38 protein-coding genes and 2 pseudogenes are annotated in these 44072 nt (G+C 36.2%); 30 read left to right on the top strand and 10 right to left on the bottom strand.

The features are described 5' to 3' along the window. The 7 genes from ACIGHG_RS11610 to ACIGHG_RS11580 form a co-directional block, all read left to right on the top strand. Nucleotides 1-2278 (top strand): SH3 domain-containing protein (locus tag ACIGHG_RS11610; RefSeq protein WP_396548525.1); only part of this gene is annotated, 2278 nt, incomplete at its 5' end. A 539-nt stretch (nucleotides 2279-2817) separates the two neighbouring features. Then, complete coding sequence (locus tag ACIGHG_RS11605) at nucleotides 2818-3414, top strand: TerD family protein (protein WP_090916849.1); 597 nt, start codon at nucleotides 2818-2820, stop codon at nucleotides 3412-3414. 20 nt (nucleotides 3415-3434) lie between these two features. Then, the gene (locus tag ACIGHG_RS11600) at nucleotides 3435-4019 is read left to right on the top strand and encodes a TerD family protein (protein ID WP_090916850.1); all 585 of its coding nucleotides are present in this window, start codon (nucleotides 3435-3437) and stop codon (nucleotides 4017-4019) included. 29 nt (nucleotides 4020-4048) lie between these two features. Next, complete coding sequence (locus ACIGHG_RS11595) at nucleotides 4049-4627, top strand: TerD family protein (RefSeq protein ID WP_090916852.1); 579 nt, start codon at nucleotides 4049-4051, stop codon at nucleotides 4625-4627. A 73-nt stretch (nucleotides 4628-4700) separates the two neighbouring features. Continuing rightward, complete coding sequence (locus ACIGHG_RS11590) at nucleotides 4701-5489, top strand: TerC family protein (RefSeq protein WP_336472879.1); 789 nt, start codon at nucleotides 4701-4703, stop codon at nucleotides 5487-5489. 79 nt (nucleotides 5490-5568) lie between these two features. Next, a complete protein-coding gene (locus tag ACIGHG_RS11585) occupies nucleotides 5569-7200 on the top strand; it encodes a YceG family protein (RefSeq protein WP_336472878.1) in 1632 nt (543 codons plus the stop codon). A gap of 18 nt (nucleotides 7201-7218) precedes the next feature. Continuing rightward, nucleotides 7219-8298, top strand: coding sequence for a toxic anion resistance protein (locus tag ACIGHG_RS11580; protein ID WP_336472877.1), 1080 nt, complete (start codon nucleotides 7219-7221; stop codon nucleotides 8296-8298). A gap of 27 nt (nucleotides 8299-8325) precedes the next feature. Here the strand turns inward: ACIGHG_RS11580 and ACIGHG_RS11575 are convergent, their stop codons facing one another. Both ACIGHG_RS11575 and ACIGHG_RS11570 read right to left on the bottom strand, forming a co-directional pair. Beyond that, nucleotides 8326-10992: a cation-translocating P-type ATPase gene (locus ACIGHG_RS11575; protein WP_396548521.1), complete on the bottom strand. Its 2667-nt coding sequence runs from the start codon at nucleotides 10990-10992 to the stop codon at nucleotides 8326-8328. Nucleotides 10993-11559: 567 nt separating this feature from the next. Continuing rightward, nucleotides 11560-11784, bottom strand: a complete 225-nt coding sequence (locus tag ACIGHG_RS11570) for a DUF1128 domain-containing protein (RefSeq protein ID WP_020061147.1) — start codon at nucleotides 11782-11784, stop codon at nucleotides 11560-11562. 231 nt (nucleotides 11785-12015) lie between these two features. Here ACIGHG_RS11570 and ACIGHG_RS11565 point away from each other — a divergent pair, with 231 nt between their 5' ends. From ACIGHG_RS11565 to ACIGHG_RS11555, 3 genes are all read left to right on the top strand, one after another. Then, the gene (locus ACIGHG_RS11565) at nucleotides 12016-12480 is read left to right on the top strand and encodes a low molecular weight protein-tyrosine-phosphatase (protein ID WP_336472875.1); all 465 of its coding nucleotides are present in this window, start codon (nucleotides 12016-12018) and stop codon (nucleotides 12478-12480) included. A gap of 172 nt (nucleotides 12481-12652) precedes the next feature. Further along, nucleotides 12653-13141: a DUF4075 domain-containing protein gene (locus ACIGHG_RS11560; RefSeq protein ID WP_336472874.1), complete on the top strand. Its 489-nt coding sequence runs from the start codon at nucleotides 12653-12655 to the stop codon at nucleotides 13139-13141. Nucleotides 13142-13146: 5 nt separating this feature from the next. Then, nucleotides 13147-14016: a YihY/virulence factor BrkB family protein gene (locus ACIGHG_RS11555; protein WP_336472873.1), complete on the top strand. Its 870-nt coding sequence runs from the start codon at nucleotides 13147-13149 to the stop codon at nucleotides 14014-14016. 186 nt (nucleotides 14017-14202) lie between these two features. Here the strand turns inward: ACIGHG_RS11555 and ACIGHG_RS11550 are convergent, their stop codons facing one another. Then, nucleotides 14203-16131, bottom strand: a complete 1929-nt coding sequence (locus ACIGHG_RS11550; protein ID WP_336472872.1) for a heavy metal translocating P-type ATPase — start codon at nucleotides 16129-16131, stop codon at nucleotides 14203-14205. A 453-nt stretch (nucleotides 16132-16584) separates the two neighbouring features. Here ACIGHG_RS11550 and ACIGHG_RS11545 point away from each other — a divergent pair, with 453 nt between their 5' ends. From ACIGHG_RS11545 to ACIGHG_RS11530, 4 genes and pseudogenes are all read left to right on the top strand, one after another. Next, the gene (locus ACIGHG_RS11545) at nucleotides 16585-17535 is read left to right on the top strand and encodes a DMT family transporter (RefSeq protein ID WP_336472871.1); all 951 of its coding nucleotides are present in this window, start codon (nucleotides 16585-16587) and stop codon (nucleotides 17533-17535) included. Nucleotides 17536-17706: 171 nt separating this feature from the next. Continuing rightward, nucleotides 17707-18387: a lysoplasmalogenase gene (locus ACIGHG_RS11540; protein WP_336472870.1), complete on the top strand. Its 681-nt coding sequence runs from the start codon at nucleotides 17707-17709 to the stop codon at nucleotides 18385-18387. A 39-nt stretch (nucleotides 18388-18426) separates the two neighbouring features. Beyond that, nucleotides 18427-18645, top strand: a pseudogene (locus tag ACIGHG_RS11535) (S26 family signal peptidase); the annotation flags it as partial. A gap of 13 nt (nucleotides 18646-18658) precedes the next feature. Next, nucleotides 18659-19090: a hypothetical protein gene (locus ACIGHG_RS11530; RefSeq protein ID WP_336472869.1), complete on the top strand. Its 432-nt coding sequence runs from the start codon at nucleotides 18659-18661 to the stop codon at nucleotides 19088-19090. 70 nt (nucleotides 19091-19160) lie between these two features. On the opposite strand, the gene ACIGHG_RS11525 is transcribed toward ACIGHG_RS11530, so the two are convergent. Next, a complete protein-coding gene (locus ACIGHG_RS11525) occupies nucleotides 19161-21953 on the bottom strand; it encodes a dynamin family protein (protein WP_396548516.1) in 2793 nt (930 codons plus the stop codon). 363 nt (nucleotides 21954-22316) lie between these two features. Between ACIGHG_RS11525 and ACIGHG_RS11520 the strand changes: the two genes are divergently transcribed. Continuing rightward, nucleotides 22317-22919, top strand: coding sequence for a DedA family protein (locus ACIGHG_RS11520; protein ID WP_336472867.1), 603 nt, complete (start codon nucleotides 22317-22319; stop codon nucleotides 22917-22919). A gap of 23 nt (nucleotides 22920-22942) precedes the next feature. Here ACIGHG_RS11520 and ACIGHG_RS11515 read toward each other — a convergent pair whose 3' ends face one another. From ACIGHG_RS11515 to ACIGHG_RS11505, 3 genes are all read right to left on the bottom strand, one after another. Beyond that, entirely contained in the window at nucleotides 22943-23089 is a 147-nt protein-coding gene (locus tag ACIGHG_RS11515; protein WP_139207695.1) for a BH0509 family protein, read from the bottom strand. Nucleotides 23090-23245: 156 nt separating this feature from the next. Then, nucleotides 23246-23443 (bottom strand): hypothetical protein, encoded by a 198-nt coding sequence (locus ACIGHG_RS11510; protein WP_336472866.1) that lies wholly within the window; start codon nucleotides 23441-23443, stop codon nucleotides 23246-23248. Nucleotides 23444-23571: 128 nt separating this feature from the next. Continuing rightward, nucleotides 23572-24621: an NAD(P)/FAD-dependent oxidoreductase gene (locus tag ACIGHG_RS11505; protein WP_336472865.1), complete on the bottom strand. Its 1050-nt coding sequence runs from the start codon at nucleotides 24619-24621 to the stop codon at nucleotides 23572-23574. 336 nt (nucleotides 24622-24957) lie between these two features. Between ACIGHG_RS11505 and ACIGHG_RS11500 the strand changes: the two genes are divergently transcribed. From ACIGHG_RS11500 to ACIGHG_RS11490, 3 genes are read left to right on the top strand one after another with little or no spacing between them, the layout of a single operon-like run. Next, nucleotides 24958-25881 carry an iron-hydroxamate ABC transporter substrate-binding protein gene (locus tag ACIGHG_RS11500; protein WP_396548514.1) on the top strand — a complete coding sequence of 308 codons (924 nt, stop codon included), beginning with the start codon at nucleotides 24958-24960 and terminating at the stop codon, nucleotides 25879-25881. Between the two features lie 48 nt (nucleotides 25882-25929). Beyond that, nucleotides 25930-26964, top strand: a complete 1035-nt coding sequence (locus tag ACIGHG_RS11495; protein WP_336472863.1) for a FecCD family ABC transporter permease — start codon at nucleotides 25930-25932, stop codon at nucleotides 26962-26964. Next, nucleotides 26964-27968, top strand: coding sequence for a FecCD family ABC transporter permease (locus ACIGHG_RS11490; protein WP_336472972.1), 1005 nt, complete (start codon nucleotides 26964-26966; stop codon nucleotides 27966-27968). Before ACIGHG_RS11495 ends, ACIGHG_RS11490 begins: the two co-directional genes overlap by 1 nt. A gap of 229 nt (nucleotides 27969-28197) precedes the next feature. On the opposite strand, the gene ACIGHG_RS11485 is transcribed toward ACIGHG_RS11490, so the two are convergent. Continuing rightward, nucleotides 28198-28614, bottom strand: coding sequence for a pyridoxamine 5'-phosphate oxidase family protein (locus ACIGHG_RS11485; RefSeq protein WP_336472862.1), 417 nt, complete (start codon nucleotides 28612-28614; stop codon nucleotides 28198-28200). A gap of 230 nt (nucleotides 28615-28844) precedes the next feature. On the opposite strand from ACIGHG_RS11485, the gene cax reads away from it, so the two are divergent. Together cax and ACIGHG_RS11475 are read left to right on the top strand one after the other, a co-directional pair. Further along, nucleotides 28845-29900, top strand: a complete 1056-nt coding sequence (cax, locus tag ACIGHG_RS11480; protein WP_336472861.1) for a calcium/proton exchanger — start codon at nucleotides 28845-28847, stop codon at nucleotides 29898-29900. Nucleotides 29901-29972: 72 nt separating this feature from the next. Further along, the gene (locus ACIGHG_RS11475) at nucleotides 29973-30770 is read left to right on the top strand and encodes a YfkD famly protein (RefSeq protein ID WP_336472860.1); all 798 of its coding nucleotides are present in this window, start codon (nucleotides 29973-29975) and stop codon (nucleotides 30768-30770) included. Between the two features lie 47 nt (nucleotides 30771-30817). Here ACIGHG_RS11475 and yfkAB read toward each other — a convergent pair whose 3' ends face one another. Continuing rightward, nucleotides 30818-31945: a radical SAM/CxCxxxxC motif protein YfkAB gene (gene yfkAB, locus ACIGHG_RS11470; RefSeq protein WP_336472859.1), complete on the bottom strand. Its 1128-nt coding sequence runs from the start codon at nucleotides 31943-31945 to the stop codon at nucleotides 30818-30820. Between the two features lie 464 nt (nucleotides 31946-32409). Between yfkAB and ACIGHG_RS11465 the strand changes: the two genes are divergently transcribed. The 9 genes from ACIGHG_RS11465 to ACIGHG_RS11425 all read left to right on the top strand — a co-directional run bounded on the left by ACIGHG_RS11465 (nucleotide 32410) and on the right by ACIGHG_RS11425 (nucleotide 41560). Next, nucleotides 32410-32592, top strand: coding sequence for an SE1561 family protein (locus ACIGHG_RS11465; protein ID WP_020061169.1), 183 nt, complete (start codon nucleotides 32410-32412; stop codon nucleotides 32590-32592). A 97-nt stretch (nucleotides 32593-32689) separates the two neighbouring features. After that, nucleotides 32690-33142, top strand: coding sequence for a hypothetical protein (locus tag ACIGHG_RS11460; protein WP_396548510.1), 453 nt, complete (start codon nucleotides 32690-32692; stop codon nucleotides 33140-33142). Next, nucleotides 33123-34004, top strand: a complete 882-nt coding sequence (locus ACIGHG_RS11455; protein WP_336472857.1) for a tetratricopeptide repeat protein — start codon at nucleotides 33123-33125, stop codon at nucleotides 34002-34004. Before ACIGHG_RS11460 ends, ACIGHG_RS11455 begins: the two co-directional genes overlap by 20 nt. A 14-nt stretch (nucleotides 34005-34018) precedes the next feature. Beyond that, entirely contained in the window at nucleotides 34019-35275 is a 1257-nt protein-coding gene (locus tag ACIGHG_RS11450) for an AAA family ATPase (RefSeq protein WP_336472856.1), read from the top strand. A 111-nt stretch (nucleotides 35276-35386) separates the two neighbouring features. Then, the gene (locus ACIGHG_RS11445; protein WP_336472855.1) at nucleotides 35387-36913 is read left to right on the top strand and encodes a fumarate hydratase; all 1527 of its coding nucleotides are present in this window, start codon (nucleotides 35387-35389) and stop codon (nucleotides 36911-36913) included. Between the two features lie 210 nt (nucleotides 36914-37123). Beyond that, a complete protein-coding gene (pdaA, locus tag ACIGHG_RS11440) occupies nucleotides 37124-37906 on the top strand; it encodes a delta-lactam-biosynthetic de-N-acetylase (protein ID WP_336472854.1) in 783 nt (260 codons plus the stop codon). 58 nt (nucleotides 37907-37964) lie between these two features. Beyond that, a complete protein-coding gene (locus ACIGHG_RS11435; RefSeq protein WP_396548506.1) occupies nucleotides 37965-38828 on the top strand; it encodes a DNA-3-methyladenine glycosylase family protein in 864 nt (287 codons plus the stop codon). Nucleotides 38829-38838: 10 nt separating this feature from the next. Further along, complete coding sequence (gene rlmD / locus ACIGHG_RS11430) at nucleotides 38839-40224, top strand: 23S rRNA (uracil(1939)-C(5))-methyltransferase RlmD (protein ID WP_396548504.1); 1386 nt, start codon at nucleotides 38839-38841, stop codon at nucleotides 40222-40224. A 271-nt stretch (nucleotides 40225-40495) separates the two neighbouring features. Next, nucleotides 40496-41560 (top strand): ADP-ribosylglycohydrolase family protein, encoded by a 1065-nt coding sequence (locus tag ACIGHG_RS11425; protein ID WP_396548502.1) that lies wholly within the window; start codon nucleotides 40496-40498, stop codon nucleotides 41558-41560. 136 nt (nucleotides 41561-41696) lie between these two features. Here ACIGHG_RS11425 and ACIGHG_RS11420 read toward each other — a convergent pair whose 3' ends face one another. Then, the gene (locus ACIGHG_RS11420; RefSeq protein WP_336472850.1) at nucleotides 41697-43142 is read right to left on the bottom strand and encodes a L,D-transpeptidase family protein; all 1446 of its coding nucleotides are present in this window, start codon (nucleotides 43140-43142) and stop codon (nucleotides 41697-41699) included. Nucleotides 43143-43512: 370 nt separating this feature from the next. On the opposite strand from ACIGHG_RS11420, the pseudogene ACIGHG_RS11415 reads away from it, so the two are divergent. After that, nucleotides 43513-43731: pseudogene (locus ACIGHG_RS11415) on the top strand (DnaD domain-containing protein); the annotation flags it as partial. Between the last annotated feature and the right edge of the window lie 341 nt (nucleotides 43732-44072).

Genomic DNA, 44072 nt, shown 5'->3' with positions numbered 1-44072 from the left:
AGTAAGTCTGTGGGTAAGAAGCGAAGCAAACAAAAGCAGTGAAATTCTCGGGGATTTAAAACAAGGCGAGAAAATAACGGTACTAGGAAAAGCAAACGGCTGGGCGAAGATTACATACAAAGGAAAAGAAGGATATGTTTCGCTAAAGTTTGTGAAGTTAGAAGGTAAGGAAGCAGAGAAGCCAGCGGAAAATATTGTGACAGGTACACAAGAGACAGGAATAGTAACAGCAACAAGTCTGTGGGTAAGAAGCGAAGCAAACAAAAGCAGTGAAATTCTCGGGGATTTAAAACAAGGCGAGAAAATAACGGTACTAGGAAAAGCAAACGGCTGGGCGAAGATTACATACAAAGGAAAAGAAGGATATGTTTCGCTAAAGTTTGTGAAGTTAGAAGGAAAAGCAGCAGAGAAGCCGGCAGAAAATATTGTGACAGGTACACAAGAGACAGGAACAGTAACAGCAGCAAGTCTGTGGGTAAGAAGCGAAGCAAACAAAAGCAGTGAAATTTTGGGGAATTTAAACCACGGCGAGAAAATAACGGTACTAGGAACGGCAAACGGCTGGGCGAAGATTACATACAAAGGAAAAGAAGGATATGTTTCGCTAAAGTTTGTGAAGTTAGAAGGTAAGGAAGCAGAGAAGCCAGCAGAAAGTATTGTGACAGGTCCGCAAGAGGAAGGAACAATAACGGCACCAAGTTTACGAGTAAGAAGCGAAGCAAACAAAAGCAGTGAAATTTTGGGGAATTTAAACCACGGCGAGAAAATAACGGTACTAGGAAAAGCAAATGGCTGGGCGAAGATTATGTACAAAGGAAAAGAAGGATATGTTTCGCTAGAATTTGTACAAATTCGTACAAGTTCGAATGCTAGTAATGGAAATAATGGACAAATAACAGAAGAAAGAGGGATTGTAAATACATCTTTATTAAATGTACGTCAAGGTCCTTCAACAAATACTTCAATTGTAGCGCGCTTGAAAAATGGTGAGTCAGTTTCAGTACTAGGCAAGGAAAATGGTTGGGCGAAAGTTCGAATAAACAGCGTAGAAGGTTATGTTTCTTTACAGTTCTTAAAGTTAAAACAAGCATCTTCTTATGAAGTGGTCACAGAAACAGGAAAAGTTCAAAAATCGAATGGTGTGGAAGCAGAAAAAGAGCTGCAAACAAGGCAAGAAGACGGTTATATTGTTAGCGATGGAAAAGTTGTGGATATGAAACAAGGTTTTGTACGAGCAAATGGTGTGATTAATATTTATGATATTATAACTGGTAAAAAGTTAACATATGTACGAGAGGGAGCTGACTTAAAGTTCGTAAAAGTGGATGGAGATCGTGTACATGTGAAAATTTATGGTACGACAGGATATGTCAATATAGAGGATGTTACTTTATTTCCAAATATGCTTCATGAATCAACGTCATATTATACAGTAAAAAGTGGAAGTCTTTATCATTATGTATATGATCATTCTAAGGGTGAGTATACGACATATAAAATCGGCAATGCGCCGAAGCATTTACAAGAAGGGAATCGCTATGAGGCATTTGATAAAACGCAAATCGGTGGACAAGATAGTTATCAATATTTTGAATATGTGCCGATTCGTGTTACATCTACTTATACAGCGAAAGACATTGATAATTTTTTAATGAAATATAGTGCAGACAGCCCGTTGATTGGAACTGGAGAATATTTTGTTAATGCAGCACAAAAATATAATTTAAATGCAGGGTACTTATTATCTCATGCCATTTTGGAATCCGGTTGGGGAAAAAGTCGTATTGCACAGGATAAGAAAAATTTATTTGGTTTTAGCGCGGTAGATTCTGATCCTTATAACGGTGCAACGGCATTTCAAACATGGGAAGAAGGTATTAACTTCTGTGCTTCGTATATTGATCAAAACTATTTAAATCCAAATGGCTGGACATATAATGGCGGGAATTTGGGGGATAAATCGCAAGGTATGAACGTCATGTATGCAAGTGATGAGAATTGGGGACAACAAATTGCTTCTCTTATGAATAGACTTGATGCCATGAACGGCGGAAAAGATTTGAATAAATATCAGCTAGGTATGCTGCAAGCAGGATCTGTGTTATTTAAAAATGTAGGCGGTGCACAAGCAAGTGTAGCACCTCGTAATATTACAGTTGCAATTAAGAATACGATTCAAACTTCAAGTGGAACATACTATGAGCTAGTTTCTGATAACACAGCGTATAATAGTGTGTATGCGAAAGTAAACTCTGTAAAACTTATATCCTCATATTAAAAAATAGCTAGATTCGTAATGTTGATATTACAGGGAAATCGGTCAATTGAAATGAATTCTTAATCATTTGGCATAAGTGAAGGACCTAGTTCCAGCGCATGAACGATTTATATGTCAAATATCGTCCAAGGGTCTTTATCCCGCATTAACGGGCAGTACAGGTTGTGGAAGCATGGAGAAGAAGACTGTCCGTAAAAGCCCGATTGGGCGGGCTTTCCATCAGTGAGAAAGTCGTCACTGATGGAAGTTTCACTTTATATTGTGTCGAATCGCCGATATATTAGTGGACACGTAAAAGGCCCTGACCGTTTCTATACGCGGCCAGATGTTCTCATTCCCTCCTAAAAAAGAATGGGGTTTTTAGGAGGGGATAATTTTGGAATTGTTTACTTCTTACATTGGTGCAGAGAAATAAAATAGATGTTTTCATATAATCGAAAAATTATTCTTTTTCTCAATCTATGAAAAATGCTACAATATAAAGGAAGAATACAATATTTTCCTAGTTGAAAAATGGTTTGTAGAAAGGAAGAGACTTCATGCCTATTATTTTAGAAAAAGGACAGAAGATCGACTTAACAAAAGGACAACCAGGGTTAACAAAATTACAAGTTGGCTTAGGATGGGATCCAATTGGAAAATCGGGTGGATTATTATCTTCACTGTTTGGAAGTAAGCCAAATATTGACTGTGATGCATCTGTGATCATGCTTGAGAATGATCGATTTTTACATAAACATGATTTAATTTATTTTGGAAATAAATTATCTTCTTGTGGAAGTGTTACTCATTCGGGTGATAATTTAACAGGTGAAGGTGGAGGCGATGATGAAACTATTTTTGTTGAATTACAAAAAGTTCCATCTAGAGTGAACCGCCTAATTTTTGTTGTAAATATTTATGATTGCGTGAACCGTCGCCAAGACTTTGGAATGATTCACAATGCGTATATTCGTATTCAAAATCCGCAAACACGCGAAGAGTTAGTACGTTATAACTTAACGGATAACTACGGTGGAAAGACAACTTTAATTGCTGGTGAAATGTACCGTCATAACAATGAATGGAAGTTCTCAGCAGTCGGAGAAGGAACGCAAGATAAAAATTTAAGTGAAATCGTTACGCGTTATCAATAATTTTTAAGGAGGCGCTATATATGGCAGTTATTTCATTACAAAAAGGACAAAAAGTAGATTTAACGAAAACAAATCCAGGTCTTTCAAAAGTAATTGTTGGTCTTGGCTGGGATACAAATAAATATGATGGACAGGCTGATTTTGATTTAGATGTAAGTATTTTCTTAGTTGGGGCTAATGGTAAAGTTGGCGGAGGGGAAGATTTCATTTTCTATAACAATCCAACTGGAGCAAATGGTTCTGTACAGCATTTAGGTGATAATCGTACAGGAGAAGGCGCAGGGGACGATGAAACAATCAAGGTTGATTTGAAAAATGTTCCTGCGCATATCGAACGCATTTGTTTCACGATTACAATTTATGATGGAGAAGGTCGTCGTCAAAACTTTGGACAAGTATCTAATTCCTTTGTTCGCATTTTAGATGAAGAGAAGAACACAGAGCTAATTCGCTATGACTTAGGTGAAGACTTCTCGATTGAAACAGCAGTTGTAGTCGGTGAATTATACCGTCATAACAATGATTGGAAGTTTAATGCAATTGGAAGCGGATTCCAAGGTGGATTGGCAGCTTTATGTAAAAACTTTGGTTTAGATGTAGAGTAAATAATCTATGTAAATAGAGGTGAATCCCTATGGTCATTCAGTTACAAAAAGGACAAAAAATTGATTTAGGTAAGACAAGCCCAGGCCTTACGAAAGCGATTATTGGTCTTGGATGGGATATTAAACAATATGACGGCGGATCTGATTATGATTTAGACGCATCTGCTTTTTTATTAAATCAAGAAGGTAAATGTACGAAAGAAACAGATTTTATCTTTTATAACAATTTACAATCTCCTTGTGGTTCTGTTACACATACAGGTGATAACCGAACTGGAGAAGGTGCAGGTGACGATGAACAATTAGTTGTTGATCTAAGCAAAGTCCCAGCTGATGTACACCGTATTGCGATTACAGTTACCATTTATGATGCTGAGGGCCGCCGCCAAAACTTTGGCCAAGTTGCTAACGCATTTGTTCGTTTAGCGAATGAAGAAACAAATGAAGAAGTGCTTCGCTATGATTTAGGGGAAGATTTCTCCATTGAAACAGCGGTTGTCTTTTGTGAATTATACCGTCATAATGGACAGTGGAAGTTTAATGCTGTCGGAAGTGGCTTCCAAGGTGGACTAGGTGCGCTTGTAAGAGCGTATGGCTTGGATGCATAAGAAGGAAGCGACTTTCGTTTCCTTCTTTTCCGCTTTTTAGAAATTTAAAAACAGAATAGGAGTCAAGAACTGTATGGAGATTTTACACGGAATTCTTGATACGTATGCCCAATTCTTTGATTTAGATATGTGGGTAAAAGTATTACAAGATCCAGTATCTTGGGGATTAATTGGTACGCTTGTTATTTTGGAAGGCTTGCTATCTGCTGATAACGCGCTTGTACTAGCTGTTATGGTAAAACATCTTCCAGAAGAAAAGCGTAAAAAAGCTTTATTTTATGGACTTATTGGTGCGTATGCATTTCGTTTTATTGCCATCGGAATTGGTATGTACTTAATTAAATTAGCGTGGGTAAAAGTACTTGGTGCTCTTTATCTTGCATGGCTTTCTTTGAAACACTTCATTGATAAATCTAAAGACAATGAAGAAGATGAAGAAGGTCAAGGTATGAAGCAAGACAGCATTCTATTTAGAATGTTTGGCATGTTCTGGGGAACAGTAGTAATGGTTGAGTTAATGGACATTGCGTTCTCTGTGGATAGCGTTCTTGCGGCATTTGGTGTTTCAAATGAAGTATGGATTTTACTTCTTGGCGGAATGCTTGGTATTTTAATGATGCGTGGGATTGCCGGTGTATTTTTAAGATTATTAGAACGTATTCCAGAACTAGAAACGACAGCATATATATTAATTGCAATTATTGCTGGGAAAATGTTACTTTCTGTATTTCATATTGAAATGCCGCATTGGTTATTCTTTATAGTTTTAGTTATTGCATTTGGTGCGACATTTATTTTACATTATATGAAAACATCTCGCCAAACTCGTGAAGAGGTGGCAGCTTCTAAGAAAGAGGATTAATAGGTTAATAGACTAAATGGGTTTGCTCGTCATATGAGCGCCCATTTTTTATAAACGTTTCGTTTGGAGGTGAACAAGTATGTTTTCACGTTTTACATTTCACCCACAGCTACTCGGCGGGGAAGAAGCATTAAAACAGTTTGAAGTCGGTTTAGCAAAGCGGCCGCATTATGAAGTCACAGAGAATGATCTGCATTTTAGCTACATAGGATGTCGCATTCTTGGAGTACCAAATGATACGGATGAGTACTATAATCAATTATTTGAGTATAGTCAAAATGAGAATATCACTGTACTTCATGAACAAAATTTAAATAAAGTCATTCCTTCAGAGAAGCTTCGTGATATTCAAGAAGTTTTTTCACTGCACCAACAGGCAGCAAGCGGTTTAACTGTAAATCGTCTCGTTGCTCATTTATCGGGAAAGCGTTTATTGCCCGAAGTAGATCATCCCGATATACAACACTACATACATACAACTTTCATTTCAATTTTAAAGCTGTACGAAAAACAACATAATCAATCATTAAAAACAGAAGGTTTTCGCCGTTTTTTAATTGATATGATAAAGTTAAGTGAAAATTACGTTTCAAAATGGTTTTCACAAAAGGATTATAAAGTACAAATGCCGCAAATTATCTGGTACGGTGATGCGTCGGAAAGTCGAATTTACTTTTTATACTTCCTTATTATGCTCGGATGTGATGTATTGTATTATCATCCAGAAGGAAAAGATGGTTTTGAAACAATCGATGAAGAAAATCGAACATTTGTGATTTCGCATCCAGGTCGAATTGCATTAGAATCATTTCCGGATAAAAAGAGAGAGCGCGTTGCAACGGTTGCTTATCAAGCCTCAAAAGAGATTGAGCAGGTGCTTCATCATGATAATTCGCTCTTGTATAAACCGTGGCAATTTAGGGCGTATACGCCAGTTGCTCGGACGTTAAAGACAACATATGATGAACTGTTTATCATTACGAAAGAAAAAGCATTTATAAGACCAACATTCTTTGTAGAAAATCAACATATTTATATCCCATCGTTATTTGCAAAAGTGTCTGGTGTCTCTAAAAATGAGAAAGAGTATTTTCAAAGATTAAAAACGTTAACATCATATGAAAATAGTCTGTTAATCAATCAGTTTCCATTTACAAAGGAACAGAAAGCGAATTTTCAATTTCATTATCGTGATGCGTTAAACCGTTCTGGAAAACTTGATGCACAGAACATCATTCAAAGCCATTGGTGGCCACATAAACGCTTACCGGAAGGGTTGCAATATGGCATTGCAGAGGCAATGATTCATACATGTGAAAGCGGGCTTTGCAAAAAAATAGGGAATGAAACAGAGCAAGACATTGCTTTATATGTGTTTGCGCAGCTTTCACAAATTCCACCGAACATACTTGAGCAGCTTGAGAAATTTGATTATTCGCAAGAAGTGCCGAAAATAGTCATATTTAACAATGAGAAAAATGGAGAACTTACGCGTTCTGATGCGGTATTAATGCTCTTTTTAAATCAAATTGGTATTGATGTTTTCCATTTTAATCCGACAGGACGTAATGATATCGAGCAGTACATTGAAGCAGGAGCATTTGATTCCCATTGGTTAGAAGAAGTAAGCTTTGATGTGGAGTTTCACGGCGTTTCGTCTTATAAAAATTTATCAAATACTTTAAAAGGGTTATTCCGGCCATTTTTATAAAGAAAGGAAGATACATATATGAATCCGATTGTATTAGATCCAACAACAGAATTGAATGAACAAACATCACAAAATCTTCGCCTGCAGTTAAGACAAGATCCTGAAGTGCAGCGCATTTATAATGGTGTAGATATAAAAGATCAATTGGAACTCATTGAGTTAGGGAAAGAGCCATCTGTAGAAATTTCAAGGTTTGCAGATCAAATCTTGCATACGATGACATTATCTAAGGTAGAAGATTCGGGTGAGCTATTAAAACAGCTTGGGAAAATTATGGACAAGTTTGATAGTAAAGATTTCGTTGAAGAAAAAAGCGGTTTTTTCTCTCGTTTATTTAAAAAAGGAAATCAAATGATTGAACAAATCTTCAATAAGTATCAAACGATGGGACGCGAAATGGATAAAGTATACGTGGAAATCACGAAATATCAAGATGAAATGAAGCGCTCAATTGGTACGTTAGATGGCTTGTATGAGCAAAACTTAAAATACTATTTAGATTTAGAGAAATATGTTGTTGCGGGTGAAATGTTACTTGAGCGTCTGCAAACAGAATTAGTTCCAATGTATGAAGAGCGCGTTCGTAATAATGATCAACTTGCAGGAATCGAGCTGGAATCATTAAAGAACTCTGTAGAGATTTTAGAGCAACGCATTGATGATTTAGAAAAAGCGCGTATGGTTGCGCTATTAACAGCACCGCAAATTCGCATGATTCAACGTGGTAACAACAAGTTAATCGGGAAAATTAATACAGCGTTTATTACAACAATCCCTATTTTTAAAAATGGTATTATTCAAGCTGTAAATGCAAAACGTCAAAAGCTTGTTGCGGACTCCATGGCAGAACTTGACCGCCGTACAAACGAGCTGTTGAAGAGAAATGCACAAAATATCGCGACGCAAAGTGTAGAAGTAGCGAAATTAGCGGGTTCTTCAAGTATTAAGATGGAAACACTTGAAGAGACTTGGAATATTATTTCGAAAGGTGTTCAAGAAACACAACAAATTGAAGAACAAAACAAACGTGAGCGTGAAGAAAGCCGTAAGCGTATGGCAGAATTAACGGATAGAATTAAGAAAGAAATGCAAGGGTAAGGATAGAAAAGGCAATGAAGAATCTCCTCATTGCCTTTTCAATATTTTTATTATTTCATTTATTAGCAGCGGGACGATACTTAATAATAAAACAAAGCCCCAATCTTTTACTGTTAAAGTATGTACACCAAATATGCTTGCAAGAGGCGGGATCGAAATAATACATACTTGTATACATACGCCGATAAGAAGAGAAAAAACTAAATATTTATTTGTAAATATCCCGATAGAGAAGATTGATTTTGTACGTGATCGTAGATTAAAAGAGTGAACGAGCTGTGAAAAGCTTAGTGTGACAAAAGCCATTGTTTGGGCATGTAATAAAGCATCTTCTGCAATTTTTGATGGAAAGAGAGGAAAAAGATTCGTATCCCCTGTATATAATTTTGCGCCAACAATAAAGGCGATTAACGTGATGAGCCCAATGATAATCCCGTTTAGAATGAGAAATGGTATACTGCCGCTAAATAAGCTTTCTTTTACACGGCGCGGCTTTTCCTTCATAACATCCGGATCTTCTGGATCAACCCCGAGTGATAATGCTGGAAGTGTATCTGTAATTAAATTCACCCACAAAATGTGAATGGGACGAAGGGGTGTAGCCCAGCCGAGTAAAATAGCTAAAAAGAGTGCAATGATTTCTCCGAAGTTACAAGAAAGCAAAAATAGAATAGACTTTTTAATGTTATGATAAATGTTTCTTCCTTCTTCGACTGCTTTGACAATTGAAGAGAAATTATCATCCGTTAACACCATATCTGCTGCACCTTTCGCCACATCTGTTCCGGTAATCCCCATTGCTACGCCAACATCTGCTTGTTTTAAAGACGGGGCATCATTTACCCCATCCCCAGTCATAGAGACGATATTTCCTTTTGCACGTAACGCTTTTACAATTTTTACTTTATGTTCAGGAGAAACGCGAGCAAAGACGTTTAAATGATTAATTTCGTTTGCGAGCTGTTCATCTGAAAGATTGTCTAATTGTGTTCCAACTATTACTTCAGATTCTTTTTTAGCAATTCCAAGTTCTTTTGCAATGGCAAAGGCTGTATCTTTATGATCTCCTGTAATCATAACGGTGCGAATGCCAGCCTTCTTGCACTCTTTAATAGCTGCCTTCACTTCTAGGCGAGGCGGGTCAATCATCCCTACAAGACCAATGAAGATAAGATTTTCTTCTGCCTCATAGATGTTAATATGCTCATTATCGTATTGCTTGAAAGCGAATGAAAGTACTCGTAACGCTTCTGTTGACATCGTTTGTGCTGCTGCTACTATTTCATTTTTATCACTTTCGGTTAGCGGCTGAACAATGCCATCTTTAAAAATATGTTTGCATCTTGGTAAGAGTCTATCGATTGCCCCTTTTGTCATGCTAAAGTAGCTGTCTTCGTATTCATGCAGCGTTGACATCATTTTGCGATTGGAGTCAAAAGGAAATTCACTTAGGCGTTTATGCTTCTTCTCTAAAACATCTTTTTGAAGATCAAAGGCAGCTCCCGCAACAAGAAGTGCAATTTCTGTTGGATCTCCAGTTTGTGATTCAGAATTATAAGATGCATCGTTACATAAAACCATGTTTTCTAATAATAGGCGCTGAACATCATTATTTACGTTTAAATTTTCTAATGCATCATATGTACAGTCACTATAAAAGTTGGTAACTGTCATTTTATTTTGCGTTAATGTACCTGTCTTATCTGAGCAAATAATCGTAACAGAGCCAAGTGCCTCGACAGCTGGAAGTTTACGGATAATGACATTTTGTTTAATCATACGCTGTACACCGATTGCGAGAACAATAGAGACGATAGCTGGTAAGCCTTCCGGGATCGCGGCGACTGCTAAACTAATAGCGGTCATAAACATTTCTAACGTGTCACGGCCTTGGAAAAAGCCAATAAAGAACATGATGATACATATCGCTACAGAGACAAAGCCTAAATATTTTCCAACTTGCGCTAAGCTTTTTTGAAGAGGGGTTGTCTCATCATCAGCTTGATGCAAGAGAGTAGCAATTTTTCCTATTTGTGAATGCATGCCTGTTTGGGTAGCTACTCCAACACCGCGACCATAGGTAACAAGCGTTGACATAAAAGCCATATTCTTTTGATCACCTATTGGTACTTTTTCGCAATTTTTCTTGGAAGGATTATACGCTGCATCTTTATCCACAGGAACGGATTCGCCTGTTAAAGCAGACTCTTCAATTTTTAAATTTGCTGCTTCGAGGAGCCGTAAGTCGCATGGAATATAGCGACCTGCATCAAGTAGAACAATGTCTCCCGGAACGACATTTTCTGATGGAATTTCTTTTAATTCACTATCTCGTTTTACAATTGCTTTTGGAGTCGCCATCTTTTTTAAAGCTTCTAGAGCCTGCTCTGCTTTTGATTCTTGAATGATACCAATTACAGCATTTAAAACGACAACAACAGCAATAATGCTAGCATCAGCCCATTCGCCTACAAAGGCAGAAATAAGAGCGGCAATTAAAAGGACATAGACGAGAATATCATTTATTTGGGCAAAAATACGTTGACCCAAAGTTCTTTTTTTCTTCATCACGAGTTCATTTTTTCCGTATTTTTTTAATCGGGCTTTCGCTATTTCTTCACTTAAACCTTGTTGTTCATTTGTTTCTAGTTCACGTAATGTCTGATTTTTTGTCTTACTGTACCAATTGCTCATATAAAAGCACCTCCAGTAGAAAAACAGTTAGCAATTGTAGCGTAGAAATTTTGTATTGTAGTATGTACTTTGATGTGAAGTCTTTGATGAGGGGGTTACTATTATTGTACAGTATTTAGAATGTGTGCGAATGAAAGTGGGAAGTTGTCATAAAATTGTTGGAAATGAAAGGAAATGCCTGTGAGAGAGGGATATGTTTTATCGAATGATAAAAATTATTGTAACTACTCAGCTATACCTTTTAGAAATTTAGAAAAGGGTATGATTCTAGTGAAGATGTGCCTCTCTATTACTTGTAAATTCATTTTTTGGCATATAGACTTCTGTCTTGCAAACAGGGCAGGAGCCTGCATTTATTGTCTACTTTTGTTTTCAAACCTTGCACGTGGCAGGAAAAGGACCTGACCGCTCCTATGCATCGCCAGTCCCTCTCGCCCATTTAAAAAATGCTTTTCTGCCTTTTTTTCATAAAGTAACTGAGTAGTTACAAATTATTTTAATTTGGACATAAAAAGAGGCGGCTACCAAAAGCTTGGTGATTACCGAGTTTTTGGTAGCCGCTTTTTGTTATTTCTTGATTAGTGTGCCTAATTCTTCTGTAATAGCTTGCATTTCGCTAATGCTGAATGTGTCGCGTTTCATAACGTGTTCATAAATATCACGTAAGTCTTCATACATGTCTTCATTGAAGTTTGAAGCTCTCATTGCACCAGCGTTTACCATACGTAATTTTTCTTTAATTGCTTCTACCATATATTCAACGTTCTCTTGTGTTTTTACGGATAAATCCACGGAAGTGTCCCCCTTTAAAATAGCATAGACTTATCTTAACATTTTTTTATCATTTTCGTTAATGGAAGTTTGCAATCATAGTGAATGCCCTCTCCTTAACACTTCTACGAGTTGTTTGAAGAAGGGGACTTCTGTTGGACTTTTGTTAAATTGGTACTTATTTTCTTTATAAGTAATTGTTGATTGTTTATACTAAATATAACAAATGCATCGTGAAGGGAAGAAACAAATATGGTTCGAGTTTTATTTGTTTGTCTAGGAAACATTTGTCGTTCTCCGATGGCAGAAGCAATTTTTCGTGAGCTTGTCAAAAAAGAAAAATTAGAAACAGTAATTATTGTTGATTCGGCTGGAACTGGGGATTGGCATATCGGCCATCCGCCTCATCATGGCACACAAAAAATTTTAATGGAAAATGCAGTGTCCTTTGAAGGAATTAAAGCTCGTCAAGTAGAAAAAGAAGACTTAACAAAGTTTGATTATATTATTGCAATGGACAATAAAAATTTAGACGATTTAAAGGCTTTAGGTAAAGCAGGCGGTTATATTGGCAGACTATCCGATTTTGTTCCAGACGGTGGCTGGACAGATGTTCCGGATCCATACTTTACAGGGAACTTTCAAGAAGTATATGACCTTGTAACAGAAGGATGTGCAAAATTGTTAGCGTTCATTCGACATGAGCAGGGAATATAAGGATGTTAGTTCAGAAAGTATAATGTGAAACTTTCATCGGTGGTCTTTAGTGATGATTAGTTACACCAATTAAGCTCTTATGGAGAGTGATCTCAAGTGTTTTCCTTTGAGATTTTATTGTTCGTTAGAGTGAGATAACTTTCTAACAAAATAGATGAAAGGGTGAAGGAATATGGCGAAGAAGGGAAATCTTGTACGAAATATTGCAATCGGTGTAGCAGCAGGTGTGGCGGTTTCTATGTTAAAGAAGGAAAATCGTGAAAAGGTGAAGTATACAGCAGGAAAAGCGAAAACAAAAATGATTGAAATTGGTGAAAATGCAAAGCTAAAAGAAAAAGTGCAAACAGTTACAGATAAAGGTCGTGAACTTGCTGACTTTAATGTTGTAAAAGCAAAAGTAGCGGAAATTAAAAAGTTAACACCAGCTGTTGTTGAAACTTTAAAAGAAACGAAAGATATTTTTAGTAAGAGGAAGAACAATGTAAAAGAACAACCAGAAACAATTGAAATTCAAGGAATCGTGCCAACTGAAGAGTTAAAATCAGAAGAAGAGCTGGTTGCCGCAGAAGATGGCGGTATGAAGGAATTTATTGCAGAAGAGAAAAAATCAGAAGCGTTTATCGAGTTAAAACAAAATAAAGAAGAAAAGAAAAGCGTTTAAAAAAGATGAAAACATTTTTACAAAAAGCAAGAACTCATCATGTTTTCACATTTGGAAAAGATTTATATGATCGAACATTGCGAGATGATGTAGCGGGCTTAGCAGCACAGCTCGCTTATTTTTTCTTGCTTTCTCTTTTTCCAGCGCTCGTTTTTTTAATAACACTTCTGGGATATATTCCGATTCAGACGGAAGATGTATTAGCCTTTTTAAAAGATTATGTTCCTGAAGATGCAATGAGTTTGATTGAAGTAAATGTACATACAATAGTAAATAAGCAAAATGGTGGATTATTATCATTTGGTTTACTTGCCATGTTATGGTTTGCATCCAATGGTGTCAATGCGGTGATGAAGGCATTCAACCGTGCCTATGATATTAATGAAACACGTTCATTTATTACAACAAGGGCATTATCAATTGTATTAACATTGGCAATGATTTTTATGATTGTCTTTGCTTTAATTCTACCTGTATTTGGTCAATTAATTGGAGCAGCGATTTTTAAAGTTTTAGGTTTATCTGAGGAATTTTCATTCATTTGGAGTATTGTTCGATTACTACTAAGTTTTCTCGTATTATTTGGTTTGTTTTGTTTTTTGTATAAATTCGCTCCAAATCGTCATGTAAAGAGAAGAGAAGTGGTGACCGGGGCATTATTTGCTACAATTGGCTGGATTGTGGTATCGTATTCATTTGCATACTATGTCGATAACTTTGGAAATTATTCTAATACATACGGTAGTCTCGGCGGTATTATTATTTTAATATTATGGTTTTATTTAACCGCATGGGTGATTTTACTTGGTGGAGAAGTTAATGCGATTTTAAATTGTTATCGAACGGGTGACAATAATTCCCGTAATCAAAAATAATCTTCTGTTCCATACTAAGAGGGAATAGGGGGGATTATTCATGGGTCAAAATAAAACTGGCAATAGCAAAAATGATAAAAATCAACGTAAACAACGCAGCAGCTCGCAGCCAAAACATAAAACGAGCAGCAGTGCAAACGGACATAATAGTTATCATTAAAAAAGGGGTTCCATATCGGAACCCTTTTAATTATTTGCTTTTAATAATCGTAATCCATTTAAAATAACGAGAATAGTACTTCCTTCATGACCGATGACACCTAATGGAAGTGCTAAAAATTGTAGGAAGTTTGAACAAATAAGCAGCATGATGACAGTCAATGAAAAGATAACATTTTGCTTTACAATGCGATTCATTCGTTTTGATAAGCGAATTGCTTGTGCTAAGCGGGAAAGTTCATTTTTCATTAAGACAACGTCAGCCGTTTCTAAAGCAACATCAGTTCCTTCTCCCATAGCAACTCCAATACTTGCTGTTGCTAATGCAGGAGCATCGTTAATTCCGTCACCAACCATTGCTACTGTACCGTATTTCTCTTTCAATTGTTTTATTGTTTCTACCTTTGTTTCTGGTAAGCAAGATGCGTAATACTCTTTAATATTACTTTCAGCAGCGATTGCTTTTGCTGTTTGTTCATTATCACCTGTAATCATAATTGCTTTGACGCCAAGAGTTTGAAGCTCATGAATTGCAGCAATTGTTTCTTGGCGCAATGTATCTTTTAAAGCAATAAGACCAAGAATACCTTTTTCATCGCTTACATATACAACCGTTTTTCCTTCTTGTTCTAATTGCGCCCAAATACCGTTATAGAATGATCCGGTTTCTTCTCCAATAAAATCAGCTTTTCCAATTTGGTACGCTTTATTTTGCAATGTTCCTTTTAATCCGAATCCAGTTACATCTTCTACGTTTTCTGGTTTTGTTAATGTAATGTCATGTGCCCATTTTGCATATTTCACAATTGATTCAGCTAGAGGGTGTGTAGAATGACTTTCAATGGATGCTGTAATGTGTAATAACTCTTTTTCGGATATTCCATCACGAGTATATACATCTGTTACTGTTGGTTTTCCTTGTGTTAATGTACCCGTTTTATCAAAGGCAATGGCTTTTAATGAAGCCAATCTTTCTAAATGAACACCGCCTTTAAATAAGATGCCATGCCGTGCACCGTTTGAAATTGCTGATAACGTAGCAGGTGTAATAGCTGCAACAAGTGCACAAGGCGAAGCGACAACGAGTAGAATCATCGCACGGTAAAATGTTTCATTCCAGCTCCAACCAAGAGCATAATGAGGAACGAACATCATGAGTGATACAACAAGAAGTACACCTTTGACATAGGTTCCTTCAAACTTTTCAATGAAAAGCTGTGAAGGAGATTTTTCGCTTTGTGCGTTTTGTACGAGACGAATAATTTTTTGGAACAATGTTTGATCACTATGTTTTGTAATTTTTACTTCGATGGCACCGCGTAAGTTAACAGTTCCTGCGAATACCTCGTCACCAGATTTTTTTTCACTTGGAATTGGTTCACCTGAAATGGCCGCTTCGTCAATATTTGTTTCACCAGTGTGAATAATACCGTCAGCAGGAATGCGTTCACCTGGTTTAATTAAAATGATGTCATCGATTTGCAGCTGTTCGATTGAAACACGCTCTTCTCCGCCTCGAGAAATGCGCAATGCTTCTTCAGGTTGTAAGTCGAGCAGTGCTGAAATTTCCTTTTGACTTTTGCTCATCGTGTAAGCTTCCATAGCTCCGCTTAAAGCAAAGATAAAAATTAATATTGCCCCTTCTGTCCAGTAGCCGATAATTGCTGAACCGATAGCTGCAAAAAGCATGAGCATTTCAACGTTCAGCTCTTTTTCGGCAATTGTGTCTTCAATACCTTCTTTTGCTTTTGCATAACCCCCAATTATATAAGCTAATACGTAAAATATGGTTGCAGTTGTTGTAATGCCATTCTTTGTTAGTAACCAACCTATCAAAATCAAAACTCCGGATGTAATTGCAAAAATGAGTTCATAATGTTTTTGAAATGTTGCAAGCCAAGGTGAAGAAGTCTTAGTTCCTTGTTGCCTTGATAATGTTTTTACTTCAGAATTCATAGATTTTTTGCTCCTTTCTATTGAGAAAAAGAATCATCATCGAAAGCCTTATAAATCGGCGAAAGCTGCCATCCATCTAGATAGCAGCATTCTGTTAAGTTGAAACGTTCTTTTGTTTTAAAAATATTTTTACTTGTGAATTCATCTCGTTTCACTCCTTTCATTGAGAAAAAGAATCATCATCGAAAGCCTTATAAAACGACGAAAGCTGCCATCCATTCGGATAGCAGCATTTCCTAGAAAACACACTCTGTGTAGTTATTTACTTTATTATTACTATTCTAAATTGTAACATATGTTTCCTTATACGGAAAGTTTTTTACTTATTCCGCTATTTGTGGGGAGTAAGTACCCACCTCAAGATTGAGGGAGAAGTGAAAATACTTGTTTTTTTGACTCCGCTTTGTTATATATGAATATTGTTCATAAAAAGCACGGAAAGGAAGACATCCAGTGAAGGCAGAAAGATTTTTTACACATCCGCTCGGTGTATTTGTTGCAGCATTAAGTGCAACTTTTCTATGGGGCAGTGCGTTTCCATTTATTAAATTAAGTTATGTCCAGTTAGACATTCAGCCTCATGAAGTAGGCGAGCAAATTTTATTTGCAGGTTACCGTTTTTTCTTAGCAGGAATGATGCTGTTATTCTTCTTTAAAGCGTTAGGGAGAAATGTATCTTTTCAAAAAGGAACAACGAAGCAACTTGTTCAAATTGGTCTGTTTCAAACGTTTTTACAATATGTTTGTTTTTATATCGGCTTGAGCTATAGTACTGGGATTGAAGGAGCAGTTATTTCTGGAACATCGTCATTTTTTCAAATTGTATTAGCGCATTTTCTATATAAAGATGATTCTTTAAATATGAGAAAAATCGTTGGTGTATCAATTGGTTTTTGTGGCGTCATTCTTGTAAACATTCCAAAAGGAAATATGGATTTTCACTTTGGTATTGGTGAACTGTTATTATTAAGTGCGGCAATGTTGTACTCATACGGTAACATTTTGGCGAAAGAAGGAAGTAAAACGATGGATGTAGGCTATATGACCGCATATCAGATGATTATCGGTTCTTTAGGCTTATTGTTTATCGGGGTTTTACAAGTTGGATTGATGCCATTTACATTCCATATGCAAACGTTACTTATGCTGCTATACTTATCATTCTTATCAGCAGCGGGATTTTGTATTTGGAATACAGTGATGAAATATAACAAAGTCGGAAAAGTATCGATGTACATGTTTTTCATTCCTGTATTTGGTGTCATCTTATCAAGCTTGATTTTAGGCGAAGCAATTCATTCTTTCGTATTGTTTGGATTGGCATGTGTAGCGACCGGAATTATTATTGTGAATCGTACACGTAGTGAAAGAAACGCATCGCATGCAAAAAGTAGCGCAATGTGAAGAGGTTCATGGAGAGCCTCTTTTTCATATGGAAAGCGAAATTTCTATCAGTGTCCGTGAATAGCGTGATAAAGTTTGGAACAATTTTTTTATGAAAATTATAGATAAAAGAAAGGGAAATGATGATTTTATATCGAATAACAGAGATATTAATTCATCAAGGAGAAAGATATGAATGAAATGTACGTACTGTTAATAGGACAAGTAGTTTTATTTTTGTTCGGGACCATTTATGCAATAAGACAATCAGAACAAACAAAGGAAAATGAACCGTTACCCTTATTCATTCGTTTACTCCTCACTTTCTCATTAACTGGAGCTGCGATATGGATGTGGATACAGGACCCGGCAACACCTTATCGCCAGTGGGTTGCAATTGGTATGATTTTATCAACAATTGGTGACTTGTTTATGGCCGGCTTAATTCCATTTGGGCATCGTCTCATTGGTGGAATGGTGACATTTGCTATTGCGCATTGCTTATATGTTACGGCCTTTTTAGAAACGGGTATTTCGTGGAATGGCTTGTATATTGGTTTAGCGGGATACGGCTTGTTTTTAATTATTGGTTGGTTCTTTTTTATTCGAAATCATAAGCAGGATCGATTATTTACAATAGGTGCGCTTGTATACGGACTTTGGGTTGGTGGAATGGCGTGTTTTGCATTTGCGCTTGCTTATTTGAATCAAGATATGTGGTGGATTCCAGCGCTTGGTGGTTCTCTATTTGTCATTTCTGATTTTATTATTGGAATTACTGATATTGGTGGACGGAATGTAAAATATGATCCTCTTTTAGTTTGGGCAACATATGTGGGAGCACAAATGTGTATCATTTATGTTGGTATATAGAATGTGAAAGAAGAACTGCTTGAGAGCGGTTCTTTTTTGTTGTTAAAAAATAAGAAGCATGCAAAGCAACTTATGATGAATTTAACGGAGGATTTTGGTCCGATGAAAATTTCAAAAAATAAAATCTTTGTAATGGGAGATAATCGATTAGTTAGCCGTGATAGTCGTAATGGATTAGGATTAATTGATAAAGATGATGTATTAGGAAGTTTAATTTCCATATATTATCCTTTTAGCCGGTTGCAGATTATAGATTAGAAGGAGGGAAGTTATGGAAGAGATTGTTGGTCATGTTTTAGCTGGAATCGCACGGGGAGCAGTTGCAATCGGGGAAATAGCGGTAGATGCTACTAAAGTTATCGTTCGAGGAACAATCGGAGTTGTAAGAGTTATAGGAGAAGCTCTAGCAGAAGAACTTGTAGAGTTAGCGTTAGAAACTATAGAAGGAAGAGAAAAGCGAAAACAAAGAAGATTTGCTCGTCATGTGGAAAAGTTAAAGGGACATGATTGGTTTAAGGTTATATATGAAAATATAAAATGCCGAGGTATCATTCATACAGACAAACGTTATCTACACTTGTTGAGTAAGCGGCGGTATGTACAGAAACTGGCTCGTAATGAAAACGAACGTAAGCAATTTATTCAGCGAATCCGTATTGAAGCAAAGGTTGATGATGTGATTTGGGATATACAACAGGATTAATTTTTTACATACATATAAGAAGTAACAAAGCAGCCGATATTGGCCGCTTTGGTGGTTTTATCTATTACAATTAAAAAATCGACTCCATGTTTGTTTCTAACATTAACTCTGTATCAGGATTCTCCTTATCTATACTTAAGACTACTTCATACTGACGCAATCTTAGTTCAAAGAGTGTTACAGGATCACGATAAACTTCAGGATTTGATTTCATTTTATGCAGTGTATTTTGCTGTTCTTGTATTTCTAAATGCGTGTGTTCCACAGCTTGTTTCAATGAACTAAATGGATCTCTAAAGAACATAGTAATATCTCGCTCTAATGCATTTTCAAATAACTCAAACTGTAAGAAAAACTTGTTTATAATAGAAGTAGTTACATCAGTAAAATCTTCATTTTCTAAATACTGTTTGTATTTGTTATACAGCATTGTTTTATTTTTAGGAAGAGATCCGAATAATTTTCCTGCACTTTTTAGTAAAAATTGCGCGGGCGTAAACCGGCGGAAGATATTTACTTCTTCCATTTGTATTCTATTCGTCATTCTATCTGTATCTCGGCGCCAATCATCAAGTATTTTAAAGTCGCATTCTAACTGGATTCGATTTTCTCCACATAACGAGTTAAGTCCTTCACTTATTTCTTCTAAGTATGATTGACTTTGAAGGAACTCGTTATTAGAAGTTTCAATCCAATTCTGCATGGATGAAGCGAAGTTAGGTAATACAGTTTGTTCTAGATAGTTTCGAATTCTCTCATTCATCGCGGTATTTAATTCAATATCAATGTGTCTAAAATCGCTGTCTTCACTGATTAGATCAGAGCAGCCTTGCAGTAGCCTCGGAATATGCTCTGTAAGATCGTTCGTAATTTTATGTTTCATTGTACGATATGAATCTGTAATAAAATGAATTTTTTCCTTTTCAAAAGCAGTGACATTATTAATAAAGCCATTTAGTCTCACTAAAATATCTTCATTCCAACTAATAGAATCCACTAAGTTGTTTTCCATCTCAACTCGTTTATCTAAAAGATATTGAATTGCTTTTCGAATGAAAAATAGTATTTTTTTCGTACGTTCTTGATCAAGATTTTTATACTCAAAGTTAAAATTGACAAAATCAGTTAACTCGTTTAGCTGTTGAGTGTTTGTATATAACGATGAATAAGGTAAAACCCTCGCATGTGGGAAATATGTGTGTATTCTTGTTTGCGTATCATGTATAACTCGTTTTACTTCAGCTTCGCTGTAAATGTTATCAATTTTATTTAATAAGAAATGAATTTGTAAATCTGGTGCATGTGCTTGAATGTTTAATAAAATGTCACGTTCTTTATCAGTAAAAGGAGAATCTGCATTCAATACGAATAACAAACTGTCTACTGAGTTTAAATATCCGAATGTTTCATTTCTAATATCGTTGTTTCTATTAAAGCCAGGTGTAACAACGAATGCTAGTTTGTTTTTACTTAAAAACTTGCAAGGTAATTTAAATTCAATACATGTTTTTTCTCTATATGTTTGTCGGTGCATAGACATCATGTTATGGAAATCTGAGAAATTATTAGTCGTTGAAATTGTTGCATCTGTTATTGCATTAATTTCTGTATGAGCGTCATCCTTAAAGATAACTGTATTTGAGCTTGAATCTTCTAATATATTTTCTCCTAGTACAGAGTTGATAAATGAAGATTTTCCGTTTCCAGAAGTTCCTGTTACTAAAAGACGGTTTGTTCTTAAATCTGCAAGCTCACAGACCAACCATCTAAAGCGATGTCCCATTTCTAAATCATTGTTTTGTGCCCACTGTGTAATAGAATCAAAAAGATGTAAACTATAGTCTAAATCATCCGTGTAATTGGTGGAATGTAACAATAGTTTTTCTGCATGTTGCACGTCTGCCGAATCTATTTTAGCAGGGAAAATCTCATCCCATGCCAATACTGCTGCAGATGGAAAGACAAAGCGAGAAGGATTGACCATTTTTAACCAATTCGTTAAAATATTCGGAACAATATCATGTAATTGTCTCAGCATATACTGGCCTTGAATTAATTCAAAATACGTTTCTTCATAAAGAGAAGAAATGTTGTCCCATTCATCGGTTGAATGTACTTCGATATGTGAGAAAAAGTCATTTATTGTTTTAAGCCAAAGCAAATAAGTTTGCTCATTCTTATAGCTGTGCCAAAGTGATGAAACAATTTGTGTAAATTGGATTAGGTCTACATTGTGTAATGTAACTAGTACCTTATAGAAATAATCTGGTGAAATGGTTTTCGTAAATCCTTTATCAATATATTCTTTTAAAATCTCAAACCATTGGAAGGACTCTGTTCGAATCATTTCATTTATTGCAAGTTCCACCGCACTATCCCAATCTTGCTGTTCTTCATAAAAGGAACGAGCAATGGTTGTAACGTTTGGATAATCGGGATTTACAGAAACAGCGTCTTTAATAACTTTGAAGGCTAAATCCAGTTTGTTTTGTTCTATGTAAAGAGAGAGTAATTGCAATGAAATTTCGGTCATAAGTATTTTATTATCAGTAGTAATGGACGTATACACAGTTTCGGCAGCTGATAATTGATTGAGTTCGAAGTAAGCATCTGCAATATTCTTCTGTGCCCATGGTTCTAATTCATTATTGACTTTCTCCCATTTAAAAATAGCGGATTCAAAATCTTGATGGTGATAATAAAACTCACCTTGTGCAAAACGAATATAAGATCCATCCGAAAATTCATTTTTTTGCTCAGCTAAATAAGCTTCTCCAAGTACTTGAAGAGGCGGATGTGTTTCATTTTCCATTAAAAATGTTTCATAATATATTTTTTTTATTAACTGTTTTTCTAGTGTCATGTTTTTCCCCCACTATATCTTGAAAAGTGTATATTCCTTTATATGTCAACACTTTTTTGCATTGATGCTCTTTATTCTAGCAAAGATTTTCTTTTGAAAAATTTCATTTTCCTTTCATTTTTAGAGTAGGATTGAATTTTCATGCATAAAGTTTCAGTTTTTTTTCAATTTCCTTTCAGTTCTGAAACAACATTGGCTCTTCCTAATAACATAATAAGACTATAATATTCTACATGAAGTTGTAACATTGGATGTAGAGTTCGTCATAAAAACAATGTATAGTGAATATGTATACCATGTTTGCTTTATTGATGGAGAGGGTACAATGTGGAATAACGATAACGTATAGGATGTGTCGTGCGAATGGAACAACATATTGGTGAATTAATCGCACACTACGGTTATTATGGAATTATTATTGCGCTTGCTGGAGGAATTGTTGGATTACCAATACCAGATGAATTTCTACTTACATTTGTCGGATATAATATTTCAAGGGGATATATGTCAGGAACAGAGGCGTTTACGAGCGGCATGGCTGGGGCTATAATTGGGATTACATTAAGTTATATGCTTGGTTTAAAACTTGGACTCCCTGTATTGAAAAAATATGGTTCTAAAGTGGGGATTAAAGAAGCTCAAATCGAGAAGACTCATATTTTATTTGAGAAGTATGGTCCTTTTTTATTAGTGTTTGGCTATTTTATACCTGGTGTTAGACATTTAACTGCTTATTTTGCAGGAATGTCGGGCTTAAAATGGGGTAAGTTTTGTTTATATGCGTATGGCGGTGCTTTCATTTGGGTGAGCGTTTTTATTGGACTTGGGTGGAAATTAGGAGAAAAGTGGCGAGATGTAGAGTACAATTTACATCGATACGGATTTTGGATTGGTGTTGTTTCAATCGTCATCGCTTTGATTGTTTATACATATGTAAAAATACAAAAAGATAAGAAAAACCGCTAATGTATATAGCGGTTTTTTATATGCTACTCTGTGATTTCTTCATATAAGAAGTACGTCACATTATAAATATGTTCTACTTCGTCATCTGTCATATACATAAGTTCTTCTCGTTCAATTCCTTTTTTCTTTTCAATAAATTCAATCATATTTTTCCGTTCTTCTCTCTTTATCATTTTTATTTCTCCTCCCAATCTGTTTTAATACAGTTTATTTAAGTTAGTACTATTATATAACAGAATCTTTAGAAAGTTCCACCTTTTTCAATTTTTTTTGGATAAGAACTTTTCGACAAAACAAGACCTCGCAAAATATTAAGTATATATGTATTAGAGAAGTAAGGTAAGAATGCGTGGTTTCTTACGATACGGTGTAATACGAGAGATACCAGTTTTTTTATAGTTTTCTTGCTTACTTAATAAAAACTCATCATTTACTTCAGCATGATTGTTAAGCTGATTTTTTCTTTCTTCAGGAACGTATTTTACAATATAACCTAACTCCACTTGTAGAAACATTGATAACATTTCTTCTTTCCTAAACATCGTTATTTTCAGTCAAATACACCTAACAAACTCATACCATAATCTCAGTTCCATCTATTTTTGTGCGCAAAGAAAATATAAAAAAGCATCCGTTATTTCACGAATGCATTTTATCTCATCATTTGCTTAATAAGTTCCCGGTTACGTTGTTTAAAAACATCATTATGGGAAGAAACCATGCCATATTCACTTGCATCCGGCTGAATAAATTGTTTTGCTTTATTCACGGCGTTCCCAGCATCTTGAAAAGCACCAGCGATTAAATGCAATTTACCCTCGTGTTTTAAAATATCTCCCGCAGCATATAACCCTTCTATGGAAGATTCACTATTTGCATTACCTGCAATAAAGTAATCATCTATTATTTCAATATTTAGTTCACTATTCTTCAATAATGTCATATCGCGTTCGTATCCATGATTAATAATGACTTCATCAATTGGTAAATATGAAACTTCTCCTGTTTCATGATTTGTTAATTCCACACGCTCAATTGCTTCATGATTATCACCTGTAATTAACTTTGTAATTGTTGTATGCAAGAAGCATGTTGCAGAGCTATTCATAAGTTGGGTTACTTGTGCTTCATGACCAGACAAAGTATCTTTTCTATATGTTAAATACACTTTTTTTGCGATCGGCTCCAGTTCATTAGCCCAATCGATTGCAGAATTGCCTCCGCCTGAAACAATGACCGTTTTATCTTGAAAATGTTTTAAAGATTTTACAGTATAATTTAAATTCGATACTTCGAATCTTTCAGCACCTGCAATTGCTAATTTTTGTGGCTTTAATATTCCGCTCCCTGTTGCTACAATAACAGTCTTTGAAAAATGTCTTTTTCCAGAGGATGTCTTTAATACAAAGATTCCTTCTTCATTGCGAGTTATCGATTCTACTTTTTCATTTAATACTACTTCTGGATGGAATGTTAGTCCTTGCTCTACAAGTTGATCAATTAACTTAGCCCCCATAACTGGTGGCAATCCTCCAATATCCCAAATCATTTTTTCTGGATAAACATGTATCTTTCCACCTAATTGTGGCTGAAATTCAATAATCTTCGTTTTCATTTCTCTTAATCCACTATAAAACGCTGAATAAAGCCCTGCAGGTCCACCACCAATCACAGTTATATCAAATAATTCCTCTTGATTCATTCGCGTTCACTCCTCAGTTTTCAATGTATATTGATTATCATTCTCAGTAAAATATAACCTGTTTCGATTAGATTTACAATCCAAATTCCTATTGACAATATAAAAAGATAAAATTATATTATTAAGTGATTGAAATTGATAATCATTTTCAATTTGTAAACTATTAACAAAAATCGGAGGGAATATAACGCTTCATTGATTTATAAATCATTCAATTACTTTTATTGCAATAAATCTCGATAGCAAGATTTGTAAGCCCAATGTAGAACGAATTGTGAGATATCATCCTGTTAGAAAGCTATATATTACGTTTATTTTATAAAAAGGAGAAGACGAATGAAAAAATTATTCATTTCACTTACAGTTCTATTTGTACTTGTTATGAGTGCTTGTAGCAACGGATCAACAGATAAGAAAAACGATTCAAGTGCAAAGAGAAGTAAATCAGAAACAATTACATACCAATCTGAAAATGGTAAAGTTGAAGTCCCTGCAAATCCCAAACGTGTCTTTGTATTATCATCATTCGCAGGTAACGTAATGTCTTTAGGTGTAAATCTTGTTGGGGTAGATTCATGGTCCAAACAAAATCCACGTTTTCAAGAGAAATTAAAAGATGTTGCTGAAGTATCAGATGAAAATATCGAAAAAATTATTGAATTAAATCCAGACTTAATTATTGGTTTATCTAATATCAAAAACGTTGATAAGTTAAAGAAAATTGCTCCAACTGTTACATTCACATACGGAAAAGTAGATTACTTAACTCAACATTTAGAAATCGGTAAATTACTAAATAAAGAAAAAGAAGCAAAAACTTGGGTGGACGATTTCAAGAAACGTGCACAAGCGGCAGGGAAAGATATTAAAGCAAAAATTGGAGAAGATGCAACTGTTTCTGTTATTGAAAACTTCAACAAGCAAATTTATGTATACGGCGAGAACTGGGGCCGTGGAACAGAAATTCTTTATCAAGAAATGAAATTAAAAATGCCTGAAAAAGTAAAAGAAAAAGCATTAAAACCAGGTTATTATGCATTATCTACTGAGGTTCTACCTGAGTATGCTGGGGATTACTTAATTGTAAGTAAAAATAAAGATACTGATAACTCATTCCAAGAAACAGAATCATACAAAAACATTTCAGCTGTGAAAAATAATAGAGCATTCGAAGTAAACATGATGGAATTCTACTTTAATGATCCACTTACATTAGATTCCCAACTAGACTTCTTCAAGAAAAGCTTTCTTGGTCAATAATACAACAATGAGGAATTCTTATTTTAAGAATTCCTCTTCCTTTATTCTATGAAAAGAAAAGATGTGAAACGAATGACAAAAAACAAGCCACGTGTAGCCTCCTTTACGTACAAATTTATTTTAGGAATCATTGCGTTTTTCCTTATTTTTATAATCGCGATGTTGTTTGGTGCGGCAGATACAACTGTAAAGGATGTATGGTTAGCGCTTACTTCTTCAGCCAAAGGAGAAAAGCTTTCCCTGATCCGTGAACTACGCTTACCACGTGAAGTTGCAGCTATTTTTGTTGGGGCCGGTCTCGCTGTTTCTGGTGCAATTATGCAAGGACTAACCCGCAATCCACTTGCGGATCCAGGTCTACTTGGTCTAACTGGTGGTGCTAACGCTGCACTTGCTATTACCATTGCCTTTGTACCCTCTGTAAATTATTTTTATATGATGATTGCCTGCTTTATTGGAGCAGCAATCGGTGCAATTATGGTTTTGGGCATCGGGTTGATTCGAAAGGGAGGGCTTTCTCCCTTTCGAATCGTCCTTGCTGGATCGGCAGTTTCAGCGTTCTTAGTTGCGGTTTCAGAAGGCATTGGAATTTACTTCAAGATTTCGCAAGACGTATCTATGTGGACAGCAGGAGGTGTAATTGGAACAACATGGAGCCAGCTACAAATCATTATTCCAGTTATTTCAGTAAGTATATTCATTGCCATTTTATTTTCAAAGAAATTGACGATTCTAAGTCTAAGTGAAGAAGTCGCAATTGGGCTTGGTCAAAAAATTATCGTCATTAAAACCGTTCTTTTTATTGTTATCATTTTGCTTGCAGGTGCCTCTGTTGCACTTGTTGGAAACATGGCATTCGTAGGTTTAATGGTGCCCCATATGGTACGACCAATCGTCGGGCCAGACTATCGCTTTGTTATCCCGATGTCTGCAATTGTTGGCGCTTCTTTTATGCTACTTGCTGACACAATCGGACGTACAATGAATGCTCCATATGAAACACCACTTGTTGCCATTGTTGCCATTGTAGGTCTACCATTCTTCCTATTTATTGTACGTAAAGGAGGAAGAACATTCTCATGATTCAACAATCAATTTTAAAAAAACAACGACTCATTATAATGGCTTTACTTATACTTATTATCGCAACAATCATAGTCGGTATGGGATTAGGAGCTGCTTCACTCTCCTATGATAGGCTGCTTCCAACATTATTTGGACAAGGAACATTTAAAGAAGAATTTGTTTTATTCTCTCTTAGATTGCCTAGAATTACAATTACACTATTAGCCGGCATGGCACTTGCCTTATCAGGGGCTATATTACAAGGGATTACTCGAAACGATTTAGCTGAACCTGGAATTATCGGTATTAATTCAGGAGCAGGTGTAGCGATTGCAATTTTCTTTTTGTATTTTCCAATCGATGCAGGTTCATTTGTATACTTACTACCAGTTGTTGGATTTATGGGGGCTTTTATTACAGCTTGCCTGATTTATGTCTTTTCATATAAAAAAGCTACGGGACTTCAGCCGATAAATTTAACATTAACGGGGATTGGATTTTCATTCGCACTCTCAGGAACAATGATTGTAATTATCTCCTCTGCTGAACGTACCAAAGTAGATTTTATCGCAAAATGGATTTCCGGAAATATTTGGGGAGATGATTGGGTCTTTGTATTGGCTATCCTTCCATGGTTAGCTATATTGATCCCGTTCACATTATATAAGGCAAACCGTCTAAACATTCTTGCCTTAAGCGAACCCGTAGCGATTGGCGTCGGGATCGAAATTGAAAAAGAACGCCGCTCTCTACTACTAGCCGCCGTTGCATTAGCCGCCGCTGCAGTTTCAGTTACAGGGGGAATCGCCTTTATCGGGCTTATGGCCCCGCACATTGCAAAATCTTTAGTTGGGCCAAGACATCAAATGTTTGTCCCTGTAGCCATTCTGATCGGTGGATGGCTATTATTACTTGCAGATACAATTGGTCGGCATATTGTAGAACCAAGTGGAATTCCTGCAGGTATTATGGTTGCTTTTATTGGTGCTCCTTATTTTATGTATTTGTTACTGAAAAAGTAGAAAAAGCCTTCGAGAATCTCCTTTCTCAAGGCTTTTTCTATTTCTTATTATTGACCATATCCTTCAAATTATATTTAAAATCTAACGAAGTCTTGTTTTGTTCGTTATCCCGCTATTTGTGGGCAGTAAAGGCTGGGGAAGCACGGGGGAAAAACTGCCCGTAAAAGTCCGATTGGGTGGGCTAACCATCAGTGGGGGAAGAAGCTCCCCCACTGATGGAAGTTTCACTTTATAGACGTAAAAACTCTGGTTGTGTTGTACCAGCACTATCAATGTAATAAATGGTATCAGGATTAATTTTTATTAACACGTAATTTGGATCTTCAGGACCAAGTAACCAACGTTTTAAACTATTTGTCCAAAATTTATTTTTTAACGTACTGTCTTCTTCAATAGAAGCAATGCCTTCTATTTCAAGATATTCTTCTTCCCAGTGCTTTCCCTGGCGACCAAGTAAAACATGAACATTTGTATTTTGTTCGATATCTGTTATTTTTTTTGATTGCCGATCTGTTGCAGCGTACAATACGAAATCTTCATGAAAAAACATCATAAAGCAGCTATACGGTTTGTTGTCACGAATGGTTGCGAGGACACCAATTTGTTGGTTTTGGATAATCTTTTCAATTTTTTCTTTTAGATGCATTTGTTTCTGCTCCTTTCTAGTTAACGCTCATATTTTTCTAAAGAGGAATTTCTCGTAAGAGTCCAATCGGTTTTACTAATTGCACTTACGTTAGTGAAATTTTTTGCTCGCTCTTACTTTTTTCTTCAATGCTCTTTTTTAAACGTAATTATGATAAAAATTGGGTAAATTAGAAGAATAATAATGGTAATATAAAGAGTGATTGAGAAAGAAATGGAAGGATGAAAAGGATGTTTAATAAGATTTTTTTATTTGTTGCAGTCATTGGTGTACCGCTTTCTGTTCTTGGTAACGTAATGCATTGGCCACAAACAATTATGTTTGCTGTATATTGCGTTACAATTATTGCACTGGCCGGTTTTATGGGGAGAGCAACGGAAAGTTTGGCGGTTGTGTCAGGCCCCCGTATAGGCGGATTGTTAAACGCAACATTTGGTAACGCAGTTGAACTTATTATTTCTATTTTTGCATTGCAAGCTGGGTTAACGGAAGTAGTACTCGCTTCGCTAACAGGTTCTGTTCTCGGTAACTTATTGTTAGTTGGTGGACTTTCCTTTTTTATAGGTGGTCTAAAGTATAAACGTCAAAGCTTTAATGTTTATGATGCGAGACATAATTCATCTTTATTAATTTTTGCAGTCGTTGTTGCTTTTGTGATTCCCGAAATATTTTCAATGAAAATGAACGTCGAGAAAACGTTCCAACTTAGTATCGGCATTGCTATTATTATGATTGTTTTATATTTAGCAGCATTGTTTTTCAAACTTGTTACGCACCGCGGCGTATATCAGCATAAAGAAGAAGAAGTAGAGCATGATGAAGAGCCGGAATGGTCAAAAGGAAAAGCGTTGCTTATTTTAGCGATTGCAACAGTAGCAGTTGCCTATGTATCAGAGGCACTTGTACATACAATTGAAACAGTTGCTAAGACATTTGGCTGGAGTGAATTATTTATCGGGATTATCATTGTGGCGATTGTCGGAAATGCAGCAGAGCATGCATCGGCTATAGTTATGGCTTATAAAAATAAAGTTAATATTGCTGTTGAAATTGCAGTTGGTTCAACATTACAAATTGCTATGTTTGTTGCGCCTGTACTCGTCATTATTTCTATGTTCTTTGCGGTAAATATGCCTCTTGTATTCACGATTCCAGAATTGGTAGCAATGATTACGGCTGTATTTTTGACAATTGCCATATCAAATGATGGCGATACAAACTGGTTTGAAGGTTTAACATTACTTGCCGCTTATCTCATTATGGGGATCGGTTTCTATTTATTATAAAAAGTTTGGATAACAATAGAGAGCAGGGAAAAGAATATAACCGTATAGTCCCATTAGGAAGGAGCTTTACGGATGAAACGAGTGTGCAATATTTATATCACCATTATGTTCTCGTTTATCTTTTTATTTCCTTGTAGTAGTTTTGCGAAGACAGAATTGAATGTGAAAGTTCCGCCATCTGTTTTAAACGTTTCCAAAGAAAATACGTATCCAAATCCAACAGAGGACCTGCCGCGCTTACAACCGAGTGAATTAGCAAAAACGTTGCTTGAGACATCGCCGATAAAGATTGAAAATCCGGATTTAATTCGAATGTTTAATGAAACATCTATTTCAAATGCACCACTTGCAGTTGGATATCGCGCGAAAATTTATTTAGGACAATGGCCTTTAAATTATGAATCGATTGAAACAACAATGAACTGGGAATACAGGCAAGTCAATCGGAATGTTCATGATAATCGCGGTGGACAGGGATTTTATCCACTTCGCTATAAACAAGAAGCACAAAAACTAGTAGAAAGTGGGCTTACTTCTTACATTAAGGATGCAGAAGATGTGAAGAAGATGATGCTGTTAAAAGCGATGGAAAAAGTACGTTTACCTCTTTCGTTTAAAACAATTATTGGTTATGGAACCCAGCATGAACGAGTATATAATATTAGTCCGAAACAACTTGGATATTTATATGCGTATACGCCAGCAGTTAACGAAAAAGGAAAAGTAACATTTGGCGAAGTATATCTTGTCTTAAAAGGGAATCAGCGAAAATTGATGATTAAAAATATCACATCACAAGGAATTGGAGCATCCATACCAATTCAAGATCATCTTTCCTTTAAGTTTATTTCGTCTCCTGATCCAAGGTAAAGGTTCATACAAAAAACGTCAGCATGATAGTACGCTGACGTTTTTTCTTACAACGTGATGTTTGCTTGTTTCGTTAAGAAATTTTCTGTTGGATAATAACTATTTTTTACAAGAATGTTTGGTCCAAGGCATTTAACAGCTGGACAATGACAGCCTAATTCTTTTGCTGTTTGTGAGGAACTCCACTTGTCATAAGCTTCTTGCAGTGTATTTGTTTGAACATTTCCGAGCATTGGAACGTCACCGAAATCTGTAACGATAATACTGCCGTCAAAAATATTTACATTTAAACGAGAACGACCGTCTGGATCATTACGTACTGTGACATTTTTACTTGTATGCAGCTTTTTGAATACTTCTAAATCACGTTCGTCGTTGCTACATGCATAGAATGGCAATGTTCCAAATAGCATCCATACATTTTCATCGCGAATATCAAGAAGGTGTGAAATGGCACTCAAAATTTCATCTTTCGTTAAAATTTCAAGATTGCTAGCAAAATCACTTGGATACATTGGATGTACTTCATGACGTTTACAACCCATCTCTTCAACGATTTGACGGTGAATATGTTCAATATGCGGAAGTGTACGTTTATTGAGCATTGTTTCAGCAGAAACAAGAACACCTGCTTCTGATAAGGCTTTACTATTTGAAATCATCCGTTCAAATAATTTGGCACGTTGTTCATATGACGGTTTGCGCTCCATCATCGCAAATCCGCCCTCAACGAAATCATCAATCGTTCCCCAGTTATGAGAAATATGTAAAACATCGAGATAAGGAATAATTTGTTCATAACGGGCTAAATCTATAGTTAGGTTAGAGTTAATCTGGGTGCGAACGCCTCGTTCGTGAGCATATTTTAAGAGCGGTGTTACATAGTTATCAACAGATTTTTTGGAAAGCATAGGTTCGCCGCCTGTAATGCTTAAAGAACGTAGATGTGGAACTTCATCTAATCGTTGTAATAATAAATCAAGCGGAAGTGGGTTTGGATCTTTTGGCTGTAATGTATAACCAACAGCACAATGTTCACAGCGCATATTGCATAATGTTGTCGTTGTAAATTCAACGTTTGTTAATAATAATTTGCCATACTCTTCAAGGTCCATATAAGCTTCCCATGGATCATAAGAAGGAGTAATCGGCTTCATTTTTTGTGATGTATCCATTTATGAAATACTCCTTTGACTATTGAAATAACAATTTGTCCATCCTCTATGATAGAAGAAGATTGCTTTTTAATAAAGTGAAACTTCCAGCAGTGGGGAGTTTTTTTCCTTCCCACTGCTGGTTAGTTGAACCAATCGGGCTTTTACGGACAGTTATCCCCGCCTATCTCTTTTGCTTCTCTCTTCATCCTAGGAAGGGGATTTACTGACCGTTAATGCGGGATAAAGTGAAACTTCCAGCAGTGGGAAGTTTCACTTTATCCCTCGTCTATCTTTTTTGTTCTTTCTTCATCATAAGATGATGGAGTTTACTGTCATTAAATGGCCGGATAAACCATTTTACTAAAATTTCATGACCGCGATAATCGCTTTTGCTGTATAATGAAATAAAGATTCAACAAGTACACAAATGAGTATGCTAGATAGGAAATTAGGATAACTCGAATAAAAAGGAGAGAGCACCTATGGGAAATGCTACTTACGATAAGGATTCACAATTAGTATATTTGAAAGAACGTTTAAATATGTTTATAGAGGTTATTGATACAATTGAACCAGAAGACGTGGAACTAGAAGATGTAGATCGCCTTCTTGAAATGTTAGATGATATTGAGTTTAAGTGTGAGCAATTTAAAAAGAGTGAGTAATCAGAAGTCGACAACAAAGGTTGTCGACTTTTTTATTTTCACTGTAAATAGGATGAAAATATACTTTATAATGTGAATATGGAAAAGGAGGAATTATATGTCATATTATTTGATGGAGCCTATATTACAAGGAAAACAAGCAAGAGAAACAAAAACGTATAATATTTATAACTTTTTTGTTATTGGATTTATTTTTGGGATTATTCCGATTATGATTTTAGGAACTTGCAATGCGATTTGGTTAAAAGAGTCCAAAAAGAAAATATACACACTTCTTATGATAGGAATAATGACTTTATTAGCAATGTTCATCTGTGCGGCTCTAATTGGCGATATATATGTGCTAAAGATTGCTTCTCGAATAGCTGCTGTAGTCGTAACAGGTGTGTATGTATATGCGCTGCGGGAACGGTTTCGAATTCATAATTTAGTAAATGAAAATGTAGAGTCGTTACGTCGGATAGGTTTAATCATTGGAATAGTTGGTATCATTGCCCAAGCGGCATTGATAGCAGGAGGGGAGATGCTCCATGTCAACTTCACAAAGTGAAACGATGTTGTGGCAAGAAGCGTTGCATTATTACGAGATTGGTCATATTGAAACAGCACAGCAGAAATTGGAAAAATTGCTTTCTCATAATCCGCAGCATGCGGAGGGATTGTACTTTTTGGGATGTTGCTATGCAGATTTAGAACAATATGATGAAGCAAAAGAGCTTTGCTTATCAGCTTTGCAACATGGTTATACCCCAGAAGAAGTTCACTATACACTTGGACATATATATACAAATACGAATGAACTTGAAAAAGCGGAGCAAAGTTTTTTGAATGTCCTGTATTCAGACCCTTCCAATGCGCAAGCGATGGCGAAATATGCATACATTTTATTAAAAACAGGTCATATTGAAAAAGCTAAGCAACTTATACAAGAAGCAGTAGAAGTTAATCCGAACCATCCTACCGTTCTCCATTATCAATTTATTTTATTACTCGCAATAGGAACGAAACAAGAAATAGAGGAATCTTTAAAAGATAATTATTATGTATCAGATAACGAGGTAAACTTTTTAGTGAAGTTAGGACTCCATGCATCATCAAGGAAAAGGTATAGAGAAGCATACAAATATTACCGACAAGCGTTCTTGTTGGCGCCTAATAATAAAGATTTACTTGAAATTTTAGAAGAAGCAGAAGAGCTGATTCATCCGATTTTCTTTCCGAATGTCCTCATAGGTAAAGTAGGCGGTTCACTTATCTTTTCGGCAATAGGTTTTGGAATGTTAAGTTTATTCGCTGCATTACATTGGGAAGTTATGATGAGAGTCGTACTTTTATTGTATTTTATTATTTTTATATGGGGTTGTTTTTCTACACCGATGTACAAATTGTATAAAAAAATAAAAGAATCATGATGGGAGAGCGCAGGGTGAATAAAATAGATGTATTAAAACAAGTGGTAGCACAAGATGAAGAAAATGGATTGATTTGGTATTTGATTGGGGTGGAGTATAAAGAGCAGGGAGAGATAGCAAATGCGCTGCAAGCTTTATCGAAAGCCCTTCAGTATGGTGATCAAGAATGGAAGGATAAAGTTGCTGCTGAACTTGCAGCTTTATCAAAGGCGCTTACAAATCCGAAAGAAGCAATACATGTAACAGAAGAAGAGAGCCATTTTGAAAAAAACGAGCATTACGTAGTAGAGCCATCTCCGGAAAAAGAAAAACAGTTACATACAGCTTATGTAAATGAAAACGCGGAAGAAAATGTGATTCCGATGAACGTGCTTCAAGGCGGGAGAAGCAAACAAAAACATGAACAAGATCAGATTACATTTAAAGATGTCGGCGGTTTGCATGATGTGAAAAAAGCGATCCAAATGAAAATTATAAAACCTTTTACTTCACCGGGGTTATTTGAACGGTTTAAGAAAAAAGTTGGTGGTGGTATTTTATTATATGGCCCTCCTGGCTGCGGTAAAACATATATTGCAAAAGCAACTGCAGGAGAATGTGGAGCGCATTTTGCGACAATGAGTATTACGGATATTCTTGATCCGTATGTTGGCGTAAGTGAACAAAATGTACGGGAAATTTTCCGATATGCTCGTTCTAAAAAGCCATGTATTTTATTTCTAGATGAAATGGATGCACTTGGATTTAACCGGAGCAAAGCATCAGGGCATCCGACACTAAGAACAGTTATAGATCAATTGTTAACAGAAATCGAAGGTATTGATACGAATACAGACAAATTATTGTTAATTGGGGCGACAAATATGCCGTGGGATATTGATCCTGCATTTAAAAGACCAGGTCGCTTTGACAAAATGATTTTTGTTTCACCGCCCGATTTAGAAGCACGGAGCAGTATTTTTAAGATTAAGTTGGCGGGAAAACCAATTTCAACAATAGATTACGATATGCTAGCGAAAGAAACAGAACTCTATTCTGGTGCTGATATTGAGAATGTAGTGGAGCTAGCTTTAGAAAATGTTTTAGAAGAAATTATGACAACGGGCATAGAGCGGACCATTACAATGAAGGATTTAACCGATGCTATAGTAGAAACGAAACCATCTACATTAGAGTGGTTCCGTACAATTAAAAATTACATTAAATATGCAAATGAAAGCGGTGCATATGATGATGTACAAGCATATTTAAAAAGATACAAAAAAATATAATCCCATTGAGATGCTATTGAAAATAGAAGGAATAGAAAAAAAAGAGTATAATCAAATTGTGAAATTTTGCAATGCGTTTTGGTAACGTTCACAATTGAGGGGGAAGTAATCATGAAAAAGCTTCAAGAAAGCATGTATCAACTAATTGTTGAAACGTCAACAAATTTACCGAAAGATGTTCGACGTGTGATTCAACAAGCGAAAGAGCGAGAAAGTGCAGGAACTCGTTCAGCGATGGCGCTTGGCACAATTACAAATAATATTAAAATGGCAGATGATAATATTTCGCCAATTTGCCAAGATACAGGGATGCCAACTTTTAAAGTGTACACACCAGTTGGTGTAAACCAATTACACATTAAAGAAGCAATTTACAAAGCGATTGAACAAGCGACGAAAGATGGGAAGCTTCGTCCGAACTCTGTAGATTCTCTGTTTGGTGATAACAGCGGAAATAACTTAGGGCCAGGAACACCTGTTATTAAGTTTGAACAATGGGAAAAAGATTATATCGATGCACGTCTTATTTTAAAAGGCGGTGGCTGTGAAAATAAAAATATTCAATACAGCTTACCTTGTGAACTTGAAGGGCTAGGACGAGCTGGTCGCGATTTAGAAGGAATCCGTAAATGCCTTCTTCATGCGGTATATCAAGCACAAGGTCAAGGATGTAGTGCTGGCGTAATTGGCGTCGGTATCGGAGGAGATCGCACGTCTGGTTATGAGCTTGCGAAAAACCAATTGTTCCGTGCGTTAGATGATGAAAATCCAATTCCAGAATTGAAGCAACTTGAAGATTATATTATGGAAAATGCGAATAAGCTTGGTATTGGAACGATGGGATTTGGCGGCGAAACATCATTACTTGGCTGTAAAATTGGTGTATATAACCGTCTTCCAGCTAGCTTCTATGTTTCTGTTGCGTATAACTGCTGGGCATATCGCCGCCTGGGTGTAACGATTCACCCAGAATCAGGTGAAATTATTGATTGGTTATACCAAGAAGGTGAAGATACGCTAAAACATGAGGAAACAAACGAAGAAGCAAATACGCAACGTGAAATCGTCTTACAGGCTCCAATTACAGAGGAACAAATTCGTGAGCTTCGCGTTGGTGACGTTGTAACGATTAACGGTATGATGTATACGGGCCGCGATGCAATTCATAAACATTTAATGGATAACGACTGTCCAGTTGATTTAAATGGACAAGTTATTTATCACTGTGGACCAGTTGTTGTAAAAGACGAGAATGACAATTGGAACATTAAAGCGGCAGGACCAACAACAAGTATTCGTGAAGAACCGTACCAAGGCGATATTATGAAGAAATTTGGTATTCGCGCTGTTATTGGTAAAGGCGGTATGGGTGCGAAAACATTGGCAGCACTAAATGAACATGGCGGTGTATATTTAAATGCAATTGGCGGTGCAGCGCAGTACTACGCAGAGTGCATTAAAGAAGTAAAAGATGTTGATTTCTTACAATTCGGTATTCCAGAAGCAATGTGGCATTTACGTGTAGAAGGATTTAAAGCAGTTGTAACAATGGATTCTCATGGTAATAGCTTACATGCTGATGTAGATAAATCATCTTTAGAGAAGTTAGCAACGTTTAAAGAACCAGTTTTTAAATAAGAAAGAGGAGCTGATTGTTGTCAGCTCTTTTTTGTGCGTCGAACGTTGTCGAAGGATCTTTATATTGTGTCGAGTCGCCGATATATTGCAAAGAGTGGTCGATATATTGATTGCTTTGTATTGGCATAAATGGAAAAACGTGTTCAGCATGAAACAAATTAGAGACACAGAAACTACAAGTACGATTCTATGTGAAAAGGAGCTTATACAATGAAGCGTAATTGGTTATACATTGGTATTATCTTTTCAATTATGATGGTACTTGTTCCGGCTTCTGTGCTTGCTTATGTGAATACACCAAATCATTGGGGAATTCCGCGTGCGAAGAATGAAACTCCTCCGGATGCTGGTCAGAAGTTTACAGAACTGCTGCAGAAAAATGGAGGGTTTTATTTAGGGGATACAAAGAAAAAAGATATTTATTTAACGTTTGATAATGGATATGAAAATGGCTTTACGGGAAAAATTCTCGATGTGTTAAAAGAAAAGAAAGTACCGGCAACGTTTTTTGTGACAGGACACTATATTAAAACTCAAGAAGATTTATTAAAACGAATGGTGAATGAAGGACATATTGTTGGAAACCATTCACAGACTCATCCAGATTTTACAACGGTAAACGACGCAAAGCTTCGTGAAGAATTGCAAGTTGTAACAGATGAAATTAAAAAGGTAACAGGACAAAAAGAAGTACTATATGTTCGGCCGCCGCGCGGAATTTTTAGTGAACGTACATTAGCACTGGCAAAAGATATGGGCTATTATAATGTCTTTTGGTCACTTGCTTTTCTCGATTGGAAAGTGGATCAGCAAAGAGGATGGCAGTATGCTCATAATAACGTAATGAATATGATTCACCCTGGAGCAATTATTTTATTGCATTCTGTTTCGAAGGATAACACAGAGGCACTTGCGAAAATCATTGATGATTTGCGCGCGAAGGGGTATCATTTTAAAAGCTTGGATGATTTAGTAAAAAGCAATCAACCGTAAGCATGTATGCTTGCGGTTTTCTCATGCTATAATGATGTGTAAAAAGGATGAGGAATGTATGTGGAGCGAACAAATTACGTTAGACTATCCATATCGTTTTGAAGAAGTATTAAAGCGTTTATCTTTTGACCCGTTAAATATGATTCATTTAGAAGATAAAACAATTCATGTTCCGCTTACCATAGATGGAGAACAAATTGTTGTCCGTGTACAAGGGAAGGGGACAACAGAAAAGCCGCAATTTTGGATTTCTAGTCAAAGCAATAAACAAGACGAAATTATGAAGCGTATTTCTTCTATTTTTCAATGGAATCAACCTTTTCATGAGATTCAGCATCATTTTTTAAACACATCATTACGGCCGCTTTTTGAAACATTTGCATATACTCCAATTATTTTAGAGTTCGGTTATTTTGCTTGCCTTCTTCGTTGTATTATTCATCAACAAGTTCATTTGAAATTTGCGACAAAACTTACAGAACAATTTGTGAAAACATATGGCACAGAAAGAAAAGGAGTATTCTTTTTTCCGACACCTGAACAAGTAGCGAATATTACAGTAGAAGAATTGAGAAATCAAAAATTTAGTCAGCGGAAAGCAGAATATATGATTGGGCTTGCGAAACATATTGTGGATGGTAAGTTAAACTTAGAAGAGTTAGAAGGAAAAACGGACGAAGAAGTGAAGGCGATTTTAATGCCGCTGCGAGGTATTGGAGCATGGACTGTACAAAATTTCTTATTGTTCGGACTTGGACGTCAAAATATGTTTCCAAAAGCAGATATCGGGATTCAACGTGCGCTTCAACAGTTATTTCAATTAGAACAAAAGCCAGATGACGTATTTTTAGAACGAATGAAAGAAGAGTGTGAACCATATTGCAGCTATGCATCATTGTATTTATGGAAAAGTATAGAGTAGAGGTGTAACAATGATACAAAAACAACATGAGAGTAAGTTAGAAGTTGGTCAAACGTTTCCGGTGACAATTAAGCGTCTTGGGATTAACGGAGAGGGCGTAGGTTACTTTAAAAGACAAGTTGTCTTCATTCCAGGGGCACTTCCAGGAGAAGAAGTTGTTGCAGAAACAACGAAAATTCAGCGTGGTTTTGCGGAAGCAAAAGTGAAAAAAATTCGTAAAGCTTCGCCGCATCGTATAAAACCGCCATGTGCTGTATATGAGAAATGCGGTGGTTGTCAGCTTCAGCATTTAGATTATCAAGAGCAATTAAATCAAAAGCGCGATATCGTTGTACAAGCATTTGAGAAGTACATGAACGGAAGTATGGAAGATAAGATTCGTAAGACACTTGGCATGGGAGATCCATGGCATTATCGTAATAAAAGTCAATTACAAGTAGGACGCAAAGATGAAAAAGTAATTACAGGATTATATGAGCAAAGCTCTCATCGTTTAATTGATATTTCTCATTGTATGATTCAACATAAAGCAACAAACGAAGCAACAAAAGTGGTAAGACGTATATTAGAAAAACTGAACATTTCTATTTACAATGAAAGAAAACAAAAAGGTCTTGTACGTACAATTGTAACGCGTGCTGCAGTACAAACAGGGGAAGTACAAGTTACATTAATTACGACAAAAGAAGAATTGCCGAATAAAGAACAGTTTATTGCAGAAGTGCAGAAACAAATGCCATCTGTAAAATCGATTATGCAAAATGTGAACTGGCGTAAAACATCTGTCATTTTTGGTGATAAAACATTCCGCTTAGCTGGAAAAGAAGTGATTCAAGAAACACTTGGTGATTTATCATTTGAATTATCTGCACGCGCATTCTTCCAATTAAATCCTGAGCAAACCGTTGTGTTATATAACGAAGCGAAAAAAGCAGCTGCTTTAACAGGAAAAGAAAAAATCGTAGATGCGTATTGTGGCGTTGGGACAATCGGACTGTGGCTTGCAAAAGATGCAGCCGAAGTACGCGGTATGGATGTCATTCCAGAAGCGATTGAAGATGCGAAGAAAAATGCGAAGCGTCACGGCTTTACAAATACAAAATACGAAGCTGGAAAAGCGGAACAATGGCTGCCAAAATGGGTAAAAGAAGGCTGGCGTCCTGATGTAATCGTTGTGGATCCGCCGCGTACAGGCTGTGATGATAAATTACTCGAAACAATTTTAAAAGTTCAACCGAAAAAGGTTGTGTATGTATCTTGTAATCCATCATCACTTGCGCGTGATGTGAAAACGTTAATGAAGAGCTATGACGTAGAATATGTACAGCCAGTGGATATGTTCCCGCATACGGCGCATGTGGAGAATGTTGTGAAGCTTGTTAGAAAAAGTAGCTAACTAAAATAAATTTTTTGCCCTTTTCGTTGAAGTAAAAAAGGATAATTCCTTCTGTTTTTTCCATCAAACTGGCGCTCTGTCGGTGCAATGAATTTAATTAAAAGGGCTGTTAGGAACTTAAATATTTACAGAGAAAGAAGCTAATCATCTATTATATGTAGAAGATTGGCTTTTTCCTCTAGATATGCTAAATTCCCTATTTGAACAATGAATCAATTTTTTCTCGACCATCACATGAGTGAGAAATTCAAAACCTAGAAAAGGAGTTACTATGAGAAATATAAAAGATTTATTTATAGCTTCCTTGCTCGGTGGTGCTATCGGTGATGCTCTTGGTTATACTGTGGAGTTTATGACACTAGATAAAATTAAATCCAAGTTTGGGGAGCATGGAATAACAGGGTTAAAGTCAGATAAAGTCACTGGTAGGGCTCTTATATCCGATGATACACAGATGACCTTATTTACAGCAGACGGAATGATATGGGCATACCAGCGTTGTAGCGAGAGAGGCATTGGATCTTTTGCTGGGAGCGGCATTTATCAATCCTACCTTCGTTGGTACTATACACAGACTGAAAAAACGCCGACTGATGATGGTAAGTTTTGGCTGGAACCACAGCCACATGAAGAAAGAAATAGTATTTTGGATTATAAGGAATTGTTCTCTAAAAGGGCACCAGGACATAGCTGCTTAATGGCTCTTGGAAGTGGGAAAATGGGAACAGTGAAACAGCCAATCAATAATAGTAAAGGCTGTGGAGGAGTAATGCGTATTGCACCAGTAGGTTTGTTTCTTCATAGAGAACCGGAATATGCATTTCGAACTGGAGCTGAAGTTGCGGCAATCACTCATGGGCATCCTACAGGATATCTTGCAGCAGGAGCACTTGCCGTTATTATTGCGGAACTTATAAATGGAAAAAGCGTTATTGAAAGTATAATGATTGCAATTGATGTACTTAAAACGCATAAAGGCTGTGAGGAAACTTTAAATGCAATAGAAAAGGCCATAGAGCTTACCAAAGGTGATGAAGACCCCCAACGAGCTATTCAAAAATTAGGTGAAGGTTGGATTGCAGAAGAAGCATTAGCCATTGCTTTATATTGCGCGTTAAAGACATCTACTGTTAAAGAAGCTCTCATTATGTCCGTCAATCATGATGGTGATAGTGATTCTACAGGAGCAATTTGTGGTAACATTCTCGGTGCAGCTTATGGCATAGCCGCTTTGCCAAAGGAATGGATAAACAATCTTGAGTTAAAAGATTTGATAACAGATATGGGAAGTAAATTGTTTGATATGTCAAATCAGGTGGATTTTTGTTGTAGTTGAATATAAGCATATAACTGTTCTTCCATCCCGTACAGGAGAAGTACGGAACATAAATAATAAAAAAGAAGCAGAAAATCACTTAGGATTTCCTGCTTCTTTATTTTTATAAAGAAAATACTTGAGATACTGCTATTTACTAGTACACCACAACCGGTTCATAAGTACTGAGATTATCATACACGGTTTTCGCAATACTAGGAGAGAGATTGACACATCCGCCTGAACCTCCCGTTAAATAGGCAGTATTTGCCCAGTCTGTACGCCAGCCGGCATCGTGGAACCCTTGTCCGCTGTTTGTGAACGGAGCCCAGTAATCTACTTTAACGGAATAATCAGGTTTACCTACTGCACTGCCTTTGAGTGTGTACGGTGATCGTTTATAGAGGATATACCACACTCCCGGTGATGTATCTTCATTGGTGCTATGTTTACCTGTCACTACATTCGTTGTGACTGCCAATTTTCCATCTTTGTAAATCCAAATTTGCTGTTCTGCAATTGACACTTCCGCATACGTGTCTCCAATGCCGTTATTCGATGTTGTTTCATAACCGATGCCTTCATTATTCCAGCCATTTCCGTGAATATTAGAAGCGGAAAGCGATTTTTCGCCTTTTTCAAAGGCTTGTTGGACTTGCCTTGTTTCTTTTTCAATATCTAGTGCCCAGCCATAGCCTTGTCCTTTTACTGATATGACCGAACCAGAATGGGTTTTAAATGTGAAGTCTTTATTTAATGTTGATTTAGAATTATTAATTTCAGCAATCTTGTTCTTAATGTCGCTCGCGTCGATTGTAACTTTCATATCCTTTGACATAGAGGCATTTTTAATTAGATCTTTAGCTTTTAAAGAGTACACTTCATTTTGTACCTTATAATCAACAGACTGTTGCAGGAGATCCTGTAGCCTTTTCTCCTCTTCTTTGACAACCGGATTGTTTTCTTTAATAGGCTGTATGTATACAGGCTTCAGATGGATTTCACTTTTATACTTCTGCTTGTCGTAATCCTTCAATAGACCAGCAACATCATACTGTTTTCCATCAATGCCTTTTGAGATAATAACTTTGCCCTGTTCGAGCTTCGCCATAGCATCTTGAGGCGCTTTTAAATTTTTATTCATAGATAAGAGCTTTTCTTCTACAAGTTTTTTCATCGTTTCGCTTCGATACTGATCCGCCTTTTCCGGTAGCAGCGAATAATTTTTTTCCTTTGAGGAAGGGAAAAATGTCCACTGGCTTTTTAATAGTTTCTTAACTTTAGGCAAATCTTCTTCCGTAAGTTCCGTTTGCGTATTTTTTTCATCTAAAATTTGTTGTTGGCCGATATAGACTTTGTTTTCTAATCCAGATATTTTTAATTTCTGTATTGTCTGATCAGCAGTCAGACCGCCGACTTTTGTGTCATTAATCGTAACCTGTGAATTGAAACGAGTTGTCTGATAATAACTCATTCCCCCAAGGAGAAGTGCAATTATACCGCCACCCGCTGTGATAAACTTCCAATTTGTAAAACGTTTGCTTGAGTTTACTCGTTTTTTATCAACTTCTTCAACTGAATCATTTACTGTATTGTTGTTCATAAGCTATTCCTCCACATACATCAACGTCAACCGATTTTAAACTAAAACCATTGATTAGTTTACCTTATTATTCTTAAATTTTCATTATTTTTGACTAGATTTTATTGTATTAAATTGGTCGGATTTGGATTTTGAATAGAATGACATATAAAAATGATAGCCAAATTCTTTCGATTCACACTGAATAGCCCCTTACAATCTCCTTGCAAGCCCATCAAAAGCCCCTTACAAGTAATAAATCATTACAAAAACAAAATAAAAAAATTACTACTACAAGAATCATCCCGAAAGAAATAAAATCATAGTAGTTATTTTTTATAAAAGCAAATTACCAAATTTCCTCACTCGTCTTTATATCTATTATGGAAACGGCAATTTATTCACATTTTATGAACAAAACTTTGGCGGCTTGTCACCATATACAAAGGATGAACTGAATGCGTGGATGGATGACCTGTCAGATGAACTTGTATTGAAAGCACTCCAGAATGCCCTTCACATAAGCAAGCATACGCTTGCTTATGTGAAGGGCATTTTACGGGACTGGCATGAGAGAGGATGTACGAAGCTTAGTGAAGTAGAGGAAGCAGTAAAGACTAAGGCGTTAGCAAAGATTGAAAGGCTTGAAGATGAAATAAGACAGCTCGATATAGCCATGGCTGCCGATCATATCGAGTATGAGGAGCTTAATCAGCTATATGGTAGGAAACTTGAATTACATCATGAACTAGATTCGGCGATGGAGTTGTGGTTAAGTTTTGGGGATCAATTTTAATAATTAAGCGTGTATACAAGAGACCGAGTAAAATCGGTCTTTTTGTATATTTCTCATCTACCATGATGCTTTATATCATGGTATTTTTAAATGTAGAGGTTTAGAGGTACACTGATTAAAAGGGTTCAGTGTATTTTCTAGATATAAGAAAGGCG

The sequence above is a fragment of the Bacillus sp. NPDC077411 genome, assembly GCF_044543425.1.
Lineage (GTDB): Bacteria > Bacillota > Bacilli > Bacillales > Bacillaceae_G > Bacillus_A > Bacillus_A bruguierae.
The sequence above is the reverse complement of the archived record's forward strand: the minus strand, read 5'-3'. Positions and strand labels throughout refer to the sequence as shown.

Coding starts and splice junctions, on each gene's coding strand:
- ACIGHG_RS11505 (WP_336472865.1), bottom strand. CDS start 24,621: ATGAATCAAGAGGAATTATTTGATATAACTGTGATTGGTGGTGGACCT.
- yfkAB (WP_336472859.1), bottom strand. CDS start 31,945: ATGGATACATCACAAAAAATGAAGCCGATTACTCCTTCTTATGATCCA.
- ACIGHG_RS11455 (WP_336472857.1), top strand. CDS start 33,123: ATGTCAACTTCACAAAGTGAAACGATGTTGTGGCAAGAAGCGTTGCAT.
- ACIGHG_RS11585 (WP_336472878.1), top strand. CDS start 5,569: ATGTTTTCACGTTTTACATTTCACCCACAGCTACTCGGCGGGGAAGAA.
- ACIGHG_RS11605 (WP_090916849.1), top strand. CDS start 2,818: ATGCCTATTATTTTAGAAAAAGGACAGAAGATCGACTTAACAAAAGGA.
- ACIGHG_RS11575 (WP_396548521.1), bottom strand. CDS start 10,992: ATGAGCAATTGGTACAGTAAGACAAAAAATCAGACATTACGTGAACTA.
- ACIGHG_RS11595 (WP_090916852.1), top strand. CDS start 4,049: ATGGTCATTCAGTTACAAAAAGGACAAAAAATTGATTTAGGTAAGACA.
- ACIGHG_RS11565 (WP_336472875.1), top strand. CDS start 12,016: ATGGTTCGAGTTTTATTTGTTTGTCTAGGAAACATTTGTCGTTCTCCG.
- ACIGHG_RS11475 (WP_336472860.1), top strand. CDS start 29,973: ATGAAACGAGTGTGCAATATTTATATCACCATTATGTTCTCGTTTATC.
- ACIGHG_RS11560 (WP_336472874.1), top strand. CDS start 12,653: ATGGCGAAGAAGGGAAATCTTGTACGAAATATTGCAATCGGTGTAGCA.
- ACIGHG_RS11465 (WP_020061169.1), top strand. CDS start 32,410: ATGGGAAATGCTACTTACGATAAGGATTCACAATTAGTATATTTGAAA.
- ACIGHG_RS11600 (WP_090916850.1), top strand. CDS start 3,435: ATGGCAGTTATTTCATTACAAAAAGGACAAAAAGTAGATTTAACGAAA.
- ACIGHG_RS11530 (WP_336472869.1), top strand. CDS start 18,659: ATGGAAGAGATTGTTGGTCATGTTTTAGCTGGAATCGCACGGGGAGCA.
- ACIGHG_RS11555 (WP_336472873.1), top strand. CDS start 13,147: ATGAAAACATTTTTACAAAAAGCAAGAACTCATCATGTTTTCACATTT.
- cax (WP_336472861.1), top strand. CDS start 28,845: ATGTTTAATAAGATTTTTTTATTTGTTGCAGTCATTGGTGTACCGCTT.
- ACIGHG_RS11540 (WP_336472870.1), top strand. CDS start 17,707: ATGAATGAAATGTACGTACTGTTAATAGGACAAGTAGTTTTATTTTTG.
- ACIGHG_RS11445 (WP_336472855.1), top strand. CDS start 35,387: ATGAAAAAGCTTCAAGAAAGCATGTATCAACTAATTGTTGAAACGTCA.
- ACIGHG_RS11590 (WP_336472879.1), top strand. CDS start 4,701: ATGGAGATTTTACACGGAATTCTTGATACGTATGCCCAATTCTTTGAT.
- ACIGHG_RS11420 (WP_336472850.1), bottom strand. CDS start 43,142: ATGAACAACAATACAGTAAATGATTCAGTTGAAGAAGTTGATAAAAAA.
- ACIGHG_RS11435 (WP_396548506.1), top strand. CDS start 37,965: ATGTGGAGCGAACAAATTACGTTAGACTATCCATATCGTTTTGAAGAA.
- ACIGHG_RS11510 (WP_336472866.1), bottom strand. CDS start 23,443: ATGTTATCAATGTTTCTACAAGTGGAGTTAGGTTATATTGTAAAATAC.
- ACIGHG_RS11425 (WP_396548502.1), top strand. CDS start 40,496: ATGAGAAATATAAAAGATTTATTTATAGCTTCCTTGCTCGGTGGTGCT.
- ACIGHG_RS11485 (WP_336472862.1), bottom strand. CDS start 28,614: ATGCATCTAAAAGAAAAAATTGAAAAGATTATCCAAAACCAACAAATT.
- ACIGHG_RS11580 (WP_336472877.1), top strand. CDS start 7,219: ATGAATCCGATTGTATTAGATCCAACAACAGAATTGAATGAACAAACA.
- ACIGHG_RS11525 (WP_396548516.1), bottom strand. CDS start 21,953: ATGACACTAGAAAAACAGTTAATAAAAAAAATATATTATGAAACATTT.
- ACIGHG_RS11460 (WP_396548510.1), top strand. CDS start 32,690: ATGTCATATTATTTGATGGAGCCTATATTACAAGGAAAACAAGCAAGA.
- ACIGHG_RS11520 (WP_336472867.1), top strand. CDS start 22,317: ATGGAACAACATATTGGTGAATTAATCGCACACTACGGTTATTATGGA.
- ACIGHG_RS11500 (WP_396548514.1), top strand. CDS start 24,958: ATGAAAAAATTATTCATTTCACTTACAGTTCTATTTGTACTTGTTATG.
- pdaA (WP_336472854.1), top strand. CDS start 37,124: ATGAAGCGTAATTGGTTATACATTGGTATTATCTTTTCAATTATGATG.
- rlmD (WP_396548504.1), top strand. CDS start 38,839: ATGATACAAAAACAACATGAGAGTAAGTTAGAAGTTGGTCAAACGTTT.
- ACIGHG_RS11495 (WP_336472863.1), top strand. CDS start 25,930: ATGAAAAGAAAAGATGTGAAACGAATGACAAAAAACAAGCCACGTGTA.
- ACIGHG_RS11550 (WP_336472872.1), bottom strand. CDS start 16,131: ATGAATTCTGAAGTAAAAACATTATCAAGGCAACAAGGAACTAAGACT.